Genomic DNA, 51,454 nt, shown 5'->3' with positions numbered 1-51,454 from the left:
AACCACAGGCGCCCGCTCGTGCGATCCACCGAGAAGGCGTCGTGCCAGGTTCCGCCGTCGGCACTGACTTTGAGCCTCAGGTCGTCGTCGCCGACCAGGCCCAGCTCGGCCCGCCCGCCCCAGCCGCTCTGGAACAGCAGGGACAGGACATCGCTCGCCCCCTGCTTGTTAAAGGTGAAGCGCAGGTCGCCGTCGCCGCCGCTCTCGCTCTCCAGCGCCGTCCACAGCGCCTTGTTCAGCCGGGCGGCGATGACGTTGGTCGCGTCCGCCTCCGTGTTCACGCCCAAACGGGTCAGGTTCTGCAAGGCCGTGACCGGCTCCGCGCCTGTCGACAGCGGTGCCCAGTCGCCCGCCCGACGAACCATCACCTCCTCGCTATCCAGCACCACGGCCAGCAGACCGTCCGGCGCCGGGACCACGATCCAGCCCCCGGCCTCGGCCCGCATCAGACTGCCTGCCGGTCGCCCGCCCCAGTCCGCGCCGGTCGCGCCGGATGGTAGGATGTAGAGCGCGCCGTCTGCGGGCGCGGCGGGTTGGGCCGTCACCGTGCGGCTGACCACCGCCGTCTGGGTCAGGGCATCCAGACGCGTCAGCGCCTCATTCAAGGTTACGTGTTTCTGCAGTTGTCCGGCGGCCAGATAGGGCAGGCCCAGCCGCGCGCTGGCGTCGTCGCTCATCGAATGATCTCCAAAGATTGGAGGACCAGTCTGCTCAGCCCCGCCGCCACGGCGCGTTGAAGGGACGCAGCGAACGGCAAACCCGGTAAATTCCCGGCATTGGCCCCTCAGATTGTGCGCGAGGTTCCTGGTCGAGCACGCAGCGCTCGACACGCGCCGCCCCGGTCGGATAGGCCAAGAGCGCGGTCCGCCGCGTTTGCTCCGCGAGGACGTTCGTTTGATCTCACCCTTGAAGGCCGCGATCCACCTGGCGGCGCTGGGCCTGCTGGCTGCGCCCGCCGCCGTCGCCTTGGCGGCGCTGACCCGCATCGGCCATCGCTGGACCGATATTCTGGCCCAGTTCCCAGCCCCGGCCCTGGCCGCGACCCTGGTTCTGAGCCTGCTCTATGCCGTGCTGCGGCTGCGGCCAGCCATGATCGCGAGCCTGGCTGTCACCGCGCTTCTGATCCTCGCCGTCTGGCCCCAATGGTTCCCTCGCGGCGGCGCCCTGCCCCGCGAAGGCGCGCCGACGCTGACCCTCTATTCCGCAAACCTGTGGGCCTGGAACGAAGACGTGGAGGCGATCACCCGGTCCATCGCCGAGGCCGACCCCGACATCGTGGTTTTGGTCGAGCTCGGCGACGCGCCCTCGGCTCAACTGGATCGCGTGCTGGCGGGCTATCCCCATCGCGTCCTCAACGCCCGCGTGGACCGGCCCAGCGGCGCGGCGCGCGCGGCCATCGCCTCACGCTATCCCCTGACCGCTGTCCCCGACCGGCCCGATGGCCTGGTCTCGGTCGCGGCGGTCGCCCAGACCCCGCTCGGCCCCGTCAACATCATCGGCGCCCACCTGACCCGGCCCTGGCCCTTCCAGTATCAGTGGGGCCAGATCAACCAGGCGACGGCCCTGGCCGCCATCCGCCGCGACATGACCGGCCCGGTCATCGCGGCGGGCGATTTCAACAGCGTGTCCAGCGCCCGGATCGGTCGTCAGATTCAGGCCGAGACGGGTCTGATCCCCGCCCCTGGCTGGCCCGGCACCTGGCCCTCGGCGGCGCCCTCAGCGGTCGGCATGACCATCGACCAGGTCTGGCGCTCGCCCGATCTGGCCCTGCTGGAGCGCAGGCTGGGCCGCAAGACCGGCTCGGACCACCGCCCGGTCGTCACCCGCTTTACGCTGGCGGCAGAAGCGCCCTGATCCGATCCTCGTGGCCGTGGTCAGGGAAGTCGTCTCCGATCCAGCCGTCCTCAAAGGCCTTCAGCACCCGCCCCGTCTCCGGCCCCGGCTTCAAGCCCAGCCGCGCCAGATCACGCCCGCCCACCGGCATGGTCGGGCGCACCCAGGCCTGCGCCAGAGCCACCAGTCGCCGCGCGCCGTCAGGATCACCCCCCGCCGCCCAGGCGCGCATGATGCGGTCCTCGAAGGCCTGACGCCCGTCGCGATAGATCAGCGCCCGTGCCTGGGCGTCGGTCAGGCGCGTGGTCGTCTCGCCACTGACCGCCTCGACCAGCCGGTCGCGCTGGGCGTTGGACAGGCGCAGAGCGCGCGCAATCTCAGCGACCCGCGCGGGATCAGCGGGCAATAAGGCCGACAGCCGCAGCACCGCATCCCCGCTCAAGTCCGTCATCGCCTCGAACAGCATCAGATCAGTGGGTTGCCTCAGCACCCGCCTCAGCACCCCCGCCGCATCCATCAGCCGCCCCGCCGGACGCGGATCGGGCGCGGCCAGCAGCTTCAACAGTTCCTTGGACACCCGCTCCGCCGACAACTGCTCGACGCCCTCGGCCAGGGCCGCACAGGCTGCCACCGCCGCCGCATCGGGCGCGCCCCGCCCGTACCAGGCATAGAACCGATAGAAGCGCAGGATGCGCAGATAGTCCTCGCGGATGCGGCCCTCGGGTTCGCCGACAAAGACGATCCGCCCCGCCATGGCGTCGTCGAACCCCTGGCCGGTGGGGTCCAGAATGACGCCGTCCGCATCGGCATAGAGGGCGTTCAGCCTGAAATCGCGCCGCCCCGCATCCTCGCTCCAGTCCGTGGTGAAGGCCACCGTGGCGCGTCGCCCGTCGGTCGAGACGTCCCGGCGCAGGCTGGTGATCTCAAACGGCTGATGCTCCGAGATCGCCGTCACCGTGCCGTGCTCGATGCCGGTCGGGACCGATCTCAATCCCGCCGCCTTCAGCGCCGCGACCACGGCGTCAGGCGTCAGGGTGGTGGCGATGTCGATGTCGTCGATGGGAGCCCCGATCAGGGCGTTGCGCACGCAGCCGCCGACGAAGCGGGCGCAGTCCGGGCCGCCCCCCGCCGCCAGCGCCGCCATGACCGCCCGCGTCGCCGGGGCCGTCAACCAGTCCTGACCTTGCAGCCGATGGCTCACGCGGCGTCCTCGGCCGCCGCCGACAGGGGCTCGATTTCGTCGCCGTAAAGGCGTCCGAACAGGCCCTTCAGAATGCCCGCCGTCACGCCCCAGATGTAGCGTTCCTCGAACGGCATAGCCCAGAACCAGCGCCGCGCGCCGCCCTCGGGATCATAGAAGTCGCGGCGGTGATTGACCGGGTCCATCAGGAAGTCCCACGGCACCTCGAACACCTCGGCCACCTCGTCCGGCGACGGCTTGACCTGCGGCGGGGCGGTCAGCCAGCCGACCACCGGCGTGACCAGAAACCCCGTCCCCGTTTCATAGGGATCGCCCATCCCCACCAGTTCGACCACGCCGGGGTCCAGCGAAACCTCTTCGAAGGCTTCGCGCAGGGCCGCCTGTCCCGCCGTCTCGCCAGGGTCCAGCCGTCCGCCGGGAAAGGCGATCTGGCCGGTGTGGCTGGCCAGACTGTCCGAGCGCCGCGTCATCAGCACCGTGGGGCCGTCGTCATGCATGATGATAGGCACCAGAACCGCAGCGGGCCGCAGTTCGCGCGTCGGCCGCGCCGCGCCCGGGTTCAGGTCGTAGTCCGAGCGGATGGCCGTTCGCTCGGGGCTCCAGGACTCCACTGGGTCCAGCCGGGCCTCCAGCCGCGCCCTCAGACTGTCGCAGCTCATTCCAGTGCTCCCAGAACGAAGGCCTCGCCGCCGGACCGCACCCGCAGTCGCCCCTCCGCCGCCTCGGCCCGGTCGACCAGCTCATAGAAGACCGGCCGCGCGATCCGCGCCCACAGATCGGCCCGAACATGGACGCGCGGCGCCGGTTCGCCGGTCGCGGCGTCGGTCTCGACAATGATCGGATGGTCCGCCCCAGCCTCGACCACGTCGCCCACATCGGTCGTGAAGCGCAACACGCCGTCAACCGCCTGCATCGTGATCGCCCGGAACGGCAGGTCCTCGACCCTGATCTTCAGCTTCTCGACGGGCGTGACCAGATGATAGCCGTCCGGGTCCTTCCTCAGCACGGTCGAGAACAACCGCACCAGTTCCGTCCGACCGATGGGGGAGCCTTCGTGCATCCACACCCCGTCAGCGCGGATCAGGATGTCGATGTCGCCGCAATGCTCGGGATGCCAAAGATGCACTGGCGGCAGCCCCCGCCCCGGCGCCTGACGCGCGGCTTCAGCCACGCTGGACAGGCCCGACGATGTCTCTGGGTTCGTCATGAGCGAACTATGGGGCGCGTCGCCCGGCAAAGGAAGGTCGAACGGCCCTCAGGCGACCGGATGAACCGGACCGACCGGCGCGACATCCGTGATCGGCAGCCACATGATCCGACGTCGATCCACCGGCCCGCTGAAGACGGCGTCTGGCGCGGCCACAAAGCCGAAGCGCGAGAAATAGGGCGGGTCGCCGATCAGCAGGACGCCGTCCAGTTTCATCGCCCTGGCCTCCTCGACGCAGGCCTGCACCAGTTCCGCACCCAGCCCGCCGCGACGGCTGGATGCATCCACAGCGATGGGACCGAGGAAGATCGAGCGCGCCTCGCCCGCCATGATCGACCACAGGCGCACCGAGCCGATCAGCCGCTCGCCCTCGAAGGCGGTGAAGCCGACGGCCAGTTGAGCGGCCTCCCGCAGCCGCTCCGCCGTCTTGGCGAACCGACCGGGACCAAAGGCCGCCAGCACCAGGGCGTCGATCGCCGCCGCATCCCCCGATCGTTCTCGCTCGATGCGGACGGGGGCGGCGGACTCGACGGAGACTGGGAGGGCGACAGCGTTCATGCGCGGCGCCTAGACCCCCAGCCCCCTCGAATCAATCGCGTTCGCGAGAAATCAGCCGGCTTTCGAGAAATCCGGGGCCCGTTTCTGGCTGAAGGCCATGAAGGCCTCCATCGCTTCGGGGCTGCGCATCTGCGAGCCAAAGGCCTGGGCCTCGCGCTGCATCAGGCCCCACAGGGCCTCCGCGTCGCGCATCAGGGCCTTGGTCTTGCGGATCGAGTTGGGCGCCCGCTGGGCCAGCTTGTCGGCCAACTGGCGCGCCGTGGCGTCGACCTGATCGGCCGGAACCGCGCGGTTGGCCAGACCCCAGGCCAGGGCCGTCTTGCCGTCAATCGCCTCGCCCAGGGCGAACAGTTCAAACGCCCGCTGGTGGCCGACGGTCGCCGGCAACAGCAACGACGACGCCGCCTCGGGCGCCAGGGCCAGGTTGACGAAGGGAACCGACAGCAAGGCGTCCTCGGCCACCACCACCATGTCGCAATGCAGCAGCAGGGTCAGGCCGATGCCCACGGCCCGTCCCCGCACCGCCGCCACGGCGGGCTTGTCCAGATCAGCCAGGGCCTTGAGGAAGCGGAACACCCCCATCTCGACCAGATCGCCGCTGCTCTGCGAGCCCAGGGCGATGAAGTCGGCGATGTCGTTGCCGGCCGAAAAGGCGTCGCCCTCGCTGCGGAACAGGACCACGCGCACGGCGTCGTCCACCTTGGCCCGCTCAGTCGCCTCGGCCAGGGCCGTGTACATGGCCTGGGTGATGGCGTTCTTCTTGTCCGCCCGGTCGAAGATGACCGTCAGGACGCCGCCGTCCAGTTCGACCTTGATGTGTTCGCTCATTTCGCCGCCTCCGTCAGTGTCCACCAATCGACGCCCGCCTCATCACGGTCACGCCGGGCCCGCCCCTCGCGGGCCAGATAGTTCAAGTGCGCGATCGCCTCACCCGTCGCCATGCTCAGCACCTCGTCGCCCACCGGGCGCGCGAACAGGGCCGAGAAGACGTCAACGGCGCGAGACGGCGTCTTCAGCGTCCGCTCCAGCCGCTTCAATGCGGTCTCATGCCCCCGGATCAGGGCCTCCAGCCGGGTCGTGACGCCGTAAAAGGGCTCGCCGTGCGACGGCAGGACGAACAGGTCGCCCGGCAGCCGAGCCTTCAGCGCCTCAAGCGAGCGCAGCCATTCCCCTAGGGGATCGCCCTCGGGCTCGGTCGGCCAGACGGAGACGTTCGAGGAAATGCGCGGCAGGATCTGATCGCCGGACAACAGGACGCCGTCGCGCTCACGCCACAGGCAGACGTGCTCGGGGCTGTGTCCTTCGCCGATCACCACCTGCCAGTCGTCATCGCCGATACGCAACACATCGTTTTCCGTCAGACGCATATAGGCCGAAGGCATGGCCGCCACCGCCTTGCCGAAACCGCCATAGCCGGTGCGCCAACGGGCGATCTGCTCTTCGTTCCAGCCCGCGGCGCGATAGAAGACCGCGCCCTCGTCAGGGGCCGGCCGGCCCTCGTCGGCGATCAGCATCCGCGCCGTCACATATTCAAGCCGCGACATCAGCAGCGGCGCATCGAACCGCGCGCACAGCCAACCCGCCAGGCCGATATGATCGGGATGCATATGGGTGCAGATGACCCGCTTGACCGGCTTGCCGCCCAGCGGCCCGACAAACGCCGCCTCCCAGCCCTCGCGTGAGGCGCTGGTCTTCAAGCCTGTATCCACTAGGGTCCAGCCGTCGCCATCCGCCAGGGCGTAGACATTGATATGGTTCAGCGTCATCGGCAGCGGCAGGCGCAGCCACAGCACCCCCGGCGCGACCTCGACCGCCTGACCAGCCTCTGGCGGCGGTCCCGACGGATAGGTCAGGCCGCGCAGGGTCGTCGCCGCCTCGTCACTCATCACGCCGTCCGCCAAGTCAGTCTCCAATCGCAACTGATCGACATAAGCGAATTGCGCCCGTCAGGTCCAGCGGCGCAATCCAAGGCCACGGCCGCGCTTGACCGCTCATCCCTGGAGCGTCATGGATTTCACGATTTCTTGAGGCGGAGGAGCCCCTTTCGTGACCATCAAACATTTGAGCCAGACCCTGTGCGTCGCGGTCGCCCTGTCGCTGACGACGCTCACCCCGGTTCTGGCGGCGTCGCCCATGGACCAGCGCGCCCAGCGTGAACGCGCTAACGAGGACGACTCAGCGAACCAAAACCGCTCGCGTCAGGACCGCCGTCGCGCTCGTGAAGCCGCGCCCGATCCGGCTGCCGCCCTGGCCGCAGCGCAAGGCTTCCTCACCGCAGCCAACAAGGACTGTCAGGCGACCGAAGCCAAGCTGCTGGGCCAGACCGCGGAAAAAATCAGCCTCTACGAAGCCGTCTGCGCCACCGGCCCCGGCTATATCATCATCGGCTCCACCCCGCCTGAGGCGCTTGATTGCCTGATCCTCGCCTCCCAGGCCGACAAGAAGCGTCAGGCGGACCCCGCCGCCGACGTCGGCACCGTCTGCACCCTGCCCGCTAACGACAATGCAATGGCGGTCTTCACCGCCTATGCCCAGGAAGCCGGCGTTCCGTGTCAGGTGGATCAGGGCGCTGTGATCGGCGCCACGTCGGATGGTAGCCTAGTGTACGAAATCGGCTGCGCCGGCGTCGACGGCTACAGAATTGAACGCGCCGCATCCGGCTGGGAGAAAACCGAGTGCCTGCAGGTGCTGGTCCAGAACGCCACCTGCACCTTCACCACCCCGACTGAGCAGGCCGCGACCGTGAAATCGTGGTTGGCCGGAACGGACGCCGCCGCTTGCGACGTCCAGCAGGTTCGCCTGATGGGCCAGAACGACAATGGCCGCTTCTATGAAGCCTCCTGCGCTGCTGGCGACGGCTTCATCGCGCGCACCGACGCCGCGCACGCCGTCCAGCAGATATATCCGTGCGCCGTGGCTGAAAAAATCGGCGGCGGCTGCAAGCTGACCACGACGCCTCCGGCTGCGACGCCGCAAGCCTAAGCCAGGCCTGATCGTCGAACGAACAAGACGCCGCCGGAGCGATCCGGCGGCGTCTTTGTTTTCACCAACCCCTTCACGGTGAACGCGGCTCGCCTTAGCCTTGGGGCCATGCGCATCGCCACCTGGAACGTAAACTCGGTCAACGCCCGCCTGCCCACCGTGCTGGCCTGGCTGGAAGCCGCCAATCCTGACGTCGTCTGCTTCCAGGAGATCAAATGCGTGGACGAGAAATTCCCGCGCGAAGCCTTCGAGAGCCTGGGCTACAACGTCGAGACCCACGGTCAGAAGACCTATAACGGCGTCGCCATCCTGTCGAAATTCCCGCTGTCCGACATCCGGCGCGGCCTGCCCGGCGACGACGCAGACGAACAGGCCCGTTATCTGGAGGCCGTCATAGAGGCCCCGGTTCCGGTGCGCGTGGCGTCCATCTATCTGCCCAACGGCAATCCCGTCGGCACGGAGAAGTTTCCCTACAAGCTGGCCTGGTTCCAGCGTCTGCAAGACCACGCCAAGGCCCTGCTGGCCTATGAAGAGCCGCTGGCCCTGTGCGGCGACTACAACTGCATCCTGACGCCCGACGATGCGGCCAAGCCCGAGGACTGGGTCAACGACGCCCTGTTCCAGCCGGAAACGCGCGCGGCGCTGAACGCCATGAAGTGGCTGGGCCTGTCTGACGCCCACGAGCTCGGCGGCGAGCCCAAGGGCACCTACACCTTCTGGGACTACCAGGCCGGCGCCTGGCAGAGGAACAACGGCATCCGCATCGACTACGCCCTGCTGTCGCCGCAGGCCGTTGACCGCTTCCGCGCCATCGAAACCCACCGCGAGGCCCGCGACATGGACAAGCCCAGCGACCACGTCCCCGTCGTGGTCGACCTCGATCTGGACGCCTGACCCATGGGCGAGACGTTCAGGGTCATCCTGCTGATCGCCCTGACCGCCGCCTTCCTGACCACGGGCGCCCTGATGCTGTCCTGGTGGATGGAGCCAGACCGGCGGCTGAAGCGGGCGCTGATGAAGACCTTGGGGGTCAAGGCCGACACCGAGGCCCTGTCCCCGGCGCAGGGCCGCGCCGCCGGTCTGGATTTCGACGGCGGCCAGGTGGTGGTGCTATGGAAGCGCGGTTCACAGGGCCTGGTTTACGCCTTTGACGAGGTCGAGGGCGGCGAGATCATCGTCGACGGCCATGTCGTCGCCCGCGCCCGACGCGGCGCCGTGCGCAAGGATCTGGACATCGTCGTGCCCGAGGCGGAACAGGTGGTCTTACGCCTCATGTTCGACGATACGCGCAATCCAGAGTTCGAACTGGCCCTGTGGAACGCCGACCTGCCGGCCTCGACCGGCTCTCCGTCCGAGGCGCTGCGACTGGGGCGCCGCTGGTTGTCGCACGTCGAAGCCTTGATGAAGCGCTGATCGCCCTTCGCGCCCCCCTTCCCGGCCTCGTCGTGGAAGGCTAGAAGCCGCCTCTACTGTTTACTGTGTTTTCAGGAGCCCGCCGTGGCCCGTCTCTTCGACGCCTACATCATCGCAGACTGGACCGCCGCCGAAGGCAAGAAGCTGGGCGAGCAGACCCTGTGGGTCGGCGTCGCCAAGCGCGACGTGCGTTTCCGCCTCTATACCGAGACCCACAACGTCGCCACGCGCGCCGAGGGCGAAGCCCTGATCGCCGACCTGCTGGCTGAACACAGGAAGCGCGGCGACCGCGTCCTGGTCGGCTTCGACTTCGACTTCGGCTTCCCCGCCGGCACGGCTGCGCGTCTCAAGCTGGACGGTCGGCCGTGGGAGGCCATGGGCAAGTTCCTGGCCGCCAACATCGTCGACAAGGCCGACAACACCAACAACCGCTATCAGGTCGCGGCCAAGATGAACCGGCTGATGACCGACCAGCCCTGGCCCTTCTGGGGCGCGCCCGCCAGTCAGGCCCAACGCTGGCTGACCACGACCAAGCCGCCCGAAGGCGCCGGCGCCGACATCCCCGAATTCCGCGCCACCGAAGTCGCCGCGCGCAAGGACAAGCTGCCGCCCAAGAGCGTCTGGCAGATGCACGGCGCGGGCGCCGTCGGCGGCCTGACCCTGCTGGGCGTGCCCATGCTGCGCCGCTTGCTGGACAAGCTGGGCGCCTCCGCCGCCGTCTGGCCCTTCAACACCGGCTGGCGTGAATTGACCGAGGCCGACGTCGAACCCCTGTCGGCCGTCGTGGTCGAGGTCTGGCCCGCCCTGTTCGACGCCAAGCGCAAGATCAACGGCGAAGGCGTCAAGGAATACAAGACCCAAGCCCAGGTCCGCACCGCCGCCGAAGCCTTCGCCCAGATGGACGACGCCGGCACGCTGCAAAAGGCCTTCGCCCCGCCGAAGACGGCCGACGAGGCCCTAGTGGCTCAGGTCGAAAGCGAAGAAGGCTGGATCCTGGGGGTCTGAAGACCGGGCCTCAGACGCTCCTCGCCGGCTCAAGGCAAGGAGCGTCGCCGGCCTATTTCAGAACCGGCAGCTCGATATAGGACGCCTGATCGCCGGCATGGTGCACGGCGTTGTCTGCGACCACGCCGTTACGCTCCGTCTCATTCGCTCCCCCCGTGTTCAGGTTCCGCACGAACTTGGGGAAGTTGGAGCTGGTCACTTCGACCCGGATACGGTGGCCGGGCTGGAAGGTGTTGCTGATGGTCATTGGGGTCGGCTGAACGGTCGCCACCTCACCCGGCGTCAACATGGCGGGCCGATCGAAGCCATTGCGATAGCGCGCCCGGATGATGGTGTCGCCCAGGATGTAGGCTGTGCCGTCAGGCGCCACATCCACCAGCTTGACCGCATAGTCCGTGTCCGGCGCCGAGGAAGACACCTTCAGCACGGCGTCGACAAATCCAGTCACCTGCATCGGCTGTGTCAGGACGTCCGAGGTATAAACCAGCACGTCGTTTCGAGCCTCGATCTGACGCTGGTCATAGGCCCCGGCGAGAACCAGACCGCCATTGCAGCAGTCGCCGCCGCCGATAGTCTGAACCGGATTCATCGGATCATAGCGATATCGGTCCGGCGCCTCGCCTGCCGGCGGAGCCTCCAGGCTTAGACGGCCATCGCCGTTCAGACTGTTGGCGCCACCGCTCGAGCGTAGGTACATGCGCACGGTCTTGACCTCCGCGGGCGGCCATTGCGCCGCCGACCGCCAGCGGTTCTCGCCCATGTTGAAGTACTGGACGTGCGGCGTGCTTTCCGAAAACGCTCCGCGCTCGCCCTTCAGCCAGCGGTCGAACCAGGCATGAACCATGGCGTCGCTGTCAAAGCTGGCGTCCCCCAGATCGCGATCACCCGATCGGAAATTCGGCCCCAGTGCGGCAAAGGCGCAGTGGTTGTTCGGCCCGACCACCACATACTGATTGGCGGCCGCCTCGGCATCCTGGGTGGTGGAGCGCGCATGGTTGAACAACTCCATGTTCGGCCCGATCGAGACGTCATACCAACTGTTGAACCAGAGCGACGGCACGCCCCAGCCCATGTCATCGTGATAAAGACCGCCCTCGCGCCAGGCCGGGTCCGCCGGCGTGCGGGCGATCAGCGTTTCGAAGGTCGCGGGCGGCTCGCCCAGATCCGCCAGCATCTCGCTGACAGGCAGGTGACGGATCTGGCTAGACCACTTCACCTCAGGCTTCTTGGCGTCCAGATCGTTGTAGCGGACGATGCGCGCCCGCTCTTCCTGATCCAGGCCAGAGGGAATCTGTGCACGCTGAGGATTGTCGACGCCATACAGCCAGATGAAGAACAGGTTGCGCGGCACGCCGCCGGTGTACCAGTTGCCCTGCTCCTGGAAGCGACCGACCTTGCCGATCCCGGCGGCCGCCGCCTGCGGCACCATGGCGGCGTGGGCGGGATGGTTCTGCGCCGCCAGGGCCAGTTGCCATTCAGCCGACGACGAACAGCCCAAGGTGCCGACCTTGCCGTTCGACCAGGGTTGCGCCGCGATCCATGTCAGCGAGTCATAGCCGTCAGTCTGCGGATAGCCGAGGATTTCATACTCGCCCTCCGAGAAATAGCGCCCCCGCTCGTTCTGCACCACAAAGGCATAGCCACGGCTGACCCAGGTCAGGGCGTTGCGCGTGGTGCGCGGGCTGTAGGCCAGTTCGTTATAGGGCGTCTTCCACAGGATGGTGGGCAGAGGCCCCTTAGCGTCCTTGGGTCGATAGACGTTGGTGGCCAGGCCGATCCCGTCGCGCATCGGCGCCATGACGGCCATGTCCACAATGGCGATACGCCCCAGCTCCGTCTGAGCCGCCGCATCGCTGTATCTTCCATAGTCCTGCGCCGACGCCGCCATAGGCGCCATGGCGATCACCCCGGCCACGACAGCCGCTACGATCCTGTTCATGTCTCGCTCCCCCTCGACTTGAAGGCAGCAAGATAGGTCCGGTTGACCAAATGCAGCAACCTCGTTCTCAGAGCCTCAGCCGGTCAGGCCCGCGCCTCGCCCGTAATCTCGACGTACATCCGGGCGATCTCTTCCTGACGCGGACAGGTCAACTAGTTAGCCCCAACGACGCTCCCAAGACATAATATTGAAAGGCGAAGCTTTGTGTGGTCGTGTTGCTCCATGAGCGCACGTTCCACTTTTACTAGAGGCCACGCCTTACCGCGTCTGGCCTGGCTTCTGTTGTTCTTCAGCGCTTGGTCCCTAACCGCCCTGCCGACCGCCCATGCCGATGACGAGAACTGTCGGCAGGTCTCGCCGACCGTCTTCTCTATTCAAGGCGAGATCGACGACGCCATGGCCGCCTGTGTGGCGGCGCGCTTTCAGCCCACGACGACCGAGCTGGTCTTGAACAGCAGCGGCGGTTCCGTTGAAGCGGCTATCGCCATCGGTCGCCACTTTGAACGGCGCCGCCTCAGCATGCGCATTGGCAAAGAGTGCAGTTCGTCATGCGCCAACTACTTCCTGCCCCTGGCTGGCCGTTTGGAGGTTGAGCCCGGCGCGCTGATCGTCATTCACGGGGGCATGGACCCCATGCTGATTGCCGAGAGCCGCAGCCAGGGCGATCCTGAAGAGGTGGTGACAGCCCTATCCCAGCTTGCAGAGTTGCAGCTGGATTTCGCCCGAAGAAATGCAATCCACCCTGGCTGGCTGCTGTATCGAAATGCGGAGGGCACAATAGCGGACGCCCTCGACGGGACCTGGGGAGAAGCCTCCGACGCAACTCGCGCCTATATCGTGGAAGAGAAGATGGCGCGCAGTTGCTTGGCCGGCGTCGAAATCGTCCCCTTCCAGGAGGCGCTGGATCAAGGCCCTCTGAATCCCCAACGCGCCCCACGCCTGCATCAACAAGGCATCGCCCGTTCAGCCAGCGTCGCCTGCAACAGCATGGGCTGGGACGACGTCCTGCGCCCTAGCCTATCAGCACCCGCGCCGCCGCTCGCGCTTCGTCCGTGATCTCGGCGCCGGACAGCATCCGGGCGATTTCTTCCTGACGGGGATGGGGTTCCAGGACGTCGATGGAGGTGCGGGTGTGGCCGTCGTGGTCGGCCTTGCGGACCTTCCAGTGGGCGTGGCCGCGTGAGGCGACCTGAGGGCTGTGGGTGACGACCAGGACCTGGGCCCCGTTTGACAGGCGTTGCAGACGGCTGCCCACCGCCTCGGCCACGGCGCCGCCGACGCCCTGATCGACCTCGTCGAAGATCATGACCGGCTGGCGCTGGTCCTCGCGGCTGGCCAAGGCCGCCTTCATGGCCAAGGCGAAGCGGGCCAGTTCGCCGCCCGAAGCCACGGTGTCCAGGGGCCCGAAGGGCGTGCCGGCGTTGGTGGCGACCTCGAAGCGCACGGTCTCGACGCCCAGAGGGCCGCGACGGCCTTCGATAGGCTCCAGGGTCACGCGGAACCGGGCACGATCCAGCTTCAGCGGCCCCAGCTCGCCCATGACGGCGGCGGTCAGGCGGTCGCCCGCCGCCTCGCGCGCCGAGGTCAGCAACATGGCGGCCACGTCATAGGCCTCGATCGCCACGGCCACCTCCCGACGCGCATGGGTCAGGGCCTCGGCGCCATTCTCGATCAGACGCAGTTGTTCGCGCAGACGCACGCGCAGGCTCGGCAGGGCGTCGACCGTCGTGTTCAGTTTTCGCGCGGCGGCGCGCAGGGCGAACAGCCGCTCCTCGGCCTTGTCCAGACGACCCGGTTCGAAGTCGAAGGCGTCGGCGGCGGCGTCGACCGCGGCGACGGCCTCGGTCGCCTCGACCAGGGCGCGGTCCACCGCCTCGGCGGCCAGGCCCAGCTTGATGATGATGAGGTTGTCGCCCTCGGCGCCCGCCTGAACCGCGCGCTGGCGGGCGTGTTCGACGGCGCGCAGGGCCGAGGCCAGACGCTGGCTCAGCTTGTCCCCGCCCAGCAGGTTGCGGGCGTCGGCCAGATCGGCCACGGCCTTTTCCGAGGCGCCCAGGATGGCGCGTTCGCCGGCCAGTTCGGTCTCCTCGTCCGGCTGCGGGTCCAGAGCGTCGAGGTCGGCCAGGTTGAGGGCGATCTCCTCGGCCTTGGCGGCGGCTTCGGCGGCGGAGGCTTCCAGCGCATCCAGACGCCCTTGCGCGGCCTTCAGCCGTTCAGCGGCGGCGGCTACGCCCGACAGCTGGGGCTGCAAGCCGCCATAGTTGTCCAGCAGGGCGCGGTGGGTCTTCCAGTCCAGCAGGCCCACCGTCTCGTGCTGACCATGCACCTCGACCAGCAGGGCGCCGATCTCGCGCAGGGCCGTGACGCCCGCCGGTTGGTCATTGACGTAGGCCCGGCTGCGGCCGTCGGCCGAGACGACGCGGCGCAGGATCAGCTCCTCGCCCGGCGCGACCTCGAAGCCGCGCTCGGCCAGCAGGTCGATGACGGCGGCGTCGTCGGGGGCGGTGAAGACGGCGGTGGCGACCGCCTGCTTGGCGCCGGCGCGCACCAGCCCCGCGTCGCCGCGCGCCCCCAGGGCCAGACCCAGGGCGTCGAGAATGATGGACTTGCCGGCCCCGGTCTCGCCGGTCAGCACGGTCAGGCCTTCGCCGACCTCCAGGTCGAGGGCGTCGACGAGGACGACGTCACGGATCGAGAGTGTGGTCAGCATGCGCCAGCTTGATTCGACTTTACAGCCCAGTGTAGCCGGAAACAGAAGGGGAACGCAGCGTCTTTCCGCAGTTCCCCCTCAGATCAGGCCCCGCCGGGGATGATCCGCTGCAGCCAGCTTTCACGCTTGGCTTCCGGCTGGACATCCGGGCGCTGGCCGCGCTCGGTCAGCAGGGCGTAGGCTTCAGCGTACCAGGGGCTGCCCGGGTAGTTGTGGCCCAGGACGGCGGCGTTGCGGGTCGCCTCTTCGGCCAGGCCCAGGGCCACGTTGACCTCGACCAGACGATACAGGGCCTCGGGCGTGTGCGAGCTGCGCTGGAAGGCCTCATTGTTGATCACGGCCTTGTAGCGGTTCAGGGCCGCCAGCGGCTGGCTGGCGCGCTGATAGAAGCGGCCCACGGCCATTTCCTTGCCGGCCAGCTGGTCGTTGACCATGTCGATCTTGATTCGGGCGTCGGTGGCGTAGGCCGTATTGGGATAGCGACGCGCCACGTCGCGCAGACCGACCAGAGCGGCCTCGGCATAGCCCTGGTCGCGACCCACATCGACGATCTGCTCGAAGTTGCAGATGGCGCGCATGTAGAAGGCGTAGGCCGCCGACGGATTGCCGGGGAACAGAGCGATGAAGCGGTCAGCCGCCGCGATCGCGTCCTGATAGTTGTTGTTCTGATAATAGGCGTAGACCTGCATCAGGATCGCGCGGCGCGACCACTCCGAATAGGGATGCTGGCGTTCGACTTCCTGGAAATAGTCGATGGCGTCGGACCAGCGCTTGGACTGCAGGCGCTGATAGCCGGTGTTGTAGAGCGCCTCGACCGGGCGCTCTTCATAGGCCAGCTTCTGACGGGGCTTGGTTCCGGCGCAGGCGGAAACCGTCAGGGCGGCGACGGCGACCGTCATCAGGGTCAGGCCGGAACGGAACTTCGAAGCGGGCAAGGGCGACCTCTTAAGATGCCTTGGTCACAGCGCACCCCCGGTGCGCCGCTGTCGTTACGGCGACCTCTATAGCAGCGACTGCGACCATGCCAATGCAGCGAAATCCGTCATGACGGGTTGATGCAAAGCGATCCGCTGCTAAAGAGCGCGTCCAGAAACGACTGCGCTCATTGGCGCAGCGATGACGGCAAAAGGATGACCGGTAATGAAGCTGCTCTCTGGCAATTCGAACCGGACTCTGTCCCAGGCCATCGCCAGCCACCTCGACATGCCGCTGACCAAGGCTCAGGTGAAACGATTCGCCGATAACGAGGTTTTCGCCGTCATTGAAGAGAACGTCCGCGGCGAGGACGTCTTCATCATCCAGTCGACCTCCTATCCGGCCAACGACAACCTGATGGAGCTGCTGATCATGACGGACGCCCTGGTGCGGGCGTCGGGGCGGCGGATCACGGCGGTCATGCCCTACTTCGGCTATGCGCGTCAGGACCGGAAGACCGGCGGGCGCACGCCCATCTCGGCCAAGCTGGTCGCCAACATGATCACCCGCGCGGGCGCTCACCGCGTCCTGACGATGGATCTGCACGCCGGTCAGATCCAGGGCTTCTTCGACATTCCGACCGATAACCTGGTCGCGACCCCGGTGCTGGCCCAGGACATCAAGGACCACTATCCGCGCGGCGACGACCTGATGATCGTCTCGCCCGACGTCGGCGGCGTGGTGCGCGCCCGTTCGCTGGCCAAGCGCCTCGACGCCGATCTGGCCATCGTCGACAAGCGCCGCCCCAAGGCGGGCGAGAGCGAAGTCATGAACATCATCGGCGACGTCGAAGGCCGCCGCTGCATCCTGTTCGACGACATCGTCGATTCGGGCGGCACCCTGGTCAACGCGGCTCAGGCCCTGATTGACCGCGGCGCCACCGAGGTCTCGGCCTATATCAGCCACGGCGTCCTGTCGGGACCGGCGGTTCAGCGCGTCACCAACGGCCCGCTGAAGGAGCTGGTGATCACCGATTCCATCGAACAGCCTGACGAAGTTTTGAAGTGCGGAAAGATTCGCACCGTATCCGTGGCCCCTCTGATCGGCGAAGCTATCCGCCGCATCGCCAATGAGGAATCGGTCTCGAAGCTGTTCGATTAACCTTCGAATAACCATTCCCTCAGCGATATAAGACGCTTCAGTATTCTCGGGCGCGCTTCTGCGCGCCCCGCGTTCGATTAGAGGGAAGTTCGCCGATGTCCCAGGCCTTCTTGCGCCGCGGCCTGTCCGTCGCCGCCATCGCCGCCGCCGCCATTCTGGCCAGCTGCTCGACGCCGGAGCCGGTCGCGCCGCCTCCGCCGCCGCCGACGCCCCTGCCGGCGGTCAGCCTGAACGAGAGCGTGGCTCAGGCCGCCGCGATCTATGTCTCGTTTGTGCGTGAGGTCGGCACCATCCAGGCCGGCTTCCCCGACGCGGAATCGATCCAGGCCGCGATCCGCAAGGGTGCCGCCTATGAGCCGGCCCAGTTGTCGCGCGGCATGATCGCCTACGGCTCCATCCTGGCGCTGCAGTCACCCGAATATGTCGCGGGGGTGCGCCAGTTCGGCTCCACGCCGGCCCTGCGCCAGCAGATGATCGCCAGCATCGTGGCCGACCCGGCCTATGCCGCCACCCTGCCCGGCGCAGACGCGGCAGCCGGTCTGATCACGGCGACCATGGGCAAGGACATCGCCTCCCTGACGGCCCTCGCCGAGGCCGTCGAAGGCGACGCCTACACGATCCAGGAGCGCCGCGATCCGCGTCGCCGCTGGGCCGTCACCCCCATCGCCAACCGGGATACGCGCCTGCAAAGCGCCAAGACCCTGTCGGCGGCGCAACTGCCGTCCGCCGAGGAAAGCGCCCGTCTGTTCGCCGCCGCCAACAGCGGAACGGGCCTGAACCTGACCCCCGCCAAGCGCAGCGCCCCCTTCACGCCCGCCATGGTCAACTCCCTGGCCATCGCCGCCTTGGCCGCCCTGGGAGCCGCAGGCGACGACGCCAAGCCCAATACGGACGCGTTGACGAACGAATCAAACAACGAATTCTGCACCAGCATGTCCAAGCTGATGCTGTTCCAGTGCCTGGCCGCCTCGCGCCCGAGCTATGAGGACATGTTCTGCGCGGGCCGCCACATCGTGCGCGATCTGGCCATCTGCACGGCCCAATATACGGGCCCCATGCCGGTTGCGACGACGCCGACCGTGACGGTCGCTGAAACCAATCCCACGCCGGGAAGCGGCATGAGCTGAGGCGATGGCGGGCTGAAACCGACCGGGGCGGTTGCGTCCTCCCCCTGATCCGTGTAATAGCCCGCCCTCTTGAATTCGAGGGTTCATGACCCCGCTGCGCGGGCCCCGGTTGGCGCGGCGTTACTGTTGTTATTGAGGCGAGCCCGATGGCCGAGATCATTCTGAACGTTGACGTCCGCGAAGGCGCAGGCACCGGCAGCGCACGCGCTGTTCGTCGCTCGGGCGCTGTGCCTGGCATCCTGTACGGTGGCGACAAGGCCCCCGTCTCGATCTCGGTGAACGAGAAGGACTTCCGCAAGTCCCTCTACACCGGCAAGCTGCTGGGCCACCTGGTGACCCTGAAGTACGGCGACGAGACCCAGCCGGTCATCGCCAAGACGGTCCAGTTCGACCCCGTGTCGGACCGCCCGCTGCACTTCGACCTGATGCGCGTCGACGCCAACGCCCCGGTCAAGATCGAGATCGCCGTTCACTTCAAGAACGCTGACGAAGCCCCCTTCACCCGCGCCGGCGGCATGCTGGAAATCGTCCGTCACTCGGTCGAAATCCTGGTCGCCGCCGACCTGATCCCCGACGAGCTGGTCGTTGACCTGAAGGGTCGCGAAATCGGCGAGAACATCCGTATCTCGGACATCGACCTGCCCAAGGGCGCGACGACGGTCATCGCCGACCGCGACTTCATGATCGCCACGATCAAGAACTCGGCCGCTGGTCAGTCGGACGCCGGCGACACCACCGCCGAAGGCGAAGCAGAAGCCTAAGAGTTTTCTTCGTCGGAAGATTTCAGCCCCGCCCGGTTCGCCGGCGCGGGGCTTTTCTTTGCCCGGATCAGCGGGCATGAGGTCCGCATGATCATCATCGCCGGTCTGGGCAATCCGGGCCCCAAATACGAAAAGAACCGCCACAACATCGGCTTCATGGCCGTGGACGAGATCGCGCGTCGCTGGCGCTTCGGTCCTGAGCGGGCCAAGTTCCAGTCCATCATCAGCGAAGGCGAGGTCGACAGCGCCGACGGCCCGGTCAAGGTCCTGCTGATGAAGCCTCAGACCTATATGAACGAGAGCGGCCGCGCGGTCGGCGAGGCGGCGCGCTTCTACAAGATCAAGCCCAGCGAAATCATCGTCTTCCACGACGAGATCGACCTGGCCCCCGGCCGTTTCCGCATGAAAACCGGCGGCGGCGCAGCGGGTCAGAACGGCGTCCGCAGCCTGATCAGCCACCTGGGCGCCGACTTCCGCCGGGGCCGCATGGGCGTCGGCCATCCGGGCGAGAGCCACCTCGTCATGCCCCACGTCCTGGGCGACTTCCACAAGGCCGAGAAGCCCTGGCTGGACGCCCTGCTGCAAGCCTGCGCCGACGCCCTGCCCTTCGCCGTGGCGGGCGACGACGAACGCTATCAGGGCGAGGTCATGCGCCTGGCCCCCGCGCCGAAGTTCAGCCCCAGGCAGGCGGCGCGGGGGGAGTAAGCCCCTCTCCCGATGGGAGAGGGCTTGAGCGCCCGAGAGCCGGAGGCGATCGGCTGCGCGAAAGGGTGAGGGTTCGCGGCTCCAGTCGGCGTGAGCCGTAGCGATGTCTGCGTGAAATCAGCCGGGAAGCGCGCCCACGTTCGAGCGACGGCTTTCAGCCGACATCGACCGTCGCCCCTCACCCTTTCGCCTTGCCAGTCGCTGCGCTCCTGGAGGCTCAAGCCCTCTCCCATCGGGAGAGGGTGGCATTCTTCAATCCGTCGTCGTCCACGCCGCCTTCAGCGTCGCCGCGCCATTGGCGGGCACGGTCAGGGTCCAGACCGGATAGCCGGTGTCGTCGATACGACTGCGGATCGACTGGCTGCGGATGCGGAAGCCGCGCGACATCGCCGCGTCGGCGACCAGTTCGACGGTGACGGGCTCGGCGCGGGCGTTGGTGACGGTGGTCTCGATCTCGGAACGGTCCGTCGTCACCGCTCCGCGCGTCGAGCTGGTCGACTTCACCAGCCGCGTCTGCACCCGCACGTCGGGCGATTCGCCGAACGACAGACGCACCGGCAGGCCCACGCCCTTGTCCTCGAACCGGTCCTGACCGGCCAGCAGGACGCCGCCCGCCCCGTCCGGCTGCATCACCGCCACCGAGCCGCCCGGCAGGGCCAGGCCGAGCCCGGCAGCTTCTTCATTCCTGAGCTTTAACACGATGCCAGTCGGACGGGCTTCGTCGTCGTTGTTCAGCACGCTGGCGCGATAGAGCCGCTCATAGGCCACGCCCTCGCGCTCCAGAAAGCGCACCTGCTTGGTCTGGCGCGCTGCCACGGTGGTCGGCTCCGGCAGGGTGTAGATCTTGTAGTCGCCCAGTTCACCCTGACGGGCGACGCGGTTGCCGGTGACGATGACCTCTTCTCGAACCCTTAGTGCCGACGGAGCCGGCATTGGCGGCCCGCTGTACTCGACCCGGTCTTCCTTCAGGGCCGCTCCAATGTATGCATTGCCGTAGTCCTCGCCCGATCCCAAGGTCGTCGTCCCCTGCGGCCAGCACTGGTTCTGCTGATAGCGCACCACCGGCTCCACCGGCACGGTCCCCGCGTCCTTCCTCAGCGTCCCTGCCACCACCTGCACCGGGGCGTCAGGGAAGCCCGTCCCGCCGAAGTTGGCCAGCGTCACCCATCCGGTCAGGTCCAGCGTCCCGTCCGACGGGTCCAGACGCGCCACATAGTCCGCCGACCACTGCAGCCCCGTCGCCAGATAGGCCAGGGTCACGGTGTGGCGCCCGGCCCGCTCGGCCCGCGTGCGGACCGACAGCACCGGCTGGTCGCCCAGCCCCTCGGGCATGCGGTCGAAGATGACGCGCTCGGTCTGGCCGGAACAGTCCAGGGCCTCGAACCGGCCATCGATCTCCAGCACCGTGCCTTGCGCCCCCGCGCGGATCACGGCGGCCTTTTCGACCTGTTCGCCGGTTGCCGGGTTGGTGCGGACGACGCGCACCACCTCGCCCACCGACTTCTCCATCAGGCTGGCGGGCGACAGCAGGTCGAAGTCGGCGTTGCGCTCGACCACATGGGCGGGCAGGCCCTCCAGCACCGCGCTCTGCGGCACCACGCCAGTAGCCAGACCCCGGAAACGGATGATCCCCTCGCCCGCGGGCAGATCGACGGTGCGCGTCTCGACGATCAGGGCCAGGCCCTCACGGTCCAGCCGGCTCCACGGCTGACGCGACTGCTCCATCAGGGCGACCGTATCGACCGGCTGGTCGCGGTAGATGACCACGGTCGCCGTGTCCGGGCGCGCGGAGACGCTTTCGGTCTGCGCCCACACCGAGGGCGCCAGGACGGTCAGGGCCGTGGTGATCGCCAGAAGGCGGCGCATCGGATCAGCCGCCGGTCGTGATGGTCGCGGTCAGCTTGGTCTCGCCGTTGGCCGGCACAGGCACGCGCCAGACGACAGTGCGGGCGTCGCGCATCTCGCCCTCGATGCTCTGATCGCTCAGCTCGGTGTCGCGGCCCAGACCGCGCTGGCGCACCTCGACCGTCACCGGCTCGGGCCGGGCGTTGCGGACCGTGTATTCCATCGCATAGCGGGTGCGGAAATAGTCCACCAGGCGCTTGGACGTGCGCTCGGACGAGACCAGACGCGGCTGCACCGTCACGTCAAAGGCGTCTCCGGTCGTGACCACGATCTCGGACCCGGCGGGGGAGTGATCCACCTGATCCTCGCCGATGAAGCGCGGCTCGCCCGCCTCGTCCTTGACATAGACGCGCATGACCCCCGCCGGCAGGGCGAGGGCGGCGTTGCCCGATCCATTCAAGAAGATGACGCCGACCTCGGCCGCGACCGGCTCCTCGAAGGTCTGGAAGCCGTCGATAACGTTCAGATAGCGCTTGGTCGCGGGCACGCCCGCCGCGTCGATCAGGCCGACCTGCTTGGTCTGGTTGTTGGCGACGGTGACGGCTTCCGGCAGCGGATAGACATAGACGTCGGCCAGGGCGCCCTGCCCGCCCGTCTGCGTGCCGTTGCCGCGCTGGCCGGGCCGCACCACGCCGCGCGGGTTGTAGCCGCCCTGGTTGATCAGGTTGACGTCGCCCGCCACCACCCGCGTCTGGGCGTTCGAGAAGGTCGCGCCGGAGTTGTTGGTGATGGTGATCCAGCCGGTCAGGTCCAGCTTGCCGGCCTTCTCGTCGAACCGCGCGACATAGTCGGCCTTCCACGCCAGGCCGGTGGTCAGATAGCTGAGCGTCGTCTCGCGACGGCCGGCGCCTTCGGCGTCCAGGGTGACGCTGAGAGTCGGGCGCGGACGCAGATTTTCCGGCACCCGGTCAAAGATGACCCGCGTCGGCACCCCGTCGTCGCGCAGCACCTCGATCCGGTTGCCGATCTGCAAGACCACGCCCTGATTCGCCGCCAGGACGCGGGCGCGCTCGGTGGTCTGCGCCCCCGAGCCGGGGTTGGTGCGGACGATGCCGATGTCGCCGCCGACGGCGCTTTCCATCAGCTTGCCCGGCGTCAGCAGGTCATAGTCGAAGTTCTGCTCGACCACCGACAGGCCGCGTCCCGACAGGCCGACCGTCTCGGGCCGGATGCTGGCCGACACGCCCGGAAACTCCTGACGCGAGCGCCCGGCGGGCACGTTCAGGTTCCGCACGTCCTCCACCAGGGCGATGTTCTGATTATAGACGGTCAGGGAGACGCGGTCGGGACCGCCCGGCCCCTCCTCCACCTGTTGCGCCCCTGCTTGAGAAGGGAAGACGGGCGCGGCCAGCAGCATGGCGACGGCGAAGGGTCCGAGTGCGCGGATCATGAGGTCTTCCCTGAGCGTTTCGGGGGCCACGCTGACACGGAGAAACGGCCGTTGTCGAGGGTGCGCGGCGTCCCGTCGCTCTAGCTTCACATTGCGGGAAGGTTTAAGCCCCGGCCTGTGACCCGGTCCCAGAGTGAAAACTGGTCGATTGCGCGCTCGCTGGCCTTCCTGGCCGCGACGTTCGCCATCGTGATCGGAACCCTGCTGCCGTTCGCGGCCCTGGCGGCCTCGGTTCCCGGTCAGCCCATCGTCATCTGCTCGGCCGAGGGGCCGCAGACAATCCAGACGGGCGGCGTCGACGGCCCGGCCAAGCAGCACGTCGGGGCCAAGTGCGCCGCCTGCGTCATGCCCCTGCTGGCCGCCCTGCCCGAACCGCCGGCCCCCGCTCCAGCTCCCGCCGTCCGCATGGTCGCGCCGGTCGCCTATGCGCCCTTCCGCGTCAGCCCTCCGCCGCCGGCCCGCGCCCCGCCGCGCCCGCCGTCCACCGCCCCTCCCCACGCCTGAAAACCAGACCTATCGACGCCGCGCGCCTGCTGACGGGCCGCGCGGCTGCATTTCTGTTTTCAGGATTCCAGTTTCATGTCTTTCAAGACCACTGCGGCGCCGTGCGCGCTGCTCATCGGCGCCTGCCTGGCGCCGAGCTTCGCCTTTGCCTCCGACCTGCCCGAAAGTGACGGCCCGGCCACCGTCGTCGACAGCATCATCGTCACTGGCCGCCGCAACGCCGAGGACCCCGCCGTCGTGGCCGAGGCGCGCGACCGTCTCAGCCGCACCCCCGGCGCCGTCGCCGTCGTCTCGGCCGAGAGCTATGCCGACCGCTTCGCCCAGGGCTTTGCCGACACCCTGAGGAACGTCCCCGGCGTCCTCGCCCAGAAACGCTATGGCGAGGAAAGCCGACTCTCCATTCGCGGCTCCGGCATCGCCCAGGGCTTCCACCAGCGCGGCGTCCTGTTCGCCCAGGACGGCGTGCCCTTCGCCGACGCCGACGGCTTCTCCGATTTCCAGAGCGTGGACGCGCTGAGCGCCCGCTACATCGAGGTGTGGAAGGGGTCGAACACCCTGCGCTTCGGCGGGGCGCAGCTGGGCGGGGCGATCAACCTGGTCACGCCGACGGGCCGTACGGCGCTGCAAGAGAACCTGCTTCAGCTGGAAGGCGGCAGCTTCGAATCCTGGCGCGGCCACGCCGCCATCGCGCGCACGCACGGCGATTGGGACGTCTACGCCGCCGTTACCGGGATGCAGAGCGACGGCTGGCGCGACCACAGCGAACAGTCGCAAGGCCGGCTGACCGTCAACGCCGGGCGTTCGTTCGGCGAGGACCGCGAGGTGCGCCTGATCGCCCAGGCGGCGGACATCAAGCAGGACATCCCCGGCGCCCTGACGCTGGATCAGGCGCTGAAGACGCCGCGCATGGCCTCGACCTCAGCCCTGACCGGGGATCAGGCCCGCGACCTGACGGTCAAGCGCCTGACGCTGCAGACGCGCTGGCGCTTCAACGAGACCACCCTGTTCGAAGGCGCGGTCTGGGGCTGGGAGAAGTCGCTCTATCACCCGATCTTCCAGGTCGTGGATCAGGAAAGCGCCACGCGCGGCGCCTTCGCCCGCATCGACTGGACGGGTCAGGTCGCGGGTCTGCGCGCCGACGCCTTCTATGGCTTCAGCTGGCGTGACGGCGACCTGGACGCCCTGCGCTATGTCAACATCGCCGGTAATCGCGGCGCCCTGACGGCCAAGGGCAAGCAGGAGGCGACGGGGCTGGACGTCTTCGCCGAGGGGCGGCTGTTCGTCACCGACCGGCTGGCCCTGGTGGCGGGCGGGTCCTGGGGACGCGCCACGCGCGACTATCGCGACCACCTGGCCCCGGCCAATGACGACAGCATCGACTACGACTGGTTCTCGCCGCGTCTGGGCCTGTTGTGGGAAGCCGAAGACGGCGCCCAGGTCTTCGCCAACGTCACCCGCTCGGTCGAGCCGCCGACCTATGGGGCCTTGGTGCAGGCCCCGCTGGCCGGCTTCGTCCCGGTCGAGGTTCAGGACGCCTGGACCGCCGAGATCGGCACGCGCGGACGGCGCGGCGCCTTCGCCTGGGACCTGACCGCCTATCGCAGCCAGATCGACGGCGAGATGCTGAACTTCATCACCGGCCCGGACATTCCCGCCGCCACCTTCAACGCCGACAAGACGATCCACCAGGGGATCGAGGCCGGTCTGGACTGGCGCCTGCCCGTAGAACTGGCGGACGGCTCCCTGCTGCTGCGCCAGACCTGGACCTGGAGCGACTTCCGCTTCGACGGCGATGCGCGCTGGGGCGACAACCGCCTGCCGGTGGTGCCCGAGCATCAGTACCGGGCCGAGCTGACCTGGCGTCACCCCTCCGGCGTCTTTGTCACGCCTTCGGTCGAGTGGCGGATCAGCAGCCCCTATGTCGACTACGCCAATAAGGCGAAGGCGCCGAACTATGCGGTGTTGGGCTTGACCGGCGGGTTCAACATCGGGTCCCACGCCTCGGTCTATGTCGACGCCCGCAACCTGACGAACGAACGCTACGTCGGCGAGTTCTCCGCCGTGACCGTCGGCGACGCATCCAGCGCCGTCTTCTTCCCCGGCGAGGGACGCTCCGTCTTCATCGGCGTCAGGCTGGCCTACTGATGGGCCGTCCCGCCAAAAGCAGGGGCGAGGCGCCGGACATCATGTCCGGCGCCTATCGCGCGGTCTGGCGCTGGCACTTCTACGCCGGGGTGCTGGTCATGCCCTTCCTGATGCTGCTGACGCTGACCGGGGCTCTCTACCTATTCAAGGACGAGATCGATCAGGCCGTCTATCGCGCCATGATCCAGGTCCCGCTCAGCGCGCAGACGGCCGATCCCGATCAGTGGCTGGCGGCGGCGGCCCTCGCTGGACAGGGACGAGCCGCGAACGTCTTGGTCCCGGCGCAATCCAATCAGGCCGTGCGCATCCGCGTGGATCGCCCGGACGGTTCGCGCCGGACCGTCTTCGTCGATCCTCATACGGCCCGCGTCACGGGCGTCACCGCCTATGGCGGCGTGACCGAGACGATCAAGACGCTGCATTCCCTCAGCCTGGTCGGCGGGCCGGTCGGCAAGGCGCTGAACATCCTGGTCGAGATCGTCGCGGGCTGGGCCGTCATCCTGTGCGCCACCGGCCTCTATCTGTGGTGGCCGCGCCGGAGAACAGGGGCGGTGCTGCGGCTTCAGGAAACCGATGCGGGTCGTCGCCCTTTCTGGCGCGACCTGCACGCCGTGACCGGCTTCTATGTCGGCGGGGTGATCATTTTCCTGGCGGTGACGGGCATGCCCTGGTCCGCCGTCTGGGGCGATCAGTTCATGGGGGTGATGCGCGGCACAGGTCTGGGCCGTCCGCCCGCGCCCGCCGCCGCCAGCCCCTGGAGCCATGCCAAGCCGCACGACGCCCCGGCCGGCGTGGGCTGGACGCTGGAGAAGGCCGTCCTGCCCGCACCTGCTCACGGCCATGCAGCCCCCAGCCTGAGCCGCGTGCTGGAAACCACGCGTGAACGGGGCCTGCCCCGCCCCTTCACCGTCAGCATCCCGCAATCGTCCGACCTGGCCTGGACCGTCGCGCGCCAGACGCGCCAGGCCGAGGACGCGCGCAGCCTCTATGTCGACGGCGCGACCGGGGCGGTGAAGGCCGACCTGCGCTGGGAACAGTTCGGCCTCATGGCCAAGGGCTTTGAGTGGGGCATCGCCGTCCACCAGGGGATGCAGTACGGCTGGATCAACCGCATCCTGATGCTGGTGGGCTGCATCGCCGTCTGGGTGCTGGCGATCAGCGGTCTGGTCATGTGGTGGAAACGTCGCCCGCCCAGCCTGTCGCGCCGTCGCCTGGGCGCCCCGCCCTCGCCCCCCGGCGCTCGCGCCCGAACCGCGGTGCTGTGCATCGTCATTCCCCTGTCCATCCTCTATCCCTTGACGGGACTGAGCCTTGTGGCCGCCCTGCTGCTCGATCGAGTCGTACGGACGTTCGCCGGGTCCAAGACCGTCGCCTCCTAGAAAGGAACACCTCGATGAAATCCCTGTTCGCCCTGGCCGGTCTGTCGGCCGCCGCCCTGACCCTGGCCGCCTGCGGTCAGCCGGCGGAAAAGCCCGCTGACGCCGCCGCCGTCCCCGGAACCGTCACGGTCGCCGACGCCTGGTGCCGCCCGACGCCGAACGGCGCCAAGGCCGGCGGCTGCTACGTCACCCTGACCGCCGAGTCCGACGACCGCCTGGTCAGCGTCTCCACCCCTCTGGCCGACACCGCCCAGATCCATGAGATGAAGATGGAGAACGGCATGATGAGCATGAGCGAGCTGAAAGACGGCCTGCCCCTGCCCGCCGGTCAGAAGGTCGAGCTGAAGCCCGGCTCGACGCACATCATGCTGATGGGCCTGCGCGACCCGCTGGTGGACGGCGGCGTCGCCTCCTTCACCCTGACCTTCGAGAAGGCCCCGGCCATCGGCGTCCACGCGGCGGTCAAGCAGCCGCCGGTGGTGGATTCGCAGGAGTAGCAGCGGCGTCCCTCTCCCGATGGGAGAGGGCTTGAGCGCACGCGAGCGTCAGCGAGCGTTCTTGCGCGAAAGGGTGAGGGTTGGCGGCAGCCGTCGGCGCAAGCCGCCGCGGCGCCGCTCACGCCGACTTACAGGTAGCCCCCTCACCCTTTCGCCTTTTCCAATCGCTTCGCTCTTGGAGGCTCGAGCCCTCTCCCAACGGAGAGGGTTCAGACACCGCCGCACCTGACAAACAGCCCCGAACCGGCTAAAGGCTCGCGCTCACGAGGAATCCCATGGCTCTTAAAGTCGCGATCGTCGGCCTGCCCAACGTCGGCAAGTCCACCCTGTTCAACGCCCTGACCAAGACGGCGGCGGCTCAGGCCGCCAACTATCCGTTCTGCACCATCGAGCCGAACACCGGCGACGTGGCGGTCCCGGAGCCGCGCCTGGAGGTGCTGGCCGGCATCGCCGGGTCCAAGGAGATCATCCCCTCGCGGATCACCTTCGTGGACATCGCCGGTCTGGTGCGCGGCGCGTCCAAGGGCGAGGGCCTGGGCAACCAGTTCCTGGCCAACATCCGCGACTGCGACGCGGTGGCCTTTGTCGCGCGCTGCTTCGTCGATGACGACATCACCCACGTCGAAAACCGCATCGATCCCATTTCGGACCTCGAGATCATCGAGACTGAACTAATGCTGGCCGACCTCGAAAGCCTCGAGAAGCGCGTCGTCAACGTCGAGAAGAAGGCCAAGGGCGGCGACAAGGACGCCCAGCAGACCCTGCGCCTGATCAACCTGGCCCTGACGCCGCTGCGCGCCGGCAAGCCCGCCCGCGTGGCCCAGGTGGACAAGGAAGACGAGAAGGCGTGGCACATGCTGCAGCTTCTGACTTCCCTGCCCGCTCTCTACGTCGCCAACGTCGACGAGGCCTCGGCCGACAAGGGCAATGAGCTGTCCGACCTGGTGGCCAAGCGCGCCGCCGAGGACAACGCCAACTCGGTGGTCATCTCGGCCCAGATCGAGTCGGAAATCGCCGTCCTGGACGACGAGGAGCAAAAGGAGTTCCTTGAGACCCTGGGTCTGGAAGAGCCCGGCCTGAACCGTCTGATCCGCGAGGCCTACAAGCTGCTGGGCCTGCAGACCTACTTCACGGTCGGCCCCAAGGAAGCGCGCGCCTGGACCATCCCCGTCGGCGCCACCGGCCCGCAAGCCGCCGGCGTGATCCACACCGACTTCGAAAAGGGCTACATCCGCGCCGAAACCATCGCCTTCGACGACTTCGTCGCCCTGAAGGGCGAAGCGGGCGCCAAGGAAGCCGGCAAGATGCGCGCCGAAGGCAAGGCCTATGTCGTCAAGGACGGCGACGTCATGCACTTCCTGTTCAACAACTAAGACTGTCACAGGGGTCGGTTAGAAAATCTGACCGGCCCCGCAGAAAATCTGAAATCCCATTGCCGTTCGGGGTTTGCTAGCCTCGGGGAATGAAGGCGCGGTTTCCGCGTCATACTCCCCGGGGATTTGCATGAAGTTCGACACGCTCGCCGTCCACGCCGGCTATACGCCCGACCCGACGACCAAGTCCGTCGCGGTGCCGATCTATCAGACCACCAGCTACGCCTTCGACGACACCCAGCACGGGGCCGACCTGTTCGACCTGAAGGTGGCGGGCAATATCTACACCCGGATCATGAACCCGACGTCCGACGTGCTGGAGCAGCGTCTGGCGGCGCTGGAGGGCGGGATCGCGGCCCTGACCGTGGCCTCGGGCATGGCGGCCATCACCTACGCCATCCTGACCATCGCCGAGGCCGGCGACAACATCATCGCCACCGGCGCCCTCTATGGCGGCACCTACAACCTGTTCGCCCACACCCTGCCCCAGTACGGCATTGAGGTGCGCTTCATCGACGCCGACGACATCGCCGCCGTCGCCGCCAACACGGATGACCGGACCAAGGCGGTCTTCTGCGAGTCCATCGGCAATCCGCTGGGCAATGTCGTGGACTTCGCCGCCCTGGCCGATGCGGCCCACGCCCAAGGCCTGCCGCTGATCGTCGACAATACCGTGCCGACCCCCTACCTGACCCGCCCGATGGAGCACGGCGCCGACATCGTCGTCCACGCCCTGACCAAATACATCGGCGGCCACGGCACGAGCATCGGCGGGGCCATCATCGACAGCGGCAAGTTCCCCTGGGCCGAGCACAAGGCGCGCTTCCGCCGCCTGAACGAGCCCGAGGTGTCCTATCATGGCGTCGTCTATACCGAGGCGCTGGGTCCCGCGGCCTATATCGGCCGGGTGCGGACCGTGCTGCTGCGGAACACCGGCGCGGCCATCTCGCCGTTCAACAGCTTCCTGATCCTGCAAGGGCTGGAGACCCTGGCCCTGCGCATGGACCGGCACGTCGAGAACGCCACAGCCGTGGCTCACTATCTGAAGGGCCACCCCAAGGTGAAATGGGTCAACTACGCCGGCCTGCCCGACCACCCCGGCCACGCCCTGATCCAGAAGTATTTCGGCGGCAAGGCCTCGGGTCTGCTGACCTTCGGCGTAGAGGGCGGCCGCGAGGCCGGCGGGCGCTTCCAGGACGCGGTCAAGCTGTTCACCCGCCTGGTCAACATCGGCGACGCCAAGTCCCTGGTCTGCCACCCCGCCTCGACCACCCACCGCCAGCTGTCGCCCGACGAGCTGAAGAAGGCGGGCGTGACCGAGGACACCGTCCGCCTGTCGGTCGGCATCGAGCACATCGACGACCTTATCGCGGACCTGGAACAGGCCCTGGCGGCGGTCTGACCGCCCGCCTCACCTCGGCAATGAAAAGGCCCTCCGCCCTGCAAGGGCGGAGGGCCTGAACATGAATCCTCGATCTGGACCACGCCTGGTCCCCGACCGAGGGGCATACCGAAGGCCCTATTTCCGCGCCGCGTCGCTCGTCGCGCGGACCTGACCGAACTCGGATGTCGGCTTCCAGGTGGGCCATGCATCGCTGTTGGCCAGTTGCAGACCCAGGCGATACAGCAGCGTCAGGTTCTGGACCGCCGAACGCAGGTCCCAGTCGGCGGACCATTCGTCGCTGGGCTTGTGATAGTCGGCGCCGAACCTGGCCTTCCACGCCGCCAGACCGGCCTCGCGCCCGCCGTCGACCCAGTCCACGCCGTGCCATGGCATCAGGGCCGGGACGCCCGCGCGGGCGAAGGGGAAGTGGTCGGAGCGGTAATAGAACCCCTGCTCCGGTTGACCGTCGTCGGAAACATAGCGGCCTTCCTTCTCGGCCAGGGCCTGAAGATCGTCTTCAAGGCTGTTCTGCCCCTTGCCGAAGATCGGCACGTCGCGGGTCGGACCCGACAGTGGCAGCATGTCGATGTTGATGTCGGCCACCGTGGTTTCCAGCGGATAGACCGGATCGGCGACATAGGCGTAGCCGCCCAGCAGGCCCATTTCCTCAGCCGCCATATGGGCGAAGACGATGGTGCGGTCGGGCGCCGGCGCGGCCTTCAGCTGACGCGCCATCTCGACCACGCCGACCGTGCCCGAGGCGTTGTCCCAGGCGCCGTTGAAGATCTTGTCGTGGCCCGCGGCGTTCTCGTTGACGCCGACGTGGTCCCAGTGGGCCGAATAGATGATGGTCTCGTTGGGACGCTTGGTCCCCGGAATTTTGGCCAGCAGATTGTGGGTGCGCAGGGTGTCGATGGTCTCAGAAACCTCAATGGACACACTCATGCCAGGCATATCGGCGGCGCGAAAATCGCCACTGCCCAGGCGCGAAGCGAGAACCGCCATATCCAGCCCAAGCGCCTTGGCCGTATCCGCATGAATCGCGGCCGAGAACTCCAGATCCGCAGAACCAGGCGCCTGGGTACGGGTGCGGCCCGCGCCCTGAACGCCACGCGTCCAGGCCCTGTCCGCCGGTGCGGCGTTGATGATCGTAATGACGCCTACGGCGCCACGGCGCTTGGCTTCATCCGCCTTGTAGGCGCCGGATTCATAGTTGGTCGTATAGACGCCGTTGAAAAGGTCGCCGTCCGGCTCCCCGGCGACGACGACGACCACCTTGCCCGTTACATCAAGATCGCCGTAGTCGTCCCACCCGCGCTCGGGCGCATGGATGCCGTAGCCGGCGAAGACCAGGCCCACATTGGCGATAGAAGCCTGACCGTCATTCGTTGCTGCGCGCAGGGTGATGTCGGTTCCCGGCGTCAGGACATGGACCTGACCGTCCGCGCCGGTCCAGCTGGCCTTGGCGGCGTCCGCGACGGGGGTGTAGCGCTTCAAGTCGATGACCTGCAGCCACTGGCCGTTCGGGCCGCCGGGGGCCATGCCCATGGCCTCGTACTGGGCCTGCAGCCATTCCAGCGTCTTCTTCTCGCCATCCGTGCCGGGATAGCGCCCCTGGAAGTCGTCAGCGCTGATGGTGCGGATTTCGTCCGACAGGCGCTGGGCCGAAAAGTCCTGCGCCGCCGCCGAACCGGCGACGAGCAGAAGAGCGGCGGCGGCGACGCCGCTGATGAACCGACGATGCATGGAAACTCCCTCGCCCTCCCCACGGGGCTTTGATGCAAACTAATAGGGCGACCTCGCAGGAGGCCGCCCCTTACATTTTTGTCATGTTCCGCGAAGGCGGGTCAGACCTGGCCTAGTTGCGCTGGTCGGCGCTGACGGCGCGGGCCGGGCCGAATTCCGAACCCGTCTTCCACTGCGGCCAGTCGCGGCTGTTGGCCAGGGCCTGACCGGCGTCATAGACGACCTCCAGATCCTGGATCATGCCGCGATAGTCCCAGGTCGGCTCCCATTCGTCGGCGGCCTGGTGATAGCGTTTGGCGCCATATTCAGCCGCCGCAGCCAGACGCGGGGCGATCGGTTCGTCGATGTAGTCGCCGGTCGAGGACAGATAGGCCATCGGCACCCCGCGCTTGGCCAGCGGGAAGTGGTCCGAACGGAAGTAGATGCCCGCGCCCACGCCGGCATTGCCCTCGAAGCCACGGCCCTGGGCCGCCGCCAGGGGGATGACCCGCTCGTCCAGTTCCGAATGGCCATAGCCGGTCACGCCCAGCTTGCTCATGCGGCCCAGCACGCCCATGGCGTCCAGGTTGAAGCCCGCCACCGTGGTTTCCAGCGGATAGAGCGGATTGGCGGCGTAGAACTCCGAGCCCAACAGGCCGCTTTCTTCGGCGGTGAAGCTGATCATGACGATGGTGCGCTCGGGGCGCTTGCCCGCCGACCAGTGGCGCGCCAGCTCCAGCAGGCCCGCCGTCCCCGAGGCGTTGTCCACGGCGCCGTTGAAGATGCGGTCGCCGCTGGCGTCCGGCTCGCCCATGCCGATGTGGTCCCAGTGGCCGGTGTAGAGGATGGTCTCGTTCGGGTAGGTCGCGCCCTCCAGCTTGGCCACGACGTTGTGGGTGGTGATCTGATCGGTCTTCACATCGAAGCTGGCGTCGATGGTCGCCCCCTTCAGCTCGACCGGCTGGAAGTCGCGGCTGCGGGCCTTGATCTTCTCCTGCTCGAAGTCGAGGCCGGCGTGGCGGAACAGGTCCACGGCCACGTCGCGCTGAATCCAGGCCTCCATCGGCACGCGCTCGGCCGACGGGTTCTGACGCACGATGTCGAACTGCGGCACGGACCAGGAGTTGGCCACCGTGGTCCAGCCGTAGGAGGCGGGCTTGGTCTCGTGAACGATCAGCACCCCCGCCGCGCCCTGACGCGCCGCCTCTTCGTACTTGTAGGTCCAGCGCCCGTAATAGGTCATGGCCTCGCCGCCGAAGGTGTTCAGCGCAGGCTCCTCGAAGTCGGCGTCGTTGACCAGGACGACGATCACCTTGCCGCGCACGTCGGTCTTGAAGTCGTTCCAGCCGCGTTCGGGGGCGTTCGTGCCGTAGCCGACGAAGACCAGGGGCTTGCCGCGCAGGTCGACGCCCTCGCCGGGCAGACGGGTGGTCATGGTGGCCTGCTGCCCCTGCACGAGCGGCTGGGTCCAGTCGCCGACCTTGATCTGGCCGCTCACGTTGGAGACGGTGAAGCGGTTCAGGCCGACCGCCTGGGTCCAGCCGCCGTTCTCGCCGCCGGGCGCGAAGCCCGCCGCCGCATACTGCTGGCTCAGATAGTCGATGACCTTCTGCTCCGCCGGGGTGGCGATGCCGCGCCCCTCGAAGCTGTCGTCGGACAGCACCTTGATGTCGTTGGAGATGCGCGCCGCATCGAAGTCAGGGGTCTGGGCTCCAACGTTCGAGGCCAGGGCGGCGGCGAACAGCAGGACGGCGGCGGACGACATCAGACGCATGGAAACAGACCCTCGGCCAAATCAGAGCCTCGGACCCTATCGGTCGAAATCCGGCGAGTCGATGCGACCTGTTCCGCCTGCGGACACGAAAAAACCCGCCGGATCGCTCCGGCGGGTCATCTCGTCTCGAAGCTGCATCACCCTTAGTGGGCGACGCCCTTCCAGATGCGGCGATAGCTGGCGTAGGTGATCCCTGCGAACAGCAGCAGGAAGATGATCACGCCAAAGCCCATCTGCTTGCGCTCGGTCGCCTTGGGCTCGGAGGTCCAGGCGATGAAGGCGGCGACGTCCTTGGCCATCTGATCGACAGTGGCTTCGGTCCCGTCGTCATAGGTGACTTGACCGGCGCGCAGAGGCGCGGGCATGGCGATGAAGCCGCCCGGAGGCACGTGCCCCTCGCCTTCCCAGAACGGGGTCAGATCGCCCGCCATATAGGGGTTGTAGTGCTGGGCCGAGGTCATCTTCAGGCCGGCCGGCGGGGTCACATAGCCCGACAGCAGCGAGTAGATGTAGTTGGCGCCGTCATGACGGGCCTTGGCCATGACCGACAGGTCCGGCGGCATGGCGCCGCCGTTGGCCGCAGCCGCAGCCGTGGCGTTCGGATAGGGGTTGGGGAACTTGTCAGCGGTGGTGGCGTCGCGCATCAGCGCCTCGCCCGTTTCGCTGTCGATGTCCGGGACCTGGGCTTCCTTGGCCAGAGCCTTCACGACGGGGTTGTCGTTCGGGTTCGGGTATTTGGGGTTCCAGAACGGCCCGTGCTTGTCGCCCAGGTTACGGAAATGCATCAGGTCCATGCCGTGGCAGGAGGCGCAGACCTCCTTGTAGACCTTGTAGCCGCGCTGAAGCTGGCCCTGATCATAGGTGCCGAACGGCCCCTCGAAGCTGAAGTTGCCCTCGCGCGGATGCTTGGCGCCCCCGGCGGCCATCGCCGGAGCGGCGATGGCGACCAGGCCGACAGCGGCCGTCAGGGAAACCAGGATCTTGCGGAAGGACACGGTTTTCTTCTCGTTCGAAATCATCGCGCTCAGCCCTTCTGCTCGGTGACGGGCAGGACCGGCTCGGAAATCGTGGCCGGGACCGGCAACGGCTTCTCGCGCAGGCCGAGGAACGGCATCAGCACCAGGAAGAAGATGAAGTAGTAGGCCGTCAGCAGACGCGTCAGCCACAGGTAGGAGTTCAGCTGACCGTCAAACAGGTTGAAGCTGGGCATGCCCGGAACGACCGGAGCATCCGGCAGCTGACCACCGCACCAGCCGAGGCCGAAGCAGACGAACAGGAAGATGATGAAGCAGGTGCGCATCGTCGGGCGGTAACGCATGGAGCGCACCTTGGACGTGTCCAGCCAGGGCAGGACGAACAGCACGCCGATGGCGCCGAACATGGCCACCACGCCGCCGAACTTGTCGGGGATGGCGCGCAGGATCGCGTAGAAGGGCAGCATGTACCATTCGGGCACGATGTGCGCCGGGGTCTGCAGCGGGTTGGCCGGGATGTAGTTGTCGGCGTGGCCCAGGGCGTTCGGCTGATAGAAGACGAAGACCGCGAACAGGATCAGGAACAGGATGATCGCAAAGCCGTCCTTGACCGTGAAGTAGGGGTGGAAGGGCAGCATGTCCTTCTTCTGACGGTCCTTCGGGATCAGGATGCCGACCGGGTTGTTCTGACCGGCGGCGTGCAGGGCCCACAGGTGCAGCACCACGCAGCCGGCGATGACGAACGGCAGCAGGTAGTGCAGCGAGAAGAAGCGGTTCAGCGTGGCGTTGTCGATGGCCGGACCGCCGCGCAGCCAGATCAGGATCGGCTCGCCGATGACCGGAATGGCGCCGATCAGGTTGGTGATGACCTCAGCGCCCCAGAAGGACATCTGGCCCCAGGGCAGGACGTAGCCCAGGAAGGCGGTGGCGATCATCAGGAAGAAGATCAGGCAGCCGACGATCCAGATCATCTCGCGCGGCGCCTTGTAGGAGCCGTAGTAGAGACCGCGCAGCATGTGCAGATAGACGGCGATGAAGAACATCGACGCGCCGTTGGCGTGGACGTAACGGATCAGCCAGCCGCCGTTGACGTCGCGCATGATGCGCTCGACCGAGGCGAAGGCTAGGGCCGTGTTCGGCGTATAGTGCATGGCCAGAACGATGCCGGTGATGATCTGCGTCATCAGGCACAGGGCCAGGATGCCGCCGAAGGTCCACCAGTAGTTCAGGTTACGGGGGGTCGGCAGGTTGGCGTAGTCCATGCCGAAACGGATGATCGGCAGGCGGGTGTCCATCCACCGCTCAATCGCGGTTTTGGGGACGTAGGTGGATTCGTGATCGCTCATGGGTCCTCTGTCCGTCCTCAGCCGATTTTGACGCGGGTGTCAGACATGTATTCGTAGTTCGGCACCACCAGGTTCAACGGCGCAGGTCCCTTACGAATACGGCCCGAGGCGTCGTAGTGCGAACCGTGGCAAGGGCAGAACCAGCCGCCGAAGTCGCCCGTCCCGAAGGTGGGGACGCAGCCCAGGTGGGTGCACGAGCCGATGACGACGAGATACTTCTCGTGGCCGGCCTTGGTGCGTTCGACATCGGTCTGCGGCGGCGAGCCGACGGCGCCCTCGGCGGACACCTTCTGGATCTCGGCCGGGGTGCGGTAACGCACGAAGACCGGCTTGCCCTGCCATTTGATGACGACCTGCTGGCCTTCCTGAACCTTGGTCAGATCGAATTCGATCGACGCCAGGGCCAGGGTGTCGGCGGCGGGGTTCATCTGGTTGATCAGCGGCCAGGCCACCATCACGCCCGCACCGACTGCGGCGGTGCCGGCAGCGATGTGGATGAAGTCGCGGCGGGTGGCGTCGCCGCCCCCGTGTTGGCCATCAGGCCCTTCAGCATTCACGACCGATTCGGCCACGCTATCACCTCTGCAGTCCCGATCGCCCGCCCCGGGAGGGGGATGGTCGTCGGCATGGATCGTCTAGCGGAACGGTGAAAGTCGCCTGCGGCCCTGATTTCGCCACCCTCTCTGCAAGTCGCTGACGCAACTTGCGAAACGGTCGCAATAATGGCCGCGACAAAACCCCGCCCCGCGCGTATGAGGGCCTTAGAATGCGTCTCGCCCTTTTTCAACCTGACATCCCGCAGAATGTGGGCGCCTGTATCCGACAGAGCGCCTGTTTCGGCGTCGAATTGCACGTGATCGAGCCCGTCGGCTTCCGTTTCGACGACCGCGCCATGAAGCGCGCGGCGCTGGACTACGGCCCGCTCAGCCACATGACCCGCCACGCGGACTGGGAGGCCTTCCAGCGCGACCGCGCGCCGGGGCGGCTGGTCCTGTTCACGACCAAGGGCGCCACGCCCCTGCCCGATTTCGAATTCCGGCCCGACGACGTCCTGCTGTTCGGCAAGGAAAGCGCCGGCGCCCCCGACTATGTCCACGCCGCCGCCGACGCCCGCGTCTTCATCCCCATCCGGCCGGAAACACGCTCGCTGAACCTGTCCGTCAGCGCGGGGATCGCCCTGTGGGAGGGGTTAAGGCAGTTGGACGGGTTGCCGGTGCGCTCCTGAGGCCGACCTTAACCACGCCGATTCACCGAACGCCAAATGGTGAAAGGCAGACTGGTCAGTTCACACGAGTGGACCCATGCCTATGCAAGCCTTCCTCCGGGAACTGACATCAGCCGATAACCTGCCGCTGTTGCTGGCCTTGATCGCACTTCTGGGGTTCCTGGCCGGGTTGAAGGTCGGCGCTAGAAGTCGTTTGGGCCGTCGTCCCAGCAAGGGGCGATGGCGCGCAGGAATGAAGCTCGTGAACACTGACGCCCCAACGGCTCCCAGCGACCGAACTGATCCCGCGGCGCAACTCACCACCGTCATGAACGCCGAGTTTCGCCCCAAGCGATTGATGTCCAAGAGCGAGGCCCGCGCCTTCCTGCAGATTGAACGCCTCCTGCGCGGCCATCGCATGGGCTGGCGCGTGATGGCTCAGGTGTCTTTGGGCGAGGTCCTGACCTCTGCCGACGCCAAGGCCTTCGCCGCCGTCAACAGCAAGCGCGTGGATATGCTGGTCATTGCCCGCGACGGACATCCTCTGGCGGCCGTAGAGTTCCAGGGCTCCGGACACTATCTCGGCACAGCCGCCGCTCGGGACGCCGTCAAGCGGGAAGCGCTGCGGCGCGCGGGGGTCGACTTCATCGAAGTGAAGCCCGACCATTCCGATGAGGATCTCGCCTTCGAAATCGCCCGCCTAGTTCGCCTGAAAGCCCCGTCGGCTCCGCAGCCCGCCTGACTCCTACTCCGGCGCGCCGTCGTTCGGCAGTTGCGCCAGGTTCGGGCGCTGGCCCCGTTCAGCCGTCGCGGCGCGTTCCACCGCGCGCATGGTGCGCAGCAGGTTCTCGCCCGAGATCTTGCGGATGTCGGCCTCGGACCAGCCGCGACGCATCAGCTCGGCCAGGATGCGCGGATAGGCCTCTACGCTCTCGACGCCCTCCGGCAGGCTGTCGACGCCGTCGAAGTCCCCGCCCAGACCGACATGGTCGATGCCCGCTACGTCGCGAACGTGCTGGATGTGAGCCACCACGTCGTCGATCGTGGCCTTGGGCGCCGGGTTGGCGGCGATGAAGGCCTCCATGCCCGCCTTGACCGCAGCCGGATCACCGGGGTTCAGGGCCGACAGCCGAGACATCTCGGCCGAACGCGCGGCGCCCGAGGCGCGCACCGCCTCGCTGATGAAGCCCGGCACGAATGTGACCATGACGATGCCGCCGTTGGCCGGCATCTGGCGCAGCACGGCGTCGGGCACGTTGCGCGGATGGGCCGTCACTGCCCGCGCCGACGAGTGCGAGAAGATCACCGGCGCCGTCGAGACGCGGATGGCGTCGGTCATGGTCTCTTCCGAGACGTGGCTCAGGTCCACCATCATGCCGATGCGGTTCATCTCCTTGACCACCTGCTCGCCGAACGGCGACAGGCCGCCCCACTTGGGCGCGTCGGTGGCGCTGTCGGCCCAGGTCGTGGTCTTGGAGTGGGTCAGGGTCATGTAGCGGGCGCCGGAATCATAGAACTCGCGCAGCAGGCCCAGGGAATCGTCGATGGAATAGCCGCCCTCCATGCCGATCAGGCTGGCGATGCGGCCCGCCTTGTGGATGCGGCTGATGTCGTCGGCGGTGGTGGCGATCTCGAACACTGAGGGATAGGCGGCGGCGATACGCTTGACCGTGTCGATCTGCTCAAAGGTGGCCTTGGCCGCCTCGACCGGCTCCAGGCTGGCGGGGACATAGACCGACCAGAACTGCGCCCCGACGCCGCCCGCGCGCAGACGCGGGATGTCGGTGTGAAGCCGCGTCGTCGCCGCCAGATTGGTCGCCAGATCAACGCGATAGGGGTCGTTGCCGAAGCCCTGACGCAAGGCCCAGGGCAGGTCGTTGTGACCGTCGATCAGCGGGGTGCGACGCAGGATCTGCATCACCCGCTCCTGCCCTGCGGCGTCGCCCCCCGATTGCGATTGAGCCAGAGCGGGTCCGGCCAGGACAGCGAGCGAAGCGGCGGCGAGCAAGGCGGTGCGGATCATGGAAGTCCCCTCAAAACTGATAAGGCCACGCTGGCACAGGCGGGGCGTCATGGGAACCGGGTCTGATCTGGATCAAGGCTCTCTTTCAGGCCGGGGCGCATGAAGTGCGCATCGCACACTGTTCACAAAGGCCGCCCGTCATGGTTGAAGCCCTGATGATCCAAGACACCCCTACCCTTATGGTCGAGCATCGCGAGCGCGCCCGCGTCTGGTTCGAGACCCTGCGCGATCAGATTCACGCCGGTTTCGAAGCCCTGGAGGACGCCGCCCCCGCCGACCTCTTCCCCGGCGAACCGGGCCGCTTCGTGCGCACGCCCTGGGAGCGCAAGGAGGGCGGCGGCGGCGTCATGGGCATGATGCATGGGCGTCTATTCGAGAAGGTCGGCGTCCACTGCTCGACCGTCCACGGCGCCTTCCCCGCCGACTACGCCAGGAACGTGCCCGGCGCCGAGGAAGACCCGCGCTTCTTCGCCACGGGCATCAGCCTGATCTGCCACCCGGTCAGCCCGCGCGTGCCGGCGGTGCACATGAACACCCGCCTGATCTCGACCACCAAGACCTGGTTCGGCGGCGGCGGCGACCTGACGCCGGTGCTGGACGCGGACCGTCGCGACGACCACCCCGACACCCTCGCCTTCCACGCGGCGATGAAGGCGTCTTGCGACGCCTATGACCCCGCCTGGCACGCCAAGTACAAGCAGTGGTGCGACGAGTATTTCTTCCTGCCGCACCGCAACGAACCGCGCGGCACCGGCGGCATCTTCTACGACCACCACGACAGCGGCGACTGGGAGAAGGACTTCGCCTTCACCCAGGACGTCGGCAAGGCCTTCCTCGACGTCTATTCCAGGATCGTCGCGGGCCGCATGACCGAGGCCTGGACGGCCGCGGAACGCGAAGAACAGCTGATCCGTCGCGGCCGCTACGTCGAGTTCAACCTGCTCTACGACCGCGGCACCATGTTCGGGCTGAAGACCGGCGGCAACGTCGAGTCGATCCTCAGCTCCATGCCGCCCGTGGTGAAGTGGCCCTGATCTAGGCGACCTTCGACCGCTCGCTCAGCGCCATCACGCGAGCGATCCCGTCGAACAGGGCGGCCAGGGTCAGCGGCTTGGTCAGATGGCCGTCCGCCCCCGCCGCCCGACCCGCCTCGATGTGCTCGGCCATGGCGTTGGCGGTCAGCATCAGGATCGGCGTCGGCGCCCGGCCCGACTGCGCCTCGAAGGCGCGGATCGCGGCGGTGGCGGTCAGCCCGTCCATCACCGGCATCTGCATGTCCATCAGCACCAGGTCGAAGCTCTCGCGCTTGAAGGTCTCCAGCGCCTGCGCCCCGTCCTCGACCGCGACCAGCTCCATGGCCGTCGCGCCCAGCATGATCTCGATGACCTTGCGGTTGGCCGGATGGTCGTCCGCCAGCAGCACCCGCAGCGGCTGTTCGCGCACGTCTTCGACCGGTTGAACCGCCTCGGCAGGCTCGACCGAGCCTTGAACCGGCGGTAGCGAAATCTCGAACCAGAAGCGGGAGCCCTCGCCCGGCCTGCTCTCGCATTCCAGCCAGCCGCCCATCAGCCCGACCAGTTCCCGCGAGATGGCCAGCCCCAGCCCCGTGCCGCCGAAGCGCCGCGTGATCGAGCCGTCCGCCTGCTGGAAGCGACCGAAGATGCGCGCCTTCTGTTCCTCGTCGAAGCCGACGCCGGTGTCGGTGACGGTGAAGCGCACATCGCCTTCCAAGCCCGGCTCGACGGTCAGCGTCACCTGTCCTTCGGCGGTGAACTTCAGCGCATTGCTGACCAGATTGGTCAGGACCTGACGCACGCGCACGGCGTCGCCCTCGACCAGTCGATCCAGCCCCGGATCGACATGGGCGACGACCGCCACCCCCTTGGCCTCGGCGGGGATGCGCCACAGGGCCGCCACGTCGTGCACAGCCCGCCCCAGATGGAAGGGCGCGGCCTCGATCGTGACCTGACCGGACTCGATCCGGGCGCTGTCCAGAATGTCGGACAACAGCCGTTCCAGCGTCGCCCCGGACGAGCGGATGACCTCGACCATGTCCTGTTCGTCGGGGTTCAGGTCACGCTGGGCCAGGGCGTCGGCCATGGCCACCACCCCGTTCAGCGGCGTGCGGATCTCGTGGCTCATATTGGCCAGAAACTCGCTCTTGGACCGATTGGCGTCTTCGGCGCGACGGCGCGCGCTGCGCAGTTCCGCTCCCTGCCGCCATTGCCAGATCAAGGTCAGCAGGGCCGACAGCATGAAGACCACGCCGATGCCGACGATCCAGTTCTGCCAGCGGATGACCGTGCGCTGCAGCTCGGTGTTGGCCCGCGCCGTGTCCAGTTGCTGGCGCCGCCGATCCAGCTGCTCCTGAATATCGCCCGTGACCTGACGGATGCCGGCGCTGAACCGCTGCGAGGTCTGGACGTCCCGTTCGCGCTGATAGGTTCGCAGCACCTGATAGGCCTCGGTCGACCGGCCCTGCGCGAACAGAAGCTCCGCCTCGACCAGGGCCACATGGGAATCCACCCCGCCCAGGCCGTCGAAATGGCGCAGTTGATCAAGGTCGCGCCGCGCCCCGTCCACGTCGCCGGTCCGCGCCCGCGCCACCGCCCGCAGCGGCAGGATTTCCAACCTCAGGAAGGCCGCCACGCCCAGGTCCTCGCCATAGGGGGCGAGACAACTCAGCACGTCCAGCGCCTCATCCCTGGCGTCCGCGACCTGGGCGCACAGGGCCGCGTCATAGACCATCAGGTTTTCCAGCCCGGTCCTCAGGCTCAACCGACGGTGTGCGGCGTAGTATTCCTGCGCCCGCGTCAGATCGCCGACCTGAACCGCCATCTTGGTCAGGTTGTAGAGGCTGTCGAAATCGGGGCGTGGGTAGGCCGGGTTGGCGTAGTCGATCTCGAACCGGCGGAAGGCGATGGTGGCCCCCACCACGTCGTTCAGCTTCATCAAGCCCATGCCGGTCATCTCCCACAGGCCGGAATGGGCCGTGGCGGCATAGGCGTCCTCGTCGGGGATGTCGGCCTCGGCCTGATTGAGCAGCTTCAGCCCCTCGCCGACCCGGTCCTGATCCATCAGGGTCAGGGCCGTCAGACGCGCGGCGTGGGCGCGCACGAACCAGTCGACGCCATTGACGACCATCCGATTCATTTCGACATCGACGTTCAGGTCGCCCTGATCATAGCGGGCGCTGAGGTCGTTCAGATGCGCGACCTGGATGAAGCGCTGATCGCGTTGCGCCCGCGCTCTTTCTTCCAGACGGCGGTTCCAGAAGGCGGCGCGCTCGAACTCGCCCTGGTTCTGAACGATCCATACGACGTGATAAATCCGGTTCAGCCCCTCGCGGTCGCGGCGCCTGTAGGCCGCCTCGCCAAAGGCTTCCAGCTGGGCGAAACTCGTCCGCGAGGCGCGCGTCTCCACGGCCCGCAGCAGATCCGCAGGCGGACCCTCGTTTGGCGTCGGGGCCTGGACCTGGGCCTGGGCCAGACCCGGCGACAGCAGAATGGCGATCGCGAGGACCGCGGCTTTGATGGGCGACATATCACTTCCGAACTGACGCCCCAGAATGGCACGCCAGAAGTTAGCGTTCAGCGAACGCCCCGCCCCTCTTGTCAGATGCCGCTGCCGTCCGCCTCGACCGGCGGCGGGGTCAGCAGCAGATAGGCCCGGATCCAGGCCGTCAGCACCGCCCGATCATTGGCGCCTTCCAGGCTCAGCAAGGCCTCATCCGCCAGATCATGCGGGATGCGGTCGCCGCGCCGCCCCTCGATCAGGGCGGCGGCATAGGCCGGCTGGAACTCCGGGTGGCACTGGAAGCTGACGGCGTCCTCGCCCCAGGCCAGACCGGCGTAGGGGGTGAAGGGGCTGGAGGCGATCACCCGTGTATCGGGCGCGACGGCGACCACCTGATCCTGATGCGACACCGGAATGGCGATGGAGGGCGCGCGCGGGTGCATCCACGGCTCATGGCTGAGCACGTCATAGCGATGCAGACCGACGCCCCAGCCCTTGTGCGACTTCTCGACCTTGCCGCCAAAGGCATGGGCGATCACCTGATGCCCGAAGCAGATGCCCAGCAGCCGCGTCTTGCCCCGCGCCGCCCGCAACCACTCCACCAGAGGCGAGATCCACGGCAGATCGTCATAGACCCCCGCCGCCGAGCCGGTGACGATGGCCCCGGTATAGATCGACGGGTCCTCCGGCAGATGCCCCGACTGCACGTCAAAGCGCACGGTGGGCACGTTCTCGCCCATCAAGGCGCGGAACCGTGCGGGATAGTCGTCGAAGGCGTCCCGCAGATGCTCGGGCGGGTGGCCGGTTTCCAGAATGGCGATACGGGTCATTTCGGCGTTTTCCAGCGGGGAGAAGGAAGCGTCTGCCTCTGGATTGGGGTAGAAGTCGGACGATTGCAACGAGGCCGCCCTTCATGTCCGCCGACGCGACCGCCGACACCCCTGTCGTCCTGATCAATATCTTCAAGTGCGACGCGCGCCGTCAGGACGAGTTGATCGAGCATCTGACGACCCTGGCCCAGGTCCAGCGCGCCCTGCCCGGCTTCGTCTCGGCCACCCTGCATCGCGGTCTGAACGGGCGGGTCGTGGCCAATCACGCCGTCTGGGCCAGCGCGACGGACTGGAAGGTCATGACGCGCCACCCCGAAGTCGTGGCGGCCATGGGACCGATCCTGGCCATCGCCACCTTCGAGCCCCACCTCTACGAGCCTGGCGAGGTTGTCGAGGCCTGACCGGCTCGCCTATCAGACCCCGCCAATCCCCATGTTTCATTGGGATCGACGGCTTCTAGGGGCGTTTTGCGCGACCACGTCTCGGGTCGTGCCAGGATGAAGGGGTTCTTTGACATCGTCGCAGCCCGCCGTCCGCCTCGATCCTTCCCGCTCACGCGGTGAAGGGGGCGCCCCACCTGCCGTCATCCTCGGGCTTGACCCGAGGATCGGGCTATCCGTCTGCGCGACGTCGGCAAGGTCGAGCGCGCCAGACTTCCATCCTCGGGTCAAGCCCGAGAATGGCGGCGGACAACGCAGGCGCTCCGAAGCCCCCGCCTCGCGCCTCCCCCACGCCCGCCTCGCCATTGCACCAATTGCACTGTTTTTTTTCAGATCGCAGTGCAATCCACGGCCTCAGCCCGCGCGCCAGACCTCGGCCCGCGCGCCAGCCTCGCCCAGGGTCGCGGCCACCCAGCCGCAGATTTCGGCGGCCGCCGCCTCTGCGCCCGAGGGCGGATTGACCACCGTCATGGTGCAGCCGTTCATCTTCATCGGATTGTTCAGCGGGCGCAGGCGCGCCTCGGCCACCAGCACCCGCCCGACCTTGGCTTCTTCCAGCCGCCGGATAAAACCGTCGAAGGTCTCCATGTCCTTCAGCGGGGTCCAGATCGCCACCGTCGCCGTGCGGTCGTGGCGCAGGATGGCGGCGGCGGTCTCGGCCGAGCGCACATAGTCGTCGGGCCGCTCGAACGGCGGATCGATCAGGACCAGAGGCCCCTTGGTCGCCTTCGCCGCCTTCAGCGCCTCGACATAGCCGTCGCCTTCACGCCCCTCGGCGGCAGGCCAGTCGGCCAGGGCCTCGGCCAGCATGGCCTGGACCGGCGGGTTGAACTCGAAGCCCAGATAGCGGTCGCCATCGTTCAAGGCCCGCGCGATCAGCAACGGCGAGCCGGGATAGAAGCGCGCGCCGCCGTCCGGGTTCAGAGCCGCCACCTCGGCCGCCAGGGCCTCGATCAGCGGCGGCCGGTCCTCGGCGGTCATCAGGCGCGCCACGCCCGCCTCGGCTTCCTTCGACCGCGCCCCGTCGCCCGACAGGTCGTAGAGGCCAGCCCCCGCATGGGTGTCGATGACCGTGACCGGCCCCAGAGCCTCGGTCCGGGCCTGCCGCTCCTTGAGCAGCCACAGCACCAGGGCGTGCTTGACGAGGTCGGCGAAGTTTCCAGCGTGAAAGCTGTGACGATAGTTCATGCCGCTCCGTCCTCCGCCCGGCGCTCGCGGTCAAGAGGAACCCGGTAGGCTCACGGTCCGTTGGTCGTCGCATCTTCAGGATCACAAGCCATGCCCGACGGCGCCGCCCGCCTTCCGACCGCCCCGGACATCCCTGAGGGACTCAGCTGGTGCAATGACGACAGCCTGGGCCTCACCCGTCGCCGCTCGGGCAAGGGGTTTTCCTATCGCGACCGCGACGGACAGCCCATTCGTGACGCCAGGACGCTGGACCGCATCCGCGCCCTGGCCATCCCGCCCGCCTGGACCGAGGTCTGGATCTGCCCGCGCGCCAACGGCCATATCCAGGCGACGGGCCGCGACCTCAAGGGACGCAAGCAATACCGCTATCACCCCGACTGGACCCGCCACGCCGCCAACGCCAAGTTCGACCGCCTGGCCGCCTTCGCCCGCAAGCTGCCGAAACTGCGCGAGCGGGTGGAACAGGATCTGGCACGACGCGGGCCGTGCCGGGACAAGGTGCTGGCCACCGCCGTCCGCCTGCTGGAGATCACCCTGATCCGCGTCGGCAACGCCGAATACGCCCGCCAGAACCGCAGCTTCGGCCTGACCACCCTGCACAAGCGTCATCTGGAGGTGGACGGCGCCGCCCTGACCTTTGAGTTCCGCGGCAAGAGCGGCAAGGACCACCGGATCAGCGTCCGCGACCAGCGCCTGGCCCGCACCCTGCGCACACTGGAGGGCCTGCCCGGCCAGCATCTGTTCAAGTATCGCGACGGCGACGGCGACCTGCATGCCGTCACCTCGGACGACGTGAACGCCTATATTCGCGACGCCCTGGGCGAGCAGTTCTCAGCCAAGGACTTCCGCACCTGGGCCGGAACGGCAGCCGCCGCCCGCGCCCTGCGCGACATGGAGCCGCCGACCTCCCCCACCGACGCCCGGCGCAAAGTCACCCTCTGCGTCAAGGCGGTGTCCGGCCTGCTCGGCAACACCCCCACGGTCTGCCGCGCCGCCTACGTCCACCCGCGCGTGCTGGACCTGTTCGAAAACGGCGGCCTTGCCGAAGCCCTGCCCGGCGCGGAGGCCAAAGGCTTCGAGCCCCGCCTGATCCGGCTGCTGTCGCCCCAATGAAATGACGACCGCGCCCAGGTTCGGGGCAGGCCGGACACGAAAAAGCCCCCTGCCTTGCGGTCAGAGGGCCTTGGGTTCGCTTCAGGCGCGGATCAGTCGGCCCAGTTCAAGACGACCTTGCCCGACTGGCCCGAGCGCATGGCCTCGAAGCCCGCCTCGAAGTCCTGATAGGGCATCTGATGGGTGATCAGCGGCGTCAGGTCCAGACCGGCCTTCAGCAGGCCCAGCATCTTGCGCCAGGTGGTGAACATCTCGCGCCCATAGACGCCCTTGATGGTCAGGGCCTTCAGGATGATCGCGCCCCAGTCCGTCTCCATCGGCTTGGACGGAATGCCCAGCATGGCCATGCCGCCGCCCATGATCAGGGTGTCGACGCACTGCTTGAAGGCGATGGGCGAGCCCGACATCTCCAGCGCCACGTCGAAGCCGACCTTCAGGCCCAGCTCGTGCATGACGTCACGCAGGTCTTCCTTGGTGGTGTTGACCGTGCGCACGCCCGGCGCAACCTTTTGCGCAAGTTCCAGACGGAAGTCGTTGATATCGGTCAGGACCACGGTGCGAGCCCCCGCGTGGCGCGCGACCGCAGCGGCCATCATGCCGATGGGACCCGCGCCCGTGACCAGCACGTCCTCGCCCAACAGGTCGAACTGCTGCGCCGTGTGCACGGCGTTGCCGAAGGGGTCCAGGATCGAGCCGATCTCATAGGGGACGTCATCGGGCAGTTCGATGACGTTGAAGGCCGGGGCCACCACGAACTCGGCGAAGGCGCCCTGACGGTTCACGCCGATGCCGCGCGTGTCGGGGTCCAGGTGGAAGTGACCGGCGCGGGCGGCTTCGGAGTTCAGGTCGATGACGTGACCCTCGGCCGAGACGCGCTGGCCGATCTTCAGTCGGCGATCCACGTCCTTGCCGATGGCGACGATCTCGCCGGCGAACTCGTGGCCGGTGATCATCGGGACGGGCACGTTCTTCTGGGACCACTCGTCCCAGTTCCAGATGTGGATGTCGGTGCCGCAGACGGCGGTGCGGTGGACGCGGATCAGCACGTCCTCGTCGCCCGCCACGGGAATCGGGGCGTCGATCAGCTCAAGGCCGACGTCGGGCTTGGTCTTGGCCAGAGCCTTCATCATGTCCGCCATCAAATCACTCCCAGTTCTTTACCAGCCGTCGTGAACGCCGCCACGGCGGCGTCGATCTGTTCAAAGGTGTGGGCGGCCGACATCTGGGTGCGGATGCGGGCCTGGCCGCGCGGCACCACCGGGAAGCTGAAGCCGATGACGTAGACGCCCAGTTCCAGCATCCGCGCCGCCATATCCTGCGCCAGCTTGGCGTCGCCCAGCATGACGGGGATGATGGGGTGCTCGCCCGGTTGCAGGGTGAAGCCCGCCTCGGTCATGGCCGAGCGGAACCGCGCGGCGTTGGCGAACAGCTGGGCGCGCAGGGCGTCGCCCTCCTCGCCCGCGGCGATGCGAATGGCTTCTAGCGACGAACCGCAGACGGCGGGCGCCAGGGCGTTGGAGAAGAGATAGGGCCGCGCCCGCTGCTTCAGCAGGGCCACGACATTGGCCTTGGCGCAGATGAAGCCGCCCATGGCGCCGCCCAGAGCCTTGCCGAAGGTGCCGGTGACGAAGTCCACCTCGACGCCGTGATGAGCATATGAGCCGCGCCCCTTGTCGCCCAGGAAGCCGGTGGCGTGGCAGTCGTCGACCATGATCAGGGCGCCGTACTGGTCAGCCAGGGTCCGGATCTCCTTCAGCCTGGCGATATAGCCGTCCATCGAGAAGGCGCCGTCGGTGGCGATGATGATCTCGCGCGCGCCGTCGGCCCGGGCCTGCTTCAGTTGGGCTTCCAGATCGGCCATGTCCGAGGTGGCGAAGCGATAGCGCTTGGCCTTGCACAGGCGCACGCCGTCGATGATCGAGGCGTGGTTCAGGCTGTCCGAGACGATGGCGTCCTCGGCCCCGAACAGGGGCTCGAAGATGCCGCCGTTGGCGTCAAAGGCGGCGGCGAACAGGATGGTGTCTTCAAAGCCGAGGTAGTCGGCGATGGCGCGTTCCAGCTCCTTGTGGATTTCCAGCGTGCCGCAGATGAAGCGGACCGAGGCCGTGCCCGCGCCCCACGTCTCCATCGCCTTGATGCCCGCCTGGGTCACGCGCTCGTCGCCGGCGAGGCCGAGATAGTTGTTGGCGCAGAAGTTCAGGACCTCGCGGCCGTTGACCGAAATCACCGGCCCCTGACGCGAGGCGATGACGCGCTCGGGCTTGGTCAGGCCCTGGGCGTCGATGTCGGCCAGTTCGGCGGAGATGCGGTCGTAGAAGACCGTATTGGTGCTCTGGGTCATGATTTCTCCGCTACGCTGAATTCAGGCAGGTTTGAACCCCTGATTTCAGGCCGCAGGGGCAGGTCTGGCCGAAGCCTCGCTTACCGGACGAAATGGGCTGACGCGAATTTGCCTCCCGCACGCGGTCAGGGCCAGCGGGAGCGTGACCAAGGCCGTATCGCCGGGGGTCGTCAGGCGCAGGGTCTTGGCCTCGGGACAGGCCTTTTCGCCCTCGGCTTCATGCGGCACGACGTTCCAGGCCAGATCGAAATAGGCCTTGGACCGGGGCTTCAGCGCGACCGGCGTCGACGTCATTCCCTGCGTGAAGTAACTCCCCGGCTCCTGCACCGCCTTGACCGCCGTCAGGACACGGTCGCCCGCATCGGCCAGCGTCACGGTCGGATAGCCGGTCAGGCTGCAGGTCTGCGTCCCGACATTCTGCAAGGCCAGGGTGGTGAGGCGATTGCCCATGCCCGCGTCGCCGCCCTCGACCGACAGCCTTAGATTGGTCCCGATGCACGGCGCCTCGGGCGACGGAGCCAGCGCCGGGACCGGGCGACTGCAACGCTCGATGATGGTCCCGCCTGTCGTATCATTCGGCGACAGTCGGCTGAGGGTTCCGCTTTCCTGCCCGTCGCGGCTGGCGGTCCACCATTCCAGCCCCTGCCCGGCGTAGCGCGCCCCGCTGGCCGAGACGGCGCTGGCCAGGACATAGTCACGACCGTCATAGGACACCCGAGCCGTCTCCGTGTCCGGGTAGGTCACAGTGACCACCTTGCCGCTCTCGCAGGCATAGCCGACGGCGGCGGCGAGCGGGGCGACCGGCGCCTCGACCGGAGCGGTCGTCGGCGGCGCCTCCTGCGAACAGGCGGCTGCGGTCAGGCCGAGACAGGTTATCAGCGCAACGGCGGTACGGGTCATGGTCGGCCTCTCTGAGGGTGTCCCGTCCGAACGCCGCTCTTCGTCAAAGGCTCCGCTTGTCAGGAAATGCAGCGAGGCGGTTGCGTAGTGATACACTATAACATATCAAGTTCGCGACATTGTAACGGGGATGCGTGCCTTGCGACTTCAAACCTTTCTGCTGACCGCCGCCGGGGCCGCCGCCCTCTCCTGCAACGCCTTTGCGGCTGACGACGTCATCCAGACCGCGCATCAGGACGAGCCGACCGAGATCGCCGATGTGGTGGTCCGCGCCCTGCCCCTGGGCCGTGCCGGCGACGACGTAGGCTCGCACGTCGCCCTGCTGAGCGGCGACGAACTGGTCCACCGCCGCCAGTCGACCCTGGGCGACACCCTCAGCAGCATTCCCGGCGTCAACTCCGACACCTTCGGCGGCGGCGCCAGCCGTCCGGTGGTGCGCGGCCAGGCCGCCCCGCGCGTCAAGGTGCTGAGCGAAGGCGCCGGTCTGATGGACGCCTCGGAAGTCTCGCCCGACCACGCGATCAGCGGCGAGCCGCTGCTGCTGGAAGGCATCGAAATCCTGCGCGGTCCCTCGGCCCTGCTCTATGGCGGCGGCGCCATTGGCGGCGCGGTCAACCTGCTGGACAAGAAGATCCCCACCCGCATCCCCGCCAACAACGGCGAGGGCGTGGTCGAATACCGTCGCGGCTCGGTCGACAACGAAGAGGCTGGCGTGGTCGGCCTGACGGTCGGCGCAGGCAACTTCGCCGTTCGCGTCGAAGCCGCCGCGCGCAAGGCCGACGACTACAAGGTCCCGGACTGGGACGAACCGCGTCTGGACGGCTCCTACAACGATACCTCGACCGCGACGCTGGGCGCCTCATACATCGGTTCGCGCGGCTATCTGGGCGCGGCCTATACCGAACAGACCAGCCGTTACGGCCTGGCGGGCCACACTCACGAATACGAGGGCTGCCACCCGCACGGCGACCATCTGCATTGCGGCGGTCACGATGATCACGACCATGACGGCCACGATCATGAGGAAGGCGAAGAGCACGATCACGACCACGGCGTGCCCGAGGTCCGGCTGAAGAGCCGCCGCGTCGATCTGCGCGGTGAACTGCGCGATCCCCTGCCCGGCATCGAGAACCTGCGTCTGCGCGCCGGCTACACCGACTACCAGCATCAGGAACTGGAAGAAGGCGTCGTCTCGACCACCTTCACCAACGAGGGCTATGACGGCCGCATCGAGGCCCAGCATCGCGAGATCGCCGGCTTCAAGGGCGTGGTCGGCCTGCAACTGAGCAAGAGCGACTTCGCCGCCGTCGGCGAGGAAAGCTTCCTGGCCCCCAGCACGACCAAGAACACCGGCCTGTTCGTGATGGAGGAATATGAACTGGGCGACTGGCACCTGGAAGGCGCCCTGCGTCAGGAATGGCAGGAGGCCTCGGCCATCGGCCTGGCCGACACCGAGCACAAGCCCTTCTCGATCTCGGGCTCGGCGGTCTGGCACTTCATGCCCGGCTGGTCCGGCGCCGTGTCGCTGTCGCGCTCGCAACGCGCCCCCTCGGCGCAGGAACTCTATGCCGACGGCGTCCACCTCGCGACCAACACCTATGAGATCGGCGACAGCGGCCTGGACGTCGAAACCGCCAACGCCCTGGAACTGACGCTGCGCAAGACGGCGGGGTCCACCACGGCCTCGGTCAGCGCCTATCACTACGTCTATGACGACTACATCTTCGCCCGCACCCTGGATCAGTTCGAGGACTTCCGCCTGATCCAATACAGCCAGGCCGACGCGACCTTCACCGGGCTGGAAGGCGAGGTGCGCCAGCAGCTGACCCCCTGGCTGTCGGCCACGGTCTTCGGCGACTATGTGCGCGGCGAGCTGAAGGGCGACGGCGGCAACCTGCCCCGCATCCCGGCGGCGCGCCTGGGCGTCCGGGCCGAGGCCTTCGCCGGGCCATGGTCGGGCGACGTCGAATATAGCCGCACCTTCAA

Annotated in this window: 46 protein-coding genes (1 of these 46 running past the window's edge); 22 read left to right on the top strand and 24 right to left on the bottom strand. The window is 67.5% G+C overall.

Annotation, left to right across the window (positions count from 1 at the left end; translation table 11 throughout):
- Window positions 1-677, bottom strand: a 677-nt coding sequence (locus DXK21_RS17025; protein WP_162790590.1) for a DUF2793 domain-containing protein, incomplete at its 3' end; no start/stop codon positions are given.
- A gap of 217 nt (window positions 678-894) precedes the next feature.
- On the opposite strand from DXK21_RS17025, the gene DXK21_RS06340 reads away from it, so the two are divergent.
- On the top strand, window positions 895-1,854 hold the full coding sequence (locus tag DXK21_RS06340) for an endonuclease/exonuclease/phosphatase family protein (protein WP_245945126.1): 960 nt from the start codon (window positions 895-897) through the stop codon (window positions 1,852-1,854).
- On the opposite strand, the gene DXK21_RS17020 is transcribed toward DXK21_RS06340, so the two are convergent.
- The 6 genes from DXK21_RS17020 to DXK21_RS06310 are packed head-to-tail and all read right to left on the bottom strand — an operon-like array spanning window position 1,829 to window position 6,700.
- Window positions 1,829-3,034, bottom strand: a complete 1,206-nt coding sequence (locus DXK21_RS17020) for a CCA tRNA nucleotidyltransferase (protein WP_114816931.1) — start codon at window positions 3,032-3,034, stop codon at window positions 1,829-1,831. The genes DXK21_RS06340 and DXK21_RS17020 overlap by 26 nt on opposite strands.
- On the bottom strand, window positions 3,031-3,693 hold the full coding sequence (locus DXK21_RS06330; RefSeq protein WP_114816930.1) for a CoA pyrophosphatase: 663 nt from the start codon (window positions 3,691-3,693) through the stop codon (window positions 3,031-3,033). The genes DXK21_RS17020 and DXK21_RS06330 overlap by 4 nt, the downstream gene beginning before the upstream one ends.
- Window positions 3,690-4,241, bottom strand: coding sequence for a DUF1285 domain-containing protein (locus DXK21_RS06325; protein WP_211305982.1), 552 nt, complete (start codon window positions 4,239-4,241; stop codon window positions 3,690-3,692). Before DXK21_RS06325 ends, DXK21_RS06330 begins: the two co-directional genes overlap by 4 nt.
- 48 nt (window positions 4,242-4,289) lie before the next feature.
- Window positions 4,290-4,799 (bottom strand): GNAT family N-acetyltransferase, encoded by a 510-nt coding sequence (locus DXK21_RS06320; protein WP_114816929.1) that lies wholly within the window; start codon window positions 4,797-4,799, stop codon window positions 4,290-4,292.
- A gap of 51 nt (window positions 4,800-4,850) precedes the next feature.
- Window positions 4,851-5,627, bottom strand: a complete 777-nt coding sequence (locus tag DXK21_RS06315; RefSeq protein ID WP_114816928.1) for an enoyl-CoA hydratase — start codon at window positions 5,625-5,627, stop codon at window positions 4,851-4,853.
- The gene (locus DXK21_RS06310) at window positions 5,624-6,700 is read right to left on the bottom strand and encodes an MBL fold metallo-hydrolase (RefSeq protein ID WP_245945125.1); all 1,077 of its coding nucleotides are present in this window, start codon (window positions 6,698-6,700) and stop codon (window positions 5,624-5,626) included. The genes DXK21_RS06315 and DXK21_RS06310 overlap by 4 nt, the downstream gene beginning before the upstream one ends.
- Window positions 6,701-6,845: 145 nt before the next feature.
- Between DXK21_RS06310 and DXK21_RS06305 the strand changes: the two genes are divergently transcribed.
- From DXK21_RS06305 to DXK21_RS06290, 4 genes are all read left to right on the top strand, one after another.
- Complete coding sequence (locus DXK21_RS06305) at window positions 6,846-7,781, top strand: hypothetical protein (RefSeq protein ID WP_245945124.1); 936 nt, start codon at window positions 6,846-6,848, stop codon at window positions 7,779-7,781.
- Between the two features lie 108 nt (window positions 7,782-7,889).
- Window positions 7,890-8,675 carry an exodeoxyribonuclease III gene (locus DXK21_RS06300; RefSeq protein WP_114816927.1) on the top strand — a complete coding sequence of 262 codons (786 nt, stop codon included), beginning with the start codon at window positions 7,890-7,892 and terminating at the stop codon, window positions 8,673-8,675.
- A gap of 3 nt (window positions 8,676-8,678) precedes the next feature.
- Window positions 8,679-9,194, top strand: a complete 516-nt coding sequence (locus DXK21_RS06295) for a hypothetical protein (protein WP_114816926.1) — start codon at window positions 8,679-8,681, stop codon at window positions 9,192-9,194.
- 84 nt (window positions 9,195-9,278) lie between these two features.
- On the top strand, window positions 9,279-10,199 hold the full coding sequence (locus tag DXK21_RS06290) for a cobalamin biosynthesis protein CbiG (RefSeq protein ID WP_114816925.1): 921 nt from the start codon (window positions 9,279-9,281) through the stop codon (window positions 10,197-10,199).
- 52 nt (window positions 10,200-10,251) lie between these two features.
- On the opposite strand, the gene DXK21_RS06285 is transcribed toward DXK21_RS06290, so the two are convergent.
- On the bottom strand, window positions 10,252-12,138 hold the full coding sequence (locus DXK21_RS06285) for a CocE/NonD family hydrolase (protein ID WP_114816924.1): 1,887 nt from the start codon (window positions 12,136-12,138) through the stop codon (window positions 10,252-10,254).
- A gap of 222 nt (window positions 12,139-12,360) precedes the next feature.
- On the opposite strand from DXK21_RS06285, the gene DXK21_RS06280 reads away from it, so the two are divergent.
- Window positions 12,361-13,194 (top strand): hypothetical protein, encoded by an 834-nt coding sequence (locus DXK21_RS06280; protein ID WP_114816923.1) that lies wholly within the window; start codon window positions 12,361-12,363, stop codon window positions 13,192-13,194.
- Here the strand turns inward: DXK21_RS06280 and recN are convergent.
- Both recN and DXK21_RS06270 read right to left on the bottom strand, forming a co-directional pair.
- The gene (gene recN, locus DXK21_RS06275) at window positions 13,151-14,848 is read right to left on the bottom strand and encodes a DNA repair protein RecN (protein WP_114816922.1); all 1,698 of its coding nucleotides are present in this window, start codon (window positions 14,846-14,848) and stop codon (window positions 13,151-13,153) included. The genes DXK21_RS06280 and recN overlap by 44 nt on opposite strands.
- Window positions 14,849-14,931: 83 nt before the next feature.
- Window positions 14,932-15,747 (bottom strand): outer membrane protein assembly factor BamD, encoded by an 816-nt coding sequence (locus DXK21_RS06270; RefSeq protein WP_114816939.1) that lies wholly within the window; start codon window positions 15,745-15,747, stop codon window positions 14,932-14,934.
- 241 nt (window positions 15,748-15,988) lie between these two features.
- Between DXK21_RS06270 and DXK21_RS06265 the strand changes: the two genes are divergently transcribed.
- The 4 genes from DXK21_RS06265 (at window position 15,989) to pth (ending at window position 19,517) form a co-directional block, all read left to right on the top strand.
- The gene (locus tag DXK21_RS06265; RefSeq protein ID WP_114816921.1) at window positions 15,989-16,924 is read left to right on the top strand and encodes a ribose-phosphate pyrophosphokinase; all 936 of its coding nucleotides are present in this window, start codon (window positions 15,989-15,991) and stop codon (window positions 16,922-16,924) included.
- A gap of 95 nt (window positions 16,925-17,019) precedes the next feature.
- Window positions 17,020-18,051, top strand: coding sequence for a hypothetical protein (locus tag DXK21_RS06260; RefSeq protein WP_114816920.1), 1,032 nt, complete (start codon window positions 17,020-17,022; stop codon window positions 18,049-18,051).
- 146 nt (window positions 18,052-18,197) lie between these two features.
- On the top strand, window positions 18,198-18,812 hold the full coding sequence (locus DXK21_RS06255; protein WP_114816919.1) for a 50S ribosomal protein L25/general stress protein Ctc: 615 nt from the start codon (window positions 18,198-18,200) through the stop codon (window positions 18,810-18,812).
- An 87-nt stretch (window positions 18,813-18,899) separates the two neighbouring features.
- Window positions 18,900-19,517, top strand: coding sequence for an aminoacyl-tRNA hydrolase (gene pth, locus DXK21_RS06250; protein ID WP_114816918.1), 618 nt, complete (start codon window positions 18,900-18,902; stop codon window positions 19,515-19,517).
- A gap of 252 nt (window positions 19,518-19,769) precedes the next feature.
- Here the strand turns inward: pth and DXK21_RS06245 are convergent, their stop codons facing one another.
- On the bottom strand, window positions 19,770-21,383 hold the full coding sequence (locus DXK21_RS06245; RefSeq protein ID WP_114816917.1) for a DUF4139 domain-containing protein: 1,614 nt from the start codon (window positions 21,381-21,383) through the stop codon (window positions 19,770-19,772).
- Between the two features lie 4 nt (window positions 21,384-21,387).
- Window positions 21,388-22,812, bottom strand: a complete 1,425-nt coding sequence (locus DXK21_RS06240; protein ID WP_114816916.1) for a DUF4139 domain-containing protein — start codon at window positions 22,810-22,812, stop codon at window positions 21,388-21,390.
- A 117-nt stretch (window positions 22,813-22,929) separates the two neighbouring features.
- Between DXK21_RS06240 and DXK21_RS06235 the strand changes: the two genes are divergently transcribed.
- The 6 genes from DXK21_RS06235 to DXK21_RS06210 all read left to right on the top strand — a co-directional run bounded on the left by DXK21_RS06235 (window position 22,930) and on the right by DXK21_RS06210 (window position 30,112).
- On the top strand, window positions 22,930-23,316 hold the full coding sequence (locus tag DXK21_RS06235) for a hypothetical protein (protein WP_114816915.1): 387 nt from the start codon (window positions 22,930-22,932) through the stop codon (window positions 23,314-23,316).
- A 75-nt stretch (window positions 23,317-23,391) separates the two neighbouring features.
- Window positions 23,392-25,461: a TonB-dependent receptor family protein gene (locus tag DXK21_RS06230; RefSeq protein ID WP_114816914.1), complete on the top strand. Its 2,070-nt coding sequence runs from the start codon at window positions 23,392-23,394 to the stop codon at window positions 25,459-25,461.
- Window positions 25,461-26,840 carry a PepSY-associated TM helix domain-containing protein gene (locus DXK21_RS06225; RefSeq protein ID WP_114816913.1) on the top strand — a complete coding sequence of 460 codons (1,380 nt, stop codon included), beginning with the start codon at window positions 25,461-25,463 and terminating at the stop codon, window positions 26,838-26,840. The genes DXK21_RS06230 and DXK21_RS06225 overlap by 1 nt, the downstream gene beginning before the upstream one ends.
- A 14-nt stretch (window positions 26,841-26,854) precedes the next feature.
- Window positions 26,855-27,337, top strand: a complete 483-nt coding sequence (locus tag DXK21_RS06220) for a copper chaperone PCu(A)C (RefSeq protein WP_114816912.1) — start codon at window positions 26,855-26,857, stop codon at window positions 27,335-27,337.
- A gap of 275 nt (window positions 27,338-27,612) precedes the next feature.
- A complete protein-coding gene (gene ychF / locus DXK21_RS06215) occupies window positions 27,613-28,710 on the top strand; it encodes a redox-regulated ATPase YchF (protein WP_114816911.1) in 1,098 nt (365 codons plus the stop codon).
- Between the two features lie 130 nt (window positions 28,711-28,840).
- A complete protein-coding gene (locus DXK21_RS06210) occupies window positions 28,841-30,112 on the top strand; it encodes an O-acetylhomoserine aminocarboxypropyltransferase/cysteine synthase family protein (RefSeq protein WP_114816910.1) in 1,272 nt (423 codons plus the stop codon).
- A gap of 117 nt (window positions 30,113-30,229) precedes the next feature.
- Here DXK21_RS06210 and DXK21_RS06205 read toward each other — a convergent pair whose 3' ends face one another.
- The 5 genes from DXK21_RS06205 to petA form a co-directional block, all read right to left on the bottom strand.
- The gene (locus DXK21_RS06205) at window positions 30,230-31,840 is read right to left on the bottom strand and encodes a M28 family peptidase (RefSeq protein ID WP_114816909.1); all 1,611 of its coding nucleotides are present in this window, start codon (window positions 31,838-31,840) and stop codon (window positions 30,230-30,232) included.
- Between the two features lie 112 nt (window positions 31,841-31,952).
- On the bottom strand, window positions 31,953-33,593 hold the full coding sequence (locus DXK21_RS06200) for a M28 family metallopeptidase (protein ID WP_114816908.1): 1,641 nt from the start codon (window positions 33,591-33,593) through the stop codon (window positions 31,953-31,955).
- A gap of 143 nt (window positions 33,594-33,736) precedes the next feature.
- Window positions 33,737-34,612, bottom strand: coding sequence for a cytochrome c1 (locus tag DXK21_RS06195; RefSeq protein WP_114816907.1), 876 nt, complete (start codon window positions 34,610-34,612; stop codon window positions 33,737-33,739).
- Window positions 34,613-34,617: 5 nt separating this feature from the next.
- The gene (locus DXK21_RS06190; RefSeq protein ID WP_114816906.1) at window positions 34,618-35,913 is read right to left on the bottom strand and encodes a cytochrome b; all 1,296 of its coding nucleotides are present in this window, start codon (window positions 35,911-35,913) and stop codon (window positions 34,618-34,620) included.
- Window positions 35,914-35,930: 17 nt separating this feature from the next.
- On the bottom strand, window positions 35,931-36,485 hold the full coding sequence (gene petA / locus DXK21_RS06185) for a ubiquinol-cytochrome c reductase iron-sulfur subunit (protein WP_114816905.1): 555 nt from the start codon (window positions 36,483-36,485) through the stop codon (window positions 35,931-35,933).
- A gap of 194 nt (window positions 36,486-36,679) precedes the next feature.
- Here petA and DXK21_RS06180 point away from each other — a divergent pair, with 194 nt between their 5' ends.
- Together DXK21_RS06180 and DXK21_RS06175 are read left to right on the top strand one after the other, a co-directional pair.
- Window positions 36,680-37,138 carry a tRNA (cytidine(34)-2'-O)-methyltransferase gene (locus DXK21_RS06180; protein WP_114816904.1) on the top strand — a complete coding sequence of 153 codons (459 nt, stop codon included), beginning with the start codon at window positions 36,680-36,682 and terminating at the stop codon, window positions 37,136-37,138.
- A gap of 82 nt (window positions 37,139-37,220) precedes the next feature.
- A complete protein-coding gene (locus DXK21_RS06175; protein WP_162790589.1) occupies window positions 37,221-37,859 on the top strand; it encodes a DUF2726 domain-containing protein in 639 nt (212 codons plus the stop codon).
- A gap of 3 nt (window positions 37,860-37,862) precedes the next feature.
- On the opposite strand, the gene DXK21_RS06170 is transcribed toward DXK21_RS06175, so the two are convergent.
- The gene (locus DXK21_RS06170) at window positions 37,863-39,140 is read right to left on the bottom strand and encodes a dipeptidase (protein WP_114816902.1); all 1,278 of its coding nucleotides are present in this window, start codon (window positions 39,138-39,140) and stop codon (window positions 37,863-37,865) included.
- Window positions 39,141-39,319: 179 nt separating this feature from the next.
- On the opposite strand from DXK21_RS06170, the gene hemF reads away from it, so the two are divergent.
- Complete coding sequence (hemF, locus tag DXK21_RS06165; protein WP_114816938.1) at window positions 39,320-40,174, top strand: oxygen-dependent coproporphyrinogen oxidase; 855 nt, start codon at window positions 39,320-39,322, stop codon at window positions 40,172-40,174.
- Window position 40,175: 1 nt separating this feature from the next.
- On the opposite strand, the gene DXK21_RS06160 is transcribed toward hemF, so the two are convergent.
- Both DXK21_RS06160 and DXK21_RS06155 read right to left on the bottom strand, forming a co-directional pair.
- Window positions 40,176-42,683 carry a hybrid sensor histidine kinase/response regulator gene (locus DXK21_RS06160; RefSeq protein WP_114816901.1) on the bottom strand — a complete coding sequence of 836 codons (2,508 nt, stop codon included), beginning with the start codon at window positions 42,681-42,683 and terminating at the stop codon, window positions 40,176-40,178.
- A 71-nt stretch (window positions 42,684-42,754) separates the two neighbouring features.
- A complete protein-coding gene (locus tag DXK21_RS06155; protein ID WP_114816937.1) occupies window positions 42,755-43,486 on the bottom strand; it encodes a type 1 glutamine amidotransferase in 732 nt (243 codons plus the stop codon).
- Between the two features lie 83 nt (window positions 43,487-43,569).
- Between DXK21_RS06155 and DXK21_RS06150 the strand changes: the two genes are divergently transcribed.
- The gene (locus DXK21_RS06150; protein WP_114816900.1) at window positions 43,570-43,887 is read left to right on the top strand and encodes an antibiotic biosynthesis monooxygenase family protein; all 318 of its coding nucleotides are present in this window, start codon (window positions 43,570-43,572) and stop codon (window positions 43,885-43,887) included.
- A 393-nt stretch (window positions 43,888-44,280) separates the two neighbouring features.
- On the opposite strand, the gene rlmJ is transcribed toward DXK21_RS06150, so the two are convergent.
- Window positions 44,281-45,114 carry a 23S rRNA (adenine(2030)-N(6))-methyltransferase RlmJ gene (gene rlmJ, locus DXK21_RS06145; RefSeq protein ID WP_114816899.1) on the bottom strand — a complete coding sequence of 278 codons (834 nt, stop codon included), beginning with the start codon at window positions 45,112-45,114 and terminating at the stop codon, window positions 44,281-44,283.
- Between the two features lie 90 nt (window positions 45,115-45,204).
- On the opposite strand from rlmJ, the gene DXK21_RS06140 reads away from it, so the two are divergent.
- Complete coding sequence (locus DXK21_RS06140) at window positions 45,205-46,227, top strand: DNA topoisomerase IB (protein ID WP_114816898.1); 1,023 nt, start codon at window positions 45,205-45,207, stop codon at window positions 46,225-46,227.
- A gap of 92 nt (window positions 46,228-46,319) precedes the next feature.
- Here DXK21_RS06140 and tdh read toward each other — a convergent pair whose 3' ends face one another.
- The 3 genes from tdh to DXK21_RS06125 are packed head-to-tail and all read right to left on the bottom strand — an operon-like array spanning window position 46,320 to window position 49,468.
- Window positions 46,320-47,366: an L-threonine 3-dehydrogenase gene (gene tdh / locus DXK21_RS06135; protein WP_114816897.1), complete on the bottom strand. Its 1,047-nt coding sequence runs from the start codon at window positions 47,364-47,366 to the stop codon at window positions 46,320-46,322.
- Complete coding sequence (locus DXK21_RS06130) at window positions 47,366-48,568, bottom strand: glycine C-acetyltransferase (RefSeq protein ID WP_114816896.1); 1,203 nt, start codon at window positions 48,566-48,568, stop codon at window positions 47,366-47,368. The genes tdh and DXK21_RS06130 overlap by 1 nt, the downstream gene beginning before the upstream one ends.
- Window positions 48,569-48,613: 45 nt before the next feature.
- The gene (locus DXK21_RS06125) at window positions 48,614-49,468 is read right to left on the bottom strand and encodes a DUF4232 domain-containing protein (protein ID WP_114816895.1); all 855 of its coding nucleotides are present in this window, start codon (window positions 49,466-49,468) and stop codon (window positions 48,614-48,616) included.
- Between the two features lie 130 nt (window positions 49,469-49,598).
- Between DXK21_RS06125 and DXK21_RS06120 the strand changes: the two genes are divergently transcribed.
- Window positions 49,599-51,454: the 5' portion of a TonB-dependent receptor domain-containing protein gene (locus DXK21_RS06120; protein WP_114816894.1), read on the top strand. 220 nt of this gene lie beyond the right edge of the window; the window shows 1,856 of its 2,076 coding nt (coding positions 1-1,856); it begins with the start codon at window positions 49,599-49,601; the stop codon falls past the right edge of the window.

Source organism: Brevundimonas bullata (assembly GCF_003350205.1).
GTDB lineage: Bacteria > Pseudomonadota > Alphaproteobacteria > Caulobacterales > Caulobacteraceae > Brevundimonas > Brevundimonas bullata.
This window is presented reverse-complemented; position numbering and strand designations above follow the sequence as displayed.

Coding starts and splice junctions, on each gene's coding strand:
- DXK21_RS06315 (WP_114816928.1), bottom strand. CDS start 5,627: ATGAGCGAACACATCAAGGTCGAACTGGACGGCGGCGTCCTGACGGTC.
- DXK21_RS06325 (WP_211305982.1), bottom strand. CDS start 4,241: ATGACGAACCCAGAGACATCGTCGGGCCTGTCCAGCGTGGCTGAAGCC.
- rlmJ (WP_114816899.1), bottom strand. CDS start 45,114: ATGAACTATCGTCACAGCTTTCACGCTGGAAACTTCGCCGACCTCGTC.
- ychF (WP_114816911.1), top strand. CDS start 27,613: ATGGCTCTTAAAGTCGCGATCGTCGGCCTGCCCAACGTCGGCAAGTCC.
- DXK21_RS06240 (WP_114816916.1), bottom strand. CDS start 22,812: ATGATCCGCGCACTCGGACCCTTCGCCGTCGCCATGCTGCTGGCCGCG.
- DXK21_RS06155 (WP_114816937.1), bottom strand. CDS start 43,486: ATGACCCGTATCGCCATTCTGGAAACCGGCCACCCGCCCGAGCATCTG.
- pth (WP_114816918.1), top strand. CDS start 18,900: ATGATCATCATCGCCGGTCTGGGCAATCCGGGCCCCAAATACGAAAAG.
- DXK21_RS06125 (WP_114816895.1), bottom strand. CDS start 49,468: ATGACCCGTACCGCCGTTGCGCTGATAACCTGTCTCGGCCTGACCGCA.
- DXK21_RS06140 (WP_114816898.1), top strand. CDS start 45,205: ATGCCCGACGGCGCCGCCCGCCTTCCGACCGCCCCGGACATCCCTGAG.
- DXK21_RS06300 (WP_114816927.1), top strand. CDS start 7,890: ATGCGCATCGCCACCTGGAACGTAAACTCGGTCAACGCCCGCCTGCCC.
- DXK21_RS06210 (WP_114816910.1), top strand. CDS start 28,841: ATGAAGTTCGACACGCTCGCCGTCCACGCCGGCTATACGCCCGACCCG.
- DXK21_RS06150 (WP_114816900.1), top strand. CDS start 43,570: ATGTCCGCCGACGCGACCGCCGACACCCCTGTCGTCCTGATCAATATC.
- DXK21_RS06330 (WP_114816930.1), bottom strand. CDS start 3,693: ATGAGCTGCGACAGTCTGAGGGCGCGGCTGGAGGCCCGGCTGGACCCA.
- DXK21_RS06130 (WP_114816896.1), bottom strand. CDS start 48,568: ATGACCCAGAGCACCAATACGGTCTTCTACGACCGCATCTCCGCCGAA.
- DXK21_RS06170 (WP_114816902.1), bottom strand. CDS start 39,140: ATGATCCGCACCGCCTTGCTCGCCGCCGCTTCGCTCGCTGTCCTGGCC.
- DXK21_RS06190 (WP_114816906.1), bottom strand. CDS start 35,913: ATGAGCGATCACGAATCCACCTACGTCCCCAAAACCGCGATTGAGCGG.
- DXK21_RS06255 (WP_114816919.1), top strand. CDS start 18,198: ATGGCCGAGATCATTCTGAACGTTGACGTCCGCGAAGGCGCAGGCACC.
- DXK21_RS06245 (WP_114816917.1), bottom strand. CDS start 21,383: ATGCGCCGCCTTCTGGCGATCACCACGGCCCTGACCGTCCTGGCGCCC.
- DXK21_RS06195 (WP_114816907.1), bottom strand. CDS start 34,612: ATGATTTCGAACGAGAAGAAAACCGTGTCCTTCCGCAAGATCCTGGTT.
- DXK21_RS06295 (WP_114816926.1), top strand. CDS start 8,679: ATGGGCGAGACGTTCAGGGTCATCCTGCTGATCGCCCTGACCGCCGCC.
- DXK21_RS06220 (WP_114816912.1), top strand. CDS start 26,855: ATGAAATCCCTGTTCGCCCTGGCCGGTCTGTCGGCCGCCGCCCTGACC.
- tdh (WP_114816897.1), bottom strand. CDS start 47,366: ATGGCGGACATGATGAAGGCTCTGGCCAAGACCAAGCCCGACGTCGGC.
- DXK21_RS06205 (WP_114816909.1), bottom strand. CDS start 31,840: ATGCATCGTCGGTTCATCAGCGGCGTCGCCGCCGCCGCTCTTCTGCTC.
- DXK21_RS06160 (WP_114816901.1), bottom strand. CDS start 42,683: ATGTCGCCCATCAAAGCCGCGGTCCTCGCGATCGCCATTCTGCTGTCG.
- hemF (WP_114816938.1), top strand. CDS start 39,320: ATGGTCGAGCATCGCGAGCGCGCCCGCGTCTGGTTCGAGACCCTGCGC.
- DXK21_RS06270 (WP_114816939.1), bottom strand. CDS start 15,747: ATGACGGTCGCCGTCGCCGCCCTGACGGTTTCCGCCTGCGCCGGAACC.
- DXK21_RS06180 (WP_114816904.1), top strand. CDS start 36,680: ATGCGTCTCGCCCTTTTTCAACCTGACATCCCGCAGAATGTGGGCGCC.
- DXK21_RS06230 (WP_114816914.1), top strand. CDS start 23,392: ATGTCTTTCAAGACCACTGCGGCGCCGTGCGCGCTGCTCATCGGCGCC.
- DXK21_RS06280 (WP_114816923.1), top strand. CDS start 12,361: ATGAGCGCACGTTCCACTTTTACTAGAGGCCACGCCTTACCGCGTCTG.
- DXK21_RS06260 (WP_114816920.1), top strand. CDS start 17,020: ATGTCCCAGGCCTTCTTGCGCCGCGGCCTGTCCGTCGCCGCCATCGCC.
- DXK21_RS06175 (WP_162790589.1), top strand. CDS start 37,221: ATGCAAGCCTTCCTCCGGGAACTGACATCAGCCGATAACCTGCCGCTG.
- DXK21_RS06285 (WP_114816924.1), bottom strand. CDS start 12,138: ATGAACAGGATCGTAGCGGCTGTCGTGGCCGGGGTGATCGCCATGGCG.
- DXK21_RS06320 (WP_114816929.1), bottom strand. CDS start 4,799: ATGAACGCTGTCGCCCTCCCAGTCTCCGTCGAGTCCGCCGCCCCCGTC.
- DXK21_RS06200 (WP_114816908.1), bottom strand. CDS start 33,593: ATGCGTCTGATGTCGTCCGCCGCCGTCCTGCTGTTCGCCGCCGCCCTG.
- DXK21_RS06265 (WP_114816921.1), top strand. CDS start 15,989: ATGAAGCTGCTCTCTGGCAATTCGAACCGGACTCTGTCCCAGGCCATC.
- DXK21_RS06225 (WP_114816913.1), top strand. CDS start 25,461: ATGGGCCGTCCCGCCAAAAGCAGGGGCGAGGCGCCGGACATCATGTCC.
- recN (WP_114816922.1), bottom strand. CDS start 14,848: ATGCTGACCACACTCTCGATCCGTGACGTCGTCCTCGTCGACGCCCTC.